33 protein-coding genes and 1 pseudogene are annotated in these 43,861 nt (G+C 41.6%); 16 read left to right on the top strand and 18 right to left on the bottom strand.

Annotated elements, in window-relative coordinates; translation table 11 throughout:
* The first annotated feature begins 936 nt into the window (after positions 1 to 936).
* The 3 genes from RMY32_RS30075 to RMY32_RS30065 all read left to right on the top strand — a co-directional run bounded on the left by RMY32_RS30075 (position 937) and on the right by RMY32_RS30065 (position 4,550).
* Positions 937 to 2,124: a HetZ-related protein 2 gene (locus tag RMY32_RS30075; RefSeq protein WP_322712148.1), complete on the top strand. Its 1,188-nt coding sequence runs from the start codon at positions 937 to 939 to the stop codon at positions 2,122 to 2,124.
* A 284-nt stretch (positions 2,125 to 2,408) separates the two neighbouring features.
* Positions 2,409 to 3,677 (top strand): pilus assembly protein PilB, encoded by a 1,269-nt coding sequence (locus tag RMY32_RS30070; RefSeq protein WP_322712147.1) that lies wholly within the window; start codon positions 2,409 to 2,411, stop codon positions 3,675 to 3,677.
* 189 nt (positions 3,678 to 3,866) lie between these two features.
* On the top strand, positions 3,867 to 4,550 hold the full coding sequence (locus RMY32_RS30065) for a Crp/Fnr family transcriptional regulator (protein ID WP_322712146.1): 684 nt from the start codon (positions 3,867 to 3,869) through the stop codon (positions 4,548 to 4,550).
* 93 nt (positions 4,551 to 4,643) lie between these two features.
* Here the strand turns inward: RMY32_RS30065 and RMY32_RS30060 are convergent, their stop codons facing one another.
* Positions 4,644 to 4,787, bottom strand: a complete 144-nt coding sequence (locus tag RMY32_RS30060; RefSeq protein ID WP_322712145.1) for an AAA family ATPase — start codon at positions 4,785 to 4,787, stop codon at positions 4,644 to 4,646.
* 642 nt (positions 4,788 to 5,429) lie between these two features.
* Between RMY32_RS30060 and RMY32_RS30055 the strand changes: the two genes are divergently transcribed.
* Positions 5,430 to 7,211, top strand: a complete 1,782-nt coding sequence (locus RMY32_RS30055) for a M61 family metallopeptidase (protein ID WP_322712144.1) — start codon at positions 5,430 to 5,432, stop codon at positions 7,209 to 7,211.
* A gap of 139 nt (positions 7,212 to 7,350) precedes the next feature.
* Here the strand turns inward: RMY32_RS30055 and pyk are convergent, their stop codons facing one another.
* Positions 7,351 to 9,120 (bottom strand): pyruvate kinase, encoded by a 1,770-nt coding sequence (gene pyk, locus RMY32_RS30050; RefSeq protein ID WP_322712143.1) that lies wholly within the window; start codon positions 9,118 to 9,120, stop codon positions 7,351 to 7,353.
* Positions 9,121 to 9,501: 381 nt separating this feature from the next.
* On the opposite strand from pyk, the gene crtR reads away from it, so the two are divergent.
* On the top strand, positions 9,502 to 10,392 hold the full coding sequence (gene crtR, locus RMY32_RS30045; protein ID WP_322712150.1) for a beta-carotene hydroxylase: 891 nt from the start codon (positions 9,502 to 9,504) through the stop codon (positions 10,390 to 10,392).
* Here the strand turns inward: crtR and RMY32_RS30040 are convergent.
* The 8 genes and pseudogenes from RMY32_RS30040 to RMY32_RS30005 form a co-directional block, all read right to left on the bottom strand.
* Complete coding sequence (locus RMY32_RS30040) at positions 10,367 to 10,579, bottom strand: DUF433 domain-containing protein (protein WP_322712142.1); 213 nt, start codon at positions 10,577 to 10,579, stop codon at positions 10,367 to 10,369. The genes crtR and RMY32_RS30040 overlap by 26 nt on opposite strands.
* A 197-nt stretch (positions 10,580 to 10,776) precedes the next feature.
* Entirely contained in the window at positions 10,777 to 11,202 is a 426-nt protein-coding gene (locus tag RMY32_RS30035; protein WP_322671532.1) for a hypothetical protein, read from the bottom strand.
* A gap of 340 nt (positions 11,203 to 11,542) precedes the next feature.
* Positions 11,543 to 11,932, bottom strand: a pseudogene (locus tag RMY32_RS30030) (catalase); the annotation flags it as partial.
* A 156-nt stretch (positions 11,933 to 12,088) separates the two neighbouring features.
* The gene (locus RMY32_RS30025) at positions 12,089 to 13,462 is read right to left on the bottom strand and encodes an alkaline phosphatase family protein (RefSeq protein ID WP_322712141.1); all 1,374 of its coding nucleotides are present in this window, start codon (positions 13,460 to 13,462) and stop codon (positions 12,089 to 12,091) included.
* A gap of 121 nt (positions 13,463 to 13,583) precedes the next feature.
* On the bottom strand, positions 13,584 to 14,810 hold the full coding sequence (eboE, locus tag RMY32_RS30020) for a metabolite traffic protein EboE (RefSeq protein ID WP_322712140.1): 1,227 nt from the start codon (positions 14,808 to 14,810) through the stop codon (positions 13,584 to 13,586).
* A gap of 146 nt (positions 14,811 to 14,956) precedes the next feature.
* Entirely contained in the window at positions 14,957 to 15,889 is a 933-nt protein-coding gene (eboC, locus tag RMY32_RS30015) for a UbiA-like protein EboC (RefSeq protein ID WP_322712139.1), read from the bottom strand.
* A 92-nt stretch (positions 15,890 to 15,981) separates the two neighbouring features.
* Entirely contained in the window at positions 15,982 to 16,890 is a 909-nt protein-coding gene (locus tag RMY32_RS30010) for a TatD family hydrolase (RefSeq protein WP_322712138.1), read from the bottom strand.
* 131 nt (positions 16,891 to 17,021) lie between these two features.
* Positions 17,022 to 17,903, bottom strand: coding sequence for an EboA family metabolite traffic protein (locus RMY32_RS30005; RefSeq protein ID WP_322712137.1), 882 nt, complete (start codon positions 17,901 to 17,903; stop codon positions 17,022 to 17,024).
* A 475-nt stretch (positions 17,904 to 18,378) separates the two neighbouring features.
* On the opposite strand from RMY32_RS30005, the gene RMY32_RS30000 reads away from it, so the two are divergent.
* Together RMY32_RS30000 and RMY32_RS29995 are read left to right on the top strand one after the other, a co-directional pair.
* The gene (locus tag RMY32_RS30000; protein ID WP_322712136.1) at positions 18,379 to 19,581 is read left to right on the top strand and encodes a 3-dehydroquinate synthase; all 1,203 of its coding nucleotides are present in this window, start codon (positions 18,379 to 18,381) and stop codon (positions 19,579 to 19,581) included.
* Between the two features lie 161 nt (positions 19,582 to 19,742).
* Positions 19,743 to 19,946 (top strand): Txe/YoeB family addiction module toxin, encoded by a 204-nt coding sequence (locus tag RMY32_RS29995; protein ID WP_409884330.1) that lies wholly within the window; start codon positions 19,743 to 19,745, stop codon positions 19,944 to 19,946.
* 1 nt (position 19,947) lies between these two features.
* On the opposite strand, the gene RMY32_RS29990 is transcribed toward RMY32_RS29995, so the two are convergent.
* A complete protein-coding gene (locus tag RMY32_RS29990; protein ID WP_322712134.1) occupies positions 19,948 to 20,646 on the bottom strand; it encodes a YdcF family protein in 699 nt (232 codons plus the stop codon).
* 312 nt (positions 20,647 to 20,958) lie between these two features.
* Between RMY32_RS29990 and ctpB the strand changes: the two genes are divergently transcribed.
* The 5 genes from ctpB to RMY32_RS29965 all read left to right on the top strand — a co-directional run bounded on the left by ctpB (position 20,959) and on the right by RMY32_RS29965 (position 27,051).
* Entirely contained in the window at positions 20,959 to 22,299 is a 1,341-nt protein-coding gene (ctpB, locus tag RMY32_RS29985; protein ID WP_322712133.1) for a carboxyl-terminal processing protease CtpB, read from the top strand.
* A 148-nt stretch (positions 22,300 to 22,447) separates the two neighbouring features.
* On the top strand, positions 22,448 to 23,437 hold the full coding sequence (locus tag RMY32_RS29980) for a glycosyltransferase (protein WP_322712132.1): 990 nt from the start codon (positions 22,448 to 22,450) through the stop codon (positions 23,435 to 23,437).
* 669 nt (positions 23,438 to 24,106) lie between these two features.
* Entirely contained in the window at positions 24,107 to 25,993 is a 1,887-nt protein-coding gene (locus RMY32_RS29975; protein ID WP_322712131.1) for an EAL domain-containing protein, read from the top strand.
* 102 nt (positions 25,994 to 26,095) lie between these two features.
* Positions 26,096 to 26,263 (top strand): hypothetical protein, encoded by a 168-nt coding sequence (locus tag RMY32_RS29970; protein ID WP_322712130.1) that lies wholly within the window; start codon positions 26,096 to 26,098, stop codon positions 26,261 to 26,263.
* Between the two features lie 92 nt (positions 26,264 to 26,355).
* Positions 26,356 to 27,051: a response regulator transcription factor gene (locus RMY32_RS29965; protein ID WP_322712129.1), complete on the top strand. Its 696-nt coding sequence runs from the start codon at positions 26,356 to 26,358 to the stop codon at positions 27,049 to 27,051.
* 931 nt (positions 27,052 to 27,982) lie between these two features.
* Here the strand turns inward: RMY32_RS29965 and RMY32_RS29960 are convergent.
* Positions 27,983 to 28,267, bottom strand: coding sequence for an Npun_R1517 family heterocyst differentiation transcriptional regulator (locus tag RMY32_RS29960; RefSeq protein ID WP_322712128.1), 285 nt, complete (start codon positions 28,265 to 28,267; stop codon positions 27,983 to 27,985).
* An 866-nt stretch (positions 28,268 to 29,133) separates the two neighbouring features.
* Between RMY32_RS29960 and RMY32_RS29955 the strand changes: the two genes are divergently transcribed.
* From RMY32_RS29955 to RMY32_RS29940, 4 genes are all read left to right on the top strand, one after another.
* On the top strand, positions 29,134 to 29,493 hold the full coding sequence (locus tag RMY32_RS29955; RefSeq protein WP_322671517.1) for an NAD(P)H-quinone oxidoreductase subunit M: 360 nt from the start codon (positions 29,134 to 29,136) through the stop codon (positions 29,491 to 29,493).
* A 551-nt stretch (positions 29,494 to 30,044) separates the two neighbouring features.
* Positions 30,045 to 32,306: a protein phosphatase 2C domain-containing protein gene (locus RMY32_RS29950; protein WP_322712127.1), complete on the top strand. Its 2,262-nt coding sequence runs from the start codon at positions 30,045 to 30,047 to the stop codon at positions 32,304 to 32,306.
* Between the two features lie 332 nt (positions 32,307 to 32,638).
* Entirely contained in the window at positions 32,639 to 34,213 is a 1,575-nt protein-coding gene (locus tag RMY32_RS29945) for a CHAT domain-containing protein (RefSeq protein ID WP_322712126.1), read from the top strand.
* A gap of 147 nt (positions 34,214 to 34,360) precedes the next feature.
* Positions 34,361 to 35,005 (top strand): hypothetical protein, encoded by a 645-nt coding sequence (locus RMY32_RS29940; protein WP_322712125.1) that lies wholly within the window; start codon positions 34,361 to 34,363, stop codon positions 35,003 to 35,005.
* A 317-nt stretch (positions 35,006 to 35,322) separates the two neighbouring features.
* Here RMY32_RS29940 and RMY32_RS29935 read toward each other — a convergent pair whose 3' ends face one another.
* The 6 genes from RMY32_RS29935 to RMY32_RS29910 all read right to left on the bottom strand — a co-directional run bounded on the left by RMY32_RS29935 (position 35,323) and on the right by RMY32_RS29910 (position 43,653).
* The gene (locus tag RMY32_RS29935) at positions 35,323 to 36,705 is read right to left on the bottom strand and encodes a PrsW family glutamic-type intramembrane protease (protein WP_322712124.1); all 1,383 of its coding nucleotides are present in this window, start codon (positions 36,703 to 36,705) and stop codon (positions 35,323 to 35,325) included.
* 436 nt (positions 36,706 to 37,141) lie between these two features.
* Entirely contained in the window at positions 37,142 to 37,744 is a 603-nt protein-coding gene (locus tag RMY32_RS29930) for a DJ-1/PfpI family protein (RefSeq protein ID WP_322712123.1), read from the bottom strand.
* 218 nt (positions 37,745 to 37,962) lie between these two features.
* Entirely contained in the window at positions 37,963 to 38,412 is a 450-nt protein-coding gene (locus RMY32_RS29925) for a nitrate reductase associated protein (RefSeq protein WP_322712122.1), read from the bottom strand.
* Positions 38,413 to 38,554: 142 nt separating this feature from the next.
* On the bottom strand, positions 38,555 to 39,013 hold the full coding sequence (locus RMY32_RS29920; RefSeq protein WP_322712121.1) for a phosphate-starvation-inducible PsiE family protein: 459 nt from the start codon (positions 39,011 to 39,013) through the stop codon (positions 38,555 to 38,557).
* Between the two features lie 401 nt (positions 39,014 to 39,414).
* Complete coding sequence (locus RMY32_RS29915) at positions 39,415 to 41,640, bottom strand: nitrate reductase (RefSeq protein ID WP_322712120.1); 2,226 nt, start codon at positions 41,638 to 41,640, stop codon at positions 39,415 to 39,417.
* A gap of 510 nt (positions 41,641 to 42,150) precedes the next feature.
* Positions 42,151 to 43,653, bottom strand: coding sequence for a NarK family nitrate/nitrite MFS transporter (locus RMY32_RS29910; RefSeq protein ID WP_322712119.1), 1,503 nt, complete (start codon positions 43,651 to 43,653; stop codon positions 42,151 to 42,153).
* Positions 43,654 to 43,861 lie beyond the last annotated feature (208 nt).

The raw sequence follows: 43,861 nt of genomic DNA, 5'->3' as shown, positions 1-43,861 counted from the left end.
TACCTTCTGCGGCATATTTAACAGCTTTTTCCAATTCTTCTCGGCTCTGTTTAATCTCAACTTGCAATTTGAGACCCATTACACTTTTACCAAATACACCCTTGTGAATAATTTAGCGCAGCTTCATACAGAAATGGTATTACCAATATGAAAGGTGTAGTTGTGACTGAAGCTAGTTTAAAAAAGATAAATTTGCCTATCAATCCTTAATATTATTTTATACAACGACTCACCAAACATATTTTAAAACAAAGATTACCGTATATACACTTAATTATATCAACAAATATCACAAAATATAACTTAATACAATTCAGTGAAAGCCCGATCCTCTTTCAAAAGCAGGGAATTTAGCCAATTTCTTCAGGAGAATTAGAGAATCTTCCAGGGCAAAATCTCATGAACACTAAGTATATTGAGATGAAACTAAATGTTATATAGGACTCATATTTGATTTCTGAAAAAACTCAGTACACCTTTATTCCTATCTTCCCAGTCCCCAGTCCCCGATCTTTACGAGTAATCAGGAATCAAATAGGATTGCTATACGACGCAAGGGTTTGTACAGAGTTGAAACTTATACTAGTGAAATAACGTCCAACTTTGAGTTAAATTAGATTCGTTCCTCGGATCTGTTACAAAATGTCAGATTTATCCGATCCATTTTGTGAAAGGTGTATCCTCCACACTTTAAGCAGATTTCTGTTCTCAACTAAAAAAACATAACTTTACAAAAAATTTATTAAATTGGCAGAATGCCCCAAATGCTTGATACATACTAGGTTTGGACTTTTTAAAGTAAAAGTAAAACATCAATGTAGAAATTTCTGCATAATTTTAGTGAATCCAGACGTAATAAAAGTAGAATCACTGAGCTATTTTCATGAAACTCATGAAATCTGGGGCAGCTGCCAGTTAAACAATTAGGTGGGACGAATGGGGGTTGTAATGCAAACTTCAAAATTGAGTTTCGAGGAATGCAATCTCATTATGACAATAGATGTGAAAAAACTGGCTCTAGATTGGCAAAAGCGCTTGGCTGTGGAATGTCCAAACCAAAATGAAGCCGCAAGGCATAGCATTATTCTCTGGCTGTTGGGATCTGACTCAAAACGGTTCGATCTGTATAATCCTAAAGAACTAGATATCGCCAAGCAAGCGATGGAATATCGCTGGAGGATTTTACGTCAACGCTACTTGGGGTTGGGACGAGAACGTGCTTATCGCAACTTGATAACCCGATTGGGGAGTTTAGTAACATTACGCAATAAAATTCAGACTTGGGTTTCCCTCAGCCGCGATCGCCAGCGTAGTGTAATGGATGTGTTACAAGAAGTACTCCAAGAGTTACTCCAAAACGACAGCCAGATGCAACAGCAAATGGCTGATATTGCCAAATATACAACCGATAGACGATTGGGAGATGCTCTGCTATTTGCCAGTTTAGAAGAATATTGTCTGCGACCGGTACGCAATCAACCCCTATTAGCTTATCGATTTGTGAATTATTTGCGTCGCACTCAGCGCGGTGGTTTAACCCAAGTGCCAGGACGTGATTTGGTTCGACTAGTCTCAGAAGAAGTTCTCACAGACGACAGTGACAATCGAGTTAACTTAGTCGATAGTCAGGCGATCGCAGAATATATTGAAGCACAACAACTAGAAGAACAACAAGGGCTGCGCCAGTCAGTACAAAAAGAATTTGAAAATTATTTACAAGAAAATCTTGGCAAAGAAGCAGTAGAATGGCTACGGCTGTATCTGCAAGGTAAGTCCCAGGAAGAGATTGCCAAAAAACTGAATAAGCCGACGAAAGAAGTCTACCGTCTGCGAGAAAAAATTAGTTACCATGCTGTACGTGTTTTTGCCCTCAAAGGCAATCCAGAACTCGTAGACAACTGGCTCTCAATTTCCTTGCAAGAACATAACTTGGGATTAACCCAAAACCAATGGCAGCAACTTGATGAAAAATTGACCCCTCTAGGGCGACAAATCTTAGATTTGCGCAGAGCAGGTAATTCAATAGAAGCCATAGCCGAACAGTTAAAACTCAAAACCCATCAAGTGCTGGGTGAATGGACGAAAGTCTATCTTGCAGCCCAAGCTTTAAGAACCCAAGAGTAGCCTGTAGTGGAAAATGGAGCATAGGGAAGTGGGGAGTGGGAAGCAGGGAAACAGGGGAGAAATCAATTCAAAATTCAAAATTCAAAATTCAAAATTGAAGATTCAATCCCCATACTCAATGCCCAATCTTCAGTATTATCACTAGTTCATAATCTAAAATTCATACTTTACTTACATTTACTTAAGTATATATAATTGGAATTTTAACAAGTTAACAAAGTATCTTTATTAACTACCTATTGAATTAGAGGCAAAATATAAGTAAACACCAACGAATCAAATCTATGTTGTCTTCAAAGGGCGAACTAAATGATAACGTAGCAAATGCACAGCAAATGCTAACTGCCGCTCAAACTAGGTGGGAGCAAGAAAGCGATCGCGAACAAATGTTCCACCTAATCGATCATCTTTTGTCCTTTGAAGCTTGCCTCTACCACCAGATTTTACCCTTGAGATTAGAAGACAAAAGCCTCTTGCTAGGTATGGTTTATCCAGAAGAGAGCGAAGCCCTAGATTACGTTGGTCGCATTTTGTCTTCTATCAATTGCACAATGGTGATTGAGGCGATCGCAGCCGATGCTCACCGCAGAATACTATCAGCCTACCTCAACCACAAGAATATATCCCAGCTAGATGCCCAACAACTGCATCAGCCAACAGTGGACTTTCCCCCAACAAATAGCCCAGCTACGATTACTGACATACCTAGTCCTTCCCTAGATGCCGACTCAGAATCAAATCAACAACCAGTATTGACGGTGTTTCAGACACAAAAGCATCAAAATTCTGGACAACGGGTAGACTTGCCTCCTATCCCAGAGGTAGACCAATCATCTCAAACTACGACATTCTTCACCCCTATTTCCAAAACTCAGTCGGGAGAGGATTCTGAACCCACATCATCAAACAATTTACCTATTTTTCCCACACAAGCTTCCGAACTACTGAATCCGATTGAGTTGCTAACAACACTGCCACCAAAAAAATTATTAGAAGAATTACTAGGGCGAATTTTTGCTGGGGGAATTGGTCGGCTGTACTTAGAAAGACAAGCTTACGAAGGCAGAATACTGTGGAGTGACAATGGAGTTTTACAGTCTGTATTAGACAAACTGCCACTCTCAGTTTTTCAAGGAGTATTGAATGAATTAAAGCGGTTTGCTTCCCTGCCTGTAACCACGCTTACAGAACCAAAACAGGTAGAAAAGGAATACGTATATCAAAAAAATCGCTTATTATTACGCTTGCGAGTCATGCCGGGAATCTACGGCGAAGAAGCAACACTCCAAGTATTGCGGGGAGCAGCATTAAAATTCTATCAACAACAACAATTGACGCGTATAGGCCGCGATGCTTTAGGAATTTCTCAGCAACTCAGCATTAAGTTACATGAACTACAAGAACAACTTTTACTGAATCCTAGCCTTGATTCTCAGCAATTAGAGGCTTTAGTTACCCTGAATCAATTAGTGAAAAATTTAGACCAACAGATCAAAATACTGGCACTAGATAGCAATCTACCAACAAAGAGTAAATCATCAATCAGTAGGTGAAAACGCTGATTTCGTTAGCATACATAATTGTTATGTTGTAATGGAATCTCAGACAGATAAAGCTTAGAGATTCATCTCTAAATAAATACAAATTTTGCGATCGTATTCTAAGTAAGATTACGGTTTAAACAAACTTAAATAGTAGCAAAGTTAGTTTCCCCTCTTAAATCCTATTGTTGCAAATATTTCATGCTAACTGAGGTTTTTAGTGAACTTTTTCCCTTAATGAGTACAGCCAATCCACAGACTTTGGAATGGCTACTCAACGTTGCAATTGAACATGAATATCCATCTGGGCGAGCCGTTGTGATGGAAGATGCCTGGGGTAACGCCGTTTACTTGGTGGTTTCTGGTTGGGTCAAAGTCCGGCGTACCGTCGGGGAAGATTCAGTAGCTTTGGCAATTTTTGGGCGTGGCGATTTTTTTGGAGAAATGGCAATTTTGGATGAATCTCCACGCTCAACTGATGTCATTGCCCTTTCACCCGTGAAATTGCTTAGTATCTCCAGAGAGCGGTTTATTCAAATATTGTTTAAAGACCCGCAGTTACATCACCGGATGTTGCAACTGATGGTGCGGCGATTGCGACAAATTAACCTACGTCTACAAATGCGGTCTTCACCACCAGCAGTTAAACTCGCCCATACTCTGGTGACTTTGGGTGAAAGCTATGGTCAGGAATCAGACTTAGGAAGAGAAATTTTTAACGTTCCCTTTAAAGATTTAGCAGAGGTGACAGAAATCGGCGTTGAAGAAACCACCAAAATCATGGAAAAACTGCATGAAAAAGGGTGGATAAAGATTGATAGCGCCAACAACATTACTTATCTTGTGAACTTCAAACAGTTGATGAACTTGGCTGGCAAGGTGTAATTGTTTTATTTATTCAACGATACAAATTTTGGTATTCAGTAAGTCAACCGAAGCATCTTGTCGGTTGACTTGCTTATTAGAGGTGTAAGTAGTTCACAAATTTAGACCAATCTCTTGAGCTATCTGTCCGACGATGCTGGATTTGCCAATGCCAGGAGGCCCCCAAATCATCGTACTAATTTGCAAGTTTTTACGGATAAGGTTGTCTAAATATGCTTTTAGATCGGAAGGTGTCACCTGCTTCGCTCCGAATTCAAAATTCAAAATTCAAAATTTAAAATTAATGATCCCCATAAATAAATTTAGTTGCTGTGTATCCTTTTCGTTTTCAGTCATGGATTTTAATTTTCGATAAATGTTGAATATATGGAACTTTGACTTCTGTTGAGAAGTCAAGGATACGGGTACTATATTTAAGCATCTACTCTACGGGTACTATATTTAAGCATCTACACTACAGATACTACGTTTAAGTATCTATATTACAGGTACTATATTTGAGCATCTACACTACGGGTATTATATTTGAGCATCTACACGTTGTACCTGAAAACTATATTTTCAAAATGGGTTTTCCAATCGGAGAATCTGCGCCATCCAGCTTACTTTTGACTTGGGCTTACTAGTCCTATTTTTTGGTGCGTTGGCGTAGCCCTTCGTAAACATCACAGCTACTAAACATCGCTGAAATACTCAAATACATGTAGTACTGTTGTACTATGACTTTGTTTATGGAAAATAAATAAAGTGTAATCTTTATTTGAGAGCAAGCGGATTTATCTGTAGGGTCTTAACTACGAATTACTGTCTTTTTTATAAGATGCTCCGCGATCGCAGTGGGGCGTAGCTTATTAACAATTACCTAGCAAATAAAATAAGATGACTGAAGCAATAGCAACTCGTCGCAATACCTACGTTGAGGAAACTGGGTCAACGATTCATTACCTGGTGACAATGTCCCAACCAGAAACCCATCTGTTTGAAGTGACTTTACGCCTTGTAAATTATTCCTCACCGATTCTTGATTTAAAACTGCCCGTTTGGACACCAGGTTCCTATCTAATCCGAGAATACGCCAAGAATTTACAGGATTTTCAGGCTTTTGCAGAGGGTAAGCCTTTACCTTGGCGGAAAATCGGTAAAAATCATTGGCAGATAGACAAAATAAATGTTTCAGAATTAACTGTACGTTACCGCATTTTTGCGAATGAGCTATCGGTACGAACCAATCACTTAGATAGCACCCACGGTTATTTTAACGGTGCGGCACTATTTTTTAGAATACCTGGCTGGGATAAGCAACCTATTCGTGTCACCATCGTACCACCACAGCCGGAATGGCAGGTAACTACTGCCTTACCACCCGTTGCTGAAGAAACGAATACTTTCTTAGCTGGCGATTTTGATACTCTGGTCGATACTCCCTTTGAGATTGGTAGCCACCAATTGTATAAATTTGAGGTATTAGGAAAACCTCATGAATTGGCAATCTGGGGACAGGGAAATTTCCAAGCCCAGCAGATGATTGCTGATATCCAAAAAATTATTCAGGTGGAAGCGCAGATGTTCGGCGGTTTGCCATATCAACGATATGTGTTTCTGCTACATTTATTTAGCCAAGCTTTTGGCGGTTTGGAGCATAAAGATTCTTGCTCCTTAATTTACCAGCGTTTTGGGTTTCGCGCTCAGGAAAAATACGATCGCTTTCTGCAATTAGTTGCACACGAATTTTTTCACTTGTGGAATGTCAAGCGAATTCGCCCAAAAGCATTAGAGGTTTTTGATTACGACCAAGAAAATTACACACCATCATTATGGTTTTGTGAGGGCACTACTAGTTACTATGACTTGTTAATTCCTTTGCGGGCGGGAATTTATGATGTTCAGTCGTATTTGAATAACTTGGGTAAGGAAATTACCAGATATGAAACTACACCGGGGCGGAAAGTACAACCCGTTTCTGAGTCGAGTTTTGATGCCTGGATAAAACTTTATCGCCCGGATGCCAATAGCGGTAATTCCCAAATTTCCTACTATTTAAAAGGAGAAATGGTATCGTTGTTGCTGGATTTGCTGATTCGCTCTACTCACAACAATCAGCGCTCCCTTGATGACGTGATGCTGAAAATGTGGCAGCAATTTGGGCAAGATGAAATCGGCTATACCCCAGAACAGTTGCAGGAAGTTATCGAATCTGTTGCTGGAATTGATTTGACTGATTTCTTTAAACGCTACATTGATAGTACTGATGATTTGCCTTTCAATCAGTATTTAGAACCCTTTGGCTTGCAGTTGGTAGCCGATCGGCAGGAAGAACCTTACTTGGGCGTGAGAATAAATACAGAGAATGGGCGGGAGATCGTTAAGTTTGTGGAGACTGGTTCACCTGCACAAGTAGGGGGAATCGATGCAGGTGATGAGTTGTTAGCAATTGATGGAATTAAGTTAACTGCGGGTGGCTTAAGCGATCGCCTTAAAGATTATCAACCAAACGATGAAATCGAAATGGCAGTTTTCCACCAAGACGAACTACGTACCTATTTCATCACCCTGGTGTCACCACATCCCACTCGATATCAGGTAAAACCTGTTGATCGTCCTAACTCCACCCAGCAACAAAACTTTGCTGGATGGCTTGGGACTGCGATCGCAACTGTTTAATTAAGGGGCATTAGGCATGGGGCATTGGGTATGGGGCATGGGGCATTGGTTATTAATTCTTCTCCCCTTGCCCCCCTGCTCCCCTGCTCCCTGCTCCCTGCTCCCTGCCCCCTGCTTTCCCTGCCCCCCTGCCCTACTCCTAAGCCGTTCTCACCGCCCCGGAGTAAATCAAACCCCGTTGCAGATCCAGCGTTATAATCGCTCCATCCCGAATCGCCTGCGTTGCCTGCTTCACACCAACAATGACTGGTACACCGAGACGCAAGCCAATTACTGCTGCGTGACTTGTGAGACTTTCATCTTCGGTAATAATTCCGGCAGCTTTCCGAATTGCCTCAACAAAATCGGCACTAGTGCGGGGTGCAACCAAAATATCTCCAGGATTAAAGTTACTCACATCCATGCCAGTACTTGCCACTCGTGCGCGACCACTTACTGAACCTTGTCCTAGTCCAATTCCGTGACCTAGTACTGCCGTAACCACCTCTACTTTAATCAAATCTGTAGAGCCAGAAATCCCCTGGAGTGTGCCAGCGGTCATCACTACTAAATCTCCTTGGGACAGTAACTGAAGTTCCTGAGCCACGTTAATCGCAGCCTGAAATGTCTGACCAGTGGAAGGTAATCCTAGCACCAACAACGGTTTGACTCCCCACACCATCTGTAGCTGCCGCGCCACATTTACATGGGGTGTCACTGCCAAAATCGGTGTTTGGGGACGGAACTTAGAGACATTGCGAGCTGTTGCCCCAGTTTGCGTTAGGGTCATGATTGCAGATGCGCCTAATTGTTCGGCAATTTGACCTACAGCTTGACTAATCGCATTGGGAATGGAGCGCCGGGAATCTTTTAAAGAACGTAAGTTTAAGTGCTGGGCTTGTTCTTGCTCCATCCGCTCGGCAATTCGTGCCATCGTCGCCACTGCTTCTACAGGGAAGCTACCCACGGCGGTTTCATTGGAGAGCATTACCGCGTCTGTGCCGTCTAAAATCGCGTTTGCCACATCCGAAACTTCAGCGCGAGTGGGACGGGGATTGCTCACCATGCTATCTAACATTTGAGTAGCGGTGATGATCGGAATCCCCAAGCGATTTGCTGTGGCAATTAGCCGTTTTTGCAGCACCGGAACATCTTCTGCTGGCAATTCCACCCCTAAGTCGCCTCTGGCAACCATCACGCCATCACACAAAGCCAGAACCGCTTCCATTTGTTCGATGGCTTCGTGCTTTTCAATTTTGGCAACCACTGGCACTAGCTTGCCTGTACTCGAAATTAGTTCTTTAATTTCGATCATGTCCTGGGGATTGCGGACAAAGGAAAGTGCCACCCAATCGACACCCTGATCTAGACCAAACATTAGATCCTCTCGATCTTTGTCGGTCATTGCCTTAATTGACAGGTAAACGCCGGGAAAGTTTACGCCTTTGTTGTTAGAAAGTTTACCAGGTACGGTGACGCGACAATGCAAATCACCTTTGTCCCGATTAATCTCCTCTACCAGCATTTCTACTCGTCCATCATCGAGGAGAATTTTTGCCCCAACTGGGACTTCTTCGGCTAAATAATCGTAAGTGACGCAACTAATTTCTTGCGTTCCTACAACTGGGCGATTTGTCAAGGTGAAGCGATCGCCTTTTGCTAAAACTATAGAGCCGTTATCAAACTTCCCCAAGCGAATTTTTGGGCCCTGCAAGTCTTGAAGAATAGCCACTGGCTGATTTAATTCAAAAGCGGTTTGCCGAATTAAGCGAATACTACGCTGATGGTCGGCATGAGTTCCGTGAGAGAAGTTTAGCCGTAGCGTCGTGGCTCCCGCTTCAATAATCGCCTTGAGCATTTCAGGACTGCTAGTAGCGGGGCCAATAGTAGCGACAATTTTTGTCCGGCGCAGAGAATCTCGTAATTGCATAAGGGCTGAAGTTAGGGAGCTATCTGGGAAGTCATCGTAACTTAAGTGGCATCTCCTTTTCAGTCACTGCTATATCAATCAGATATAAGCAGTTAGATGAGGGTTTATGGGAGAGTGGAGGCTGTGGGATAGAGTAGATATAGTACATCAATCTTGTATCCATCCTCCCAACGAAGGAGTTTATTCCATCAACTTCTTGCCGATTGTCATACCCCACTTATCAGTAAAGACTAGGCTTCGTTTGGAATCATAGCGTTATTCATCTGCTGATATGCAAAGCTGTGGATAAATCTTGCTATACAAAAATTTGCAAAACTTTATCATTCAATAATATTTATCGTATATTCGTAATGTCTGCTCAAGAAGGAGTCAATGTTAGAGATGATCGCATCGGAGGCACAAAAGCCACTGACAATCCCACCCAAGGAATTTTTAACGCCTCCTGGTGATTTCAATCCGACGCTGCTGCTGTTTTGTGTTGCTGTATCCATGCTGGTGTTATCCAACTTTGGTTACTGGCTCTGGGAATGGCCGCACTGGCTATGCTTTTGCGTTAATACGATCGCATTACATTGTGCTGGAACCGTAATTCATGACGCTTGTCATCAATCTGCCCATCGCAACCGGGTGATAAATGCGATGTTAGGACATTGCAGTGCGTTGATGCTAGCTTTTGCTTTTCCTGTATTTACGCGGGTACATTTACAGCATCATGGTCATGTCAATCATCCCAAAGACGACCCAGATCATTATGTTTCTACGGGTGGGCCGCTGTGGCTGATTGCAGTGCGCTTTTTGTACCACGAGGTGTTTTTCTTTCAACGGCGATTGTGGCGTAAATATGAACTATTAGAATGGTTCATTAGCCGCTTAATTATTGCTGTAATTGTTTATATCTCAGTGCAGTACCACTTTTTGGGTTACATTCTGAATTTTTGGTTTATACCGGCTTTTGTGGTCGGCATAGCACTAGGATTATTTTTTGACTATTTGCCCCATCGTCCTTTTGCGGAGCGCGATCGCTGGAAAAATGCTCGCGTCTATCCTAACCCGATTCTCAATATCTTGATTATGGGACAGAATTACCACTTAATTCATCATTTGTGGCCTTCTATTCCTTGGTATAATTATCAACCTGCATACTATGTAATGAAGCCACTTTTAGATGAAAAAGGATGTTATCAAACTTCAGGATTGTTGCAGAAAAAGGACTTTTTTGAGTTTGTTTACGATATCTTTTTAGGAATTAGATTTCATCATCAAAAAGAATAGAGTTGTTGCATAAAGCGATCGCTTGCTCACGGCTGACACTGGGAAAGCGATCTAAAAACTCATCCAGTGAGTCACCCGCTTCTAGGTAATCGAGCAAGGTTTTTATCGGCACACGAGTATTAACAAAAACAGGGGTTCCCCCCAATATATCAGGGTCGCTATGAACAACACGCGATGTGGATGTCATATAGTTAGTATACGTGCGACAAATTACCTTCCGATCCTAGCTCTGATTCTCTCGTAAATCTCAGCATATATTCCATATTCTTGAAGCCTTATTCAGCGCAGCTTCATAAAGAATTAGTATTACAATTAAACATAGAGTATGACAATGTATTATCAAATAAATATGCCATCGAATCTGCTCACGCTTGTCAAGATTTTCTAGTACTTCCTAGTATTATTTATTTTTGTCCCAAGAATTGATTGCTCTTTATCTTTTATGAGAAATTTAGAGCTATTAATTCTAATAACCTCATACATTTCTGCCACAAACACTGAACCTAAAGTAGCTACCATATCTGCAATAGAAATCTTAAAGACTAATGGAACCTTAAAATTAAAAAATGATTTTGGCATAGTTTTAACATTTAAATACAACTTTTTTTGACTAACGTACCATACTCCAGTAAATTTATTACCTGTTAGAAGTTCTTTAGGTTTAGATAAAAGTAATGTTTGAATCCTGGTTTGTTCATAAGTCATATCATCTTTAAATTCAATAGTTATTTTTTCCGAACCAGTATTAAAACGCCATTTACCCAAAAGTAAAATTTCTATTTCTAAATCGGAATGCTTACTAGTATTCATATCTTACCTATCCACAGAATAATTATTTAATTTTTCTCTCAACTTAGGTGAATAGTTGCGTGTATCAAAAATGCTTTAATTTCCTACTATCCATATCTTTGGATGATTTTGTCTAAAAAATTTTTGAATATCATGAATGCAAACTCCTACATTATTAAGATACTCTCACTTGGCAAAGTGCATATGCATAAACTTTCGTAACGAGCGTCTGTTCATCCTCACGCCACAACTGAACTTCTGCATCCGGGTAGGTGACTTGGAGTGCTTCTACTTGTAAGCATCGCCTAATCCTTCCACGCCTGATTCGTTATTAATGCTTATATCGATGTTCTGCTGTAGTGGGATAGTCACCTTGAGCGATCGCTTCAAACAAATCGTGAGTCGCATGATCTGGATCTTCGCCCTTAATCTTAGCCGATTCTTCCTCCGTCAAGGTTTGATGCCCTTGCAGAGTCTTAAAGTGAAATTTACACCAGACGCGATTGCCATCAGCATTAATTAAACTAAAGGTGTGGCTACCAAAGCCGTCCATGTGGCGATAGGTTTTGGGAATTCCCCGATCTGAAAAGAGGATTGTCACCTGGTGAAGCGATTCTGGACTGAGTGACCAAAAATCCCATCTTGCATTATGGTCTTTGCAATTGGTTTGGGGATTGCGCTTTTGGGTATGGATAAAATCAGGAAACTTCAGGGGGTCACGGATGAAGAAAATCGGGGTATTGTTACCTGATTTTAGTCAGTAGATAGATACCTACTGATAGAACAATCTAATTCATAGTCATAACGAATTTGTATTTAAAACATACTCGATATGATTATGAATTACAATAAATCTTTTTGTATTTTGGTAAGATGTAGAGACGATATATCGCCTCTATACTGCCTTTCAGGTATTTAAATGTTTGAGAATCAACGAGCAAACATCCGTCGCCTCAATTTGATGTTCATTAACTAGGTGAGTTTGATGGGTGATAAATAGAGGCCCTTCAGCAATAGAAGTGGTGATATTACCGTGAGAACCACGCACCAGGGAAGCATCCAGAGGGATCACATCCATTAAATAGCGAAAACCCAGTTGTTTCTTAAGTAACTTGAGAGCAATTTTTCCTTGAGGAAATTTAATCTGCGGATCGAGGAAAAGTTCTACAGGATCGTAACCAGGTTTGCGGTGGATATCTACAGTTCTAGCAAAATCAGGGGCTTTGGCATCATCGAGCCAATAATAATAGGTAAACCAAGCGTCAGACCCAGCGATCGCCACCAACTCTCCCGATCTAGGATGATTGAGATGGTAGGCTTGTTTTCCCTCTTCATCCAATACCTGCGCTACGCCTTCAGTCGTTTCTAAAAGCGATCGCACTTTCGGGATATACGCCGGATCGTTCACATATACATGAGCAATTTGATGATCGGCAACAGCAAAGGCAATGCTAGCACCAAAATCGAGCAGTTCTCGCCCTAATTCTTCCCGCACAGCAATTAAACCGTTGTCCCGTAGTACACGGTTGATATCCACAGCTTTAGAGACTGGAGTAATGCCATACTCAGAAAGAATAATTACCTGAGTATTACGTGCTTGAAAATATTCAATTAAATTGCCACAAACAGCATCAATTTCTCGCAAATCAGCTTGAATCTGAGTTTGATTGTTACCAAACTTTTGCAGACAGTAATCTAAATGTGGTAGATAAACTAGTGATAATGTCGGGCTGTAGCGTTCCTCAATCCATTTTGCCGAATTGGCAATCCACTGACTAGAACTAATAGAAGTTTTTGGCCCCCAGAAATCGAATAGAGGGAAATTTCCTAAATAAGATTGAATTTGCGATCGCACATCACTAGGATGGGTATAAATATCAGGTAATTTTCTCCCATCTGCGGGATACATCGGGCGCGGCGTAATCGCATAATCTACTGAAGAATACATATTGTACCACCAAAAAAGGTTGGCACAAGTGAAAGTTGGATCGATTGATTTAGCTATTTCCCAAACTTTGGGAGCTTGCACTAGTTTATTAGACTGCCGCCAAAACTTTACTTCACATTCATCGCGAAAATACCAACCATTAGCAACAATTCCATGTTCATCAGGCAATTTTCCTGTTAAATAAGTAGCCTGAACCGAACAAGTCACAGCAGGTAGCACTTTTCCGATAGACACTACCTGCCCCTTAGCAGCCCAAGAAGATAAAAACGGCGTATTTTCTCCTAGTAAGCTAGGCGTTAATCCCACTACATTTAGAACAACCGTTTTTTGCATAAACTTAATCCTCTCTTATACAAATTTGAAAAAATAACTAGAGATGCGCTATACTGCATCTCTATAGATTTCAACCAGAAAACCCAGTTAAAATCTTAATTTAGTAATTACGAATTACGAATTACAAATTACGAATTAATTTTAATACCCACTCATACTCACGTTGAATAGAAGTCAGCAAATCTATCTTCATTTCTGACGGCAATACATCCCAAGTGTAAGTCTCAATTTCTAAATGCGAGCAAGCATTGTTTACCTGAAGTAAATGCAAAACAGTAGCAATGTCATCTTGGGTAGATTGCAAAATTTGATAATCATGAATAAAAATAGGTACATGGAAGTGAGTACGCCATTCTTCAGCTAGAGATTGCTCTAAATGTGGTAATGCAGTTATTAAATCAGGATAGTGGTGGAGTGTACCATCGCTACGACGTTCTATTACCTGATGAAGATAAGTAGATTCTGCAAAAGGACGTAAACGCTCAACTATTAAACTACGCTTCTCAACCTCAGCAGGGATTTTTACTTTAATTGCAGCGCTGATTTGAATTTTCCCAATTTTAATTCCTGCCGATTGCAAACGCGTAAATACAGAGTTTGGCTGTTCATATTCAACTGAAAAATGGCAGGTGTCATAACAAATGCGAACGTGTTTTAGCAATTTAGTTTCTGCTAAATCCTGCTCAATATTTAACTTGTCTGATAAATAACTACCACCTATTGGCAATAACCAATTTTGATAGAAATCAATTACTTCTGAAGTATTTTCAATTAAACCATCAGGCTCAGGTTCTAAATCAATATGAAGGATCTTGCCTGTTTCTTCATGGATGCGAATCATTTCTACAACAACTGATGCTATATTCAAACAACTCTTTTTTAGAACTGTCTCAAAAGTTGCTTGGTCTTTTATCCACCAAGGTTTATAGGATAATGGTAGTGTAGAAATTCCGCCATCAAGTCCTTGGGGTAATAGACTAGCTAAAATATGTGCCAAGTTTAATGTATAATTAACCCGTTCTTGTGTAGACCAATCTGGTGCATAAACTTGGTCTTTTACTACTTGTCGATGAAATCCGCCATAAGGAAATCCGTTTAAGGTGAAAATATATAAATCTTGTTGAGTTAGCCAAGCTTGAAATTGAGCTAAGTTATTACTTTCTAAAAGTTCTTTTGCAGCAACATCTGCTAACCTCAAGCCAATCCCAAAGGGTTCGGTAGGCGATAAACGTGATTTGATCTCGGGAATATACTTCTTTAAATTTGCGAAAACCTCTAGCCAATTTTCACCAGGATGAATATTACTGCAATAAGTTAAGTGTAAATTATTGTTGTTTGTAATTTTCATTTTTTACCTCTATTCCTTGTATGTGTAATCTGTTTTCTTTGACTTAAACTATTTTACAAAATACTTGTTAGATATTCATAATTAGGGGCGCATAGATGTGCGCCCCTATAGCCAATTAATGGTAATACTGGGTGTAGACATTCAAGTTAAGTAACAGCAAATACTTTTGCTAACTTCATCGAAAATGGTAGCAAGATTAGAACGAATAAACCGTAATACAAACCAGCAAAACCAGATGCAACTGTTGCATCTAAGACTATTAGAGATAAAACACCTATTTTTACAGCATTTCTGATATTTTCAGCTATCGGTTCGCGCGCTGCTTTGATAAAGTTAGGCAAGATTCTGATAGCTAAGAAAATAGCGAATGGTAGGGCTGCGATCGCTCTATACTCTTCTAATAATCCTAAAGCTAAAACTGCCGTCAAAACTATTGCAATTAGAAGTAGCGCCAGTACTCCCGTAATCTTCTTACCTCCGTGAACTTCACCCTGACTAATTGCGGTGATAGCAGCAATATAAAGAACAGGAATCAGCGCTAAATACCAACGTTCTCCGATGATTTCGGGTACAGCACTTACACCTAATAATAAGTTACTGCCACGACACAAACCCATATTTAAAGGGCCGAAAAAAGGATTATGTTTGGCGAATGAGTTATAGAGGAGGCATGAAAGAGTAATAAATGTTGCGATCGCAGCACTCAACAACGATACTTGAAAAGCAGCTATAATCCCGATTACAAACAGTATACTCCCCAATAAAGTAGCATTTTGACGAGATACCCGACCACTGGGAATTGCTCTATTTGGGCGCTCTTTTGCATCTAATTCTGCATCAAAAACATCGTTAAAAACTATACCGCCACCGTATAAACCAGTTGTAGCTAATAACAACCAAGTTAATGGAATTAAGATGGCAAAACTTGCTTCGTCATTAATTAATTTGGTAAAAATAATTCCAGAACCGGAAGCAGCAAAACCTAGAAGAATATCCGCCCAAGCAGTAACAATATTAGCAGGACGCATTAATTCCAGATAACCCCGCCAGCTTTGAAAATTTAAGCTTGCAACATTCACTTATCTGCCTCCGTGCCTAGTAATTTTTCAAAATAAACTGCATATTAAGATGAAAATATCTCTTGCAATGCCCAATCCCCCCTGACAATTTTCTATTCAATCAACACAAAATCTGAAACTGATTTGATTCCTGGTTCTTGTCCGCGTAACACAGAATTACCACTGAACATTTGACGTTGATCGATAGATTGAGGATTGAGCCAGTCTGATGCTTTCATCTGCCCAGTTTGACTGTAAGCAGCTAGGGCATTTTCATAACAAACTGCTCGCACATGTTCTTCAGGAATACCCCTATCTAACATCAACTGAGCCGTTTTTGGCACTGCCAAAGGATCGCTAATACCCCAATCAGCGCTACTATCTACAATAATGCGATCGCATCCATACTTACGGACAACTTCTACCATCCGGGCATTACCCATCTTCGTCTGTGGGTAAATCGTGAAAGCCGCCCAAAAGCCCCGTCCTAATACTTCTTCAACGGTTTCTTCGTTGTTGTGATCGATAACTACTTGTGAAGGATCTAAGCCATATTCAATACAGCGATCCATACTCCGACTAGCACCCGCCTTTTTATTACGGTGAGGAGTATGAATTAGTACCAACGTATCGAGTTCTTTGGCTAATTCTAACTGTTGACAAAAGTACTTATCCTCTGCTTCTGTCATATCGTCATAGCCAATTTCACCAATAGCAACAACTCCTTCTTTACAGGCATAAAGTGGTAGCAGTTCCATAACTTCAGCTGCTAGCGCTTCATTGTTAGCTTCTTTCGGATTTAGGCCGATTGTGCAGTAGTGTTGGATGCCAAACTGACTAGCACGAAACCGTTCCCAGCCCACAAGACTACTGAAATAGTCTTTAAATGAGCCAGCGTTAGTTCGGGGTTGTCCTAACCAAAAGGCTGGTTCAATAACGGCGACAATTCCATATTCCCGCATTACTAAGTAATCGTAAGTAGTACGGGAACACATGTGAATGTGAGGATCGATAAACATCATGGTTTTAGTAATTGGGCATTGGGAAAGAGGAGGCAGAAGGCAGGAGGCAGGAGGCAGAAGTACTTTAATTTTGAATTGATTTCTCCCTCATCCCCACTCCCTACTCCCTTTTATTTGTAAACAAAGAGGCGTTAGCGCAGCTTGCCGCAGGCATCGCGGCTAAAACTGCTCCAAGTCAGATTACCTTGTTGAATGGATGACTGTAAATCTGGGTAATGAGAAAGTAATGCTTGCGCTTGAGGTAAAGGAGACTCAGCACAAGCTAACGCTGCTGCTTCTTGCTCGCGTATATCCCCATTAGCTAGTACTTTTTCCAAATCTGTAATAATGGCGCTATCAGCAAACCGCCCTACAGGTCGCCAAAGTTCTGGCGTAACTGAGCGTTTAGCTGCCCACCGTTCATGGGCATAATCTGCCAACATCCTCGCCAATTCTGGGTTAGCACGCCGATCTAAACCCCAAATTAGATGCAACGGACTGCCAACGAACACAGCCTTTAGCACCATCTGATTCCAGGCAGCATTATCTAAGTAATTTGCTGGATAAGGGTTACGTAGTGCTATAGCTTGGAATACATTACTCATATTGCTGCGAATTCCCTCAGCAGTACGATGGCGATGTAGCTCTGGGTGTGGTAATAGCGGCAAACTTTGATAAAGGGCAACTAACTCCCCCATATCGGCAGTGGAGAAGACTCGATCGAGCGATCGCACATAGACCTCAGCATCATCGTGGGGCAAAGCTAAAAGCAAAAGTGTGCGACCCGCTTGATCTACACTCCAATTACCAGGATACCAGCCGGGAATCAGATCCTCTGCTGCTTCCAAGTCCTGGAATGTTAGCTGCAAATCCTGTTTACCTAGATAACGCGGCACAGCACTAAAAGCCGTAAAAAACGCTCTCTCAGCAGTGCCGCTAGCAATCTGTGCTTGTTTCTGTTCCAACCAAGTAAAAGCTTTCTCTGAAACAGACTTTAACAGCCAGTGATGCAGTAATTTGTTTACTTTACTCATGATAAATTCAGGATAAGTTGTCCAACTTATTTGTGACAACCAAGTATAAAATATAGCACTAAAATTGATTTTTTGGGTTTGAAGCAGTTAGATAATATACTACTAGGATTATAACTTCACTGAATCTATAAAAATATCCTGACTTTAAAGAAGATACTGTAAAGATACCATTTTGATTAGATAAATCATAAAATTATCTTACGGAAAAAAATTAGAATTTTATGTAATAATGATCTCGATTACTAACTTCAGATATCAAGCATAAGCATTAATATAAATTGTAAATTCATGTTAATTTAAACTTTATCTGTTAGGTAAAGACACTTCAAAAGTATGATTAGTTTATTAAATAGATTTACCTAGTAATTCATTTCAAAATTGAATTAGATAATGGGTTTTCTTTGTCTATATTGCTGTTAATTTTAATTGCAATAGTGTATATATTGACAGGTACTTAGAAAGTAATAATATTCAAATGGCTATTCAACAAAAAAGCGCTCTTAATTTACAACCAATTAACCAATGTGTCCGTGTTACCTTCAATTATGATGTTCACTTCACTAGAGGTCTGTTTCAGTTAGATAATCCTTTACTTGCACAAGCGATCGCCGCAGATGGGGAGACAACCCCAAAACAAGTGCTAGCTGTGGTAGATGGAGGATTTTTACAATATCAAGATGGGCTATTAAAAAAATTATCAGCCTATGCCCAATGTTATGAAGATATATTAACACTGAGTGGTGAACCGATAGTAGTTCCCGGTGGAGAAGCAGTCAAGAACGATTCTAGGTTTATAGAACAAATTCATCAGCGGATCAATGCAGCTGGATTGTGCCGTCACTCCTACGTTTTAGCAATTGGAGGTGGAGCTGTCCTAGACATGGCAGGATACGCAGCAACAACAGCTCACCGAGGAATTCGGCTACTACGAGTACCGACAACAGTATTAGGGCAAAATGATTCGGGTGTAGGAGTAAAGAACGGAATCAACGCTTTCGGTAAGAAAAACTTTTTGGGTACATTCATGCCACCTTATGCTGTCTTGAATGACTTTGATTTTCTTACTAGCCTCGACGATCGAGATTGGCGATCGGGTATTGCAGAAGCGGTAAAAGTAGCGCTGATTAAAGATGCAGATTTCTTTGATTTCATTATGACTAATGCCGATAAATTGGCTAATCGAGACATGGACATAATGGAAAGACTGATCTATCGTTGTTCTCAGTTGCACTTAGAGCATATTGCAGGTAGTGGCGATCCCTTTGAAATGGGTTCATCGCGTCCATTAGACTTTGGACACTGGGCTGCTCATAAACTAGAGCATTTAACTAATTACAGCTTACGTCATGGTGAAGCTGTAGCGATCGGCATCGCTTTAGATACAACCTATTCATATTTAACAGGGCAACTTTTGCAATCAGAGTGGCAAAGGGTTTTAACTACACTCAAAAAATTAGGCTTTACTTTGTACATATCAGCGCTGACAGAACAATTAGATCAGCTAGACCATCCGCATTGTTTGTTTAGGGGGCTTACCGAGTTCCGCGAACATTTGGGAGGAAAATTGACAATTACCCTTCTCCAAGGAATCGGAGAGGGAATAGAAGTTAACCAGGCGGATTTGTCTTTGTATAGAGATGCTATTTTGATGCTGCAAGATTGGGAACTTTTGCATTGATTTATCCCTTGGATGTAATTAGCAGAAGCGATGTTGAACAACAATCCCGGAGGTGGAGAGTAAGTTTTCTTCACTTTTGCCCAATTGGGATTATTTTATGCAAATATACCGCTTAATTTTTAAAGCGATCGCTACTTCTGTCCATATAAAGCAAATTCGATATTGGTCATTTATCCGAATACTATGCTGACCTTTACGAGCGCCTTTTAGTACTTCTTCAAAATCCTCCACCTTATGAAAAGCTGGTTGGTGACTTATCAAGTGCTTATTCTCGGAGGATAAATATACAGCATCGGTTGGTATATGAGATCATCGAATCCGAGCAAGTAGTCAAGATAATTCGTATGTGGACACATTACGAGTAAGTTATCTCTTCAACCCTCCTTGGTGTTCGCAATGAAAACCTCGATGCTCCCAAGCTTGCATATCTACATCAGTAAGTTTTGTGACATTTGAGCATTGCGGTTGAATAATTTGACTTAAAATCGCCCACAACAAGCTGCGTGTTATATCTAATCCAGTTTTAGTCCAAGATTCCCGATTACCAGGAATACCCAACTCCTGAACAATTTCTGGCTCTACCCAAATACCATGAGCGCCAAAAAGAACCTGTGCCATCCATTTAGCTCTGGGTAAATGACTTGGCGAGGTAATCAACATGACTTTATGCACTCCCCAACGGCGCAAAATTGGAATACCATAATAAAAATTTTCAAAGGTAGAATTCGCGCAGTTTTCTAACCAAACGTTTTGTAACTTTGCTAATTCCGCCTCAAAAATTAACCTTATACAGGGATCTGGGGAACCATGAGAAATTAAAATTGGGGTTTGTGGGTATTGTTTTGCTAGTTGAGCAACATAAGTTTCTCGACGAATACTGCCACCTAGCACAAAGAAGGCATCTATCGGCTGCGAAGAAGCAAAAACTAAGGTTATAGTAGTAAAAATCAGCCAAACACCCAGGACAACATACAATCCACCACTGAGTTTTTGTAACAATTGCCACAGATTAGTAGATTTTTTGTTAATAGAAATTAATGATTTGTTGGTAAATTTGCGTTTCATGACTTAAGTAAGAAAAACTGCTTTTATTGCTGTATAACAGTACTGCAATTCAGTGAGCAAAGTGCTATCTTATAAAAGTATTCTAGAATGCAAAAATGACGCTAATTAAAGTGTCACACGCTCAGTATAGCCTTCCGGAGTAGACTAACAAACTGAGAAATGATTGTTAATAACTAATGTGGCATTTTGGGCATCATTTAAGGATAAAAATGATGAAGGAGCATAGTTGATTCTGGGGTATAAAAACTTAAAAATTTCTGGAAAGCCTGATTGCTAAACTGTCAACAACACAATTATTCCAGCTAAGTATACATGAACCAATCTGCGAAAAGTTACTCACCGCTCCAAGTAGCCTTGATTGGTGGAGCGATCGCCACAACTGCTACCATATCCGTGTTCGGTCCCGCTTGGACTCGTGGTGTCCGTGCTGCTCTAGCCCTACAAGACAGCCCAAAAGTGATAGTTGACCAAGTTTGGCAACTGGTAAATCATGAATATGTTGATGGCAAATTTAATCAACAAGATTGGCAAGCAACCAGGCAAAGCTTGTTGAGCAAAGACTACTCTTCTAAGGAAGAAGCATACACTGCCATCCGCGAAGCTTTACAAAAATTGGGAGATCCTTACACTCGGTTCATGGACCCCCAACAATTTGAAGCTCTAACTAGCCAAACATCTGGGGAAGTCTCTGGTATCGGCATTCGGATGGAAGTGAACGAAAAAACTCAGCAGCTCACCGTTGTCGAAGCCATAGAAAATTCTCCGGCGCTGAAAGCTGGAATTAAAGCAGGCGATCAAATTTTGGCAATTGACGGCAAATCCACTCTCAAAATGAAAGTGGATGATGCTTCTAAGCTCATCCGTGGCAAAGCGGGTACTCCCATTAAGCTACGATTGGGACGCGCAGGCCAAAATGCCTTTGATTTGAAGCTGACAAGGGCAAGTATTGAAGTCCCAACGGTACGCTATACCCTCAAGCAAGAAGGGAATCGCCGTGTTGGTTATATCCGCTTGCGGGAATTTAGCGCCCACGCCGCAGACCAAATGCAACGAGCCATCCGCGATTTGAACACTAAGAAAGTTGATTCTTATGTCTTGGATTTGCGGGGAAATCCTGGCGGTTTGTTGCAGGCAAGCATTGAAATTGCTCGGATGTGGTATGACAACGGCGGAATTGTCAAGACAATAGACCGTGTAGGCAGCAGCGAAGAAACTAAAGCCAATCGCACTGCTCTAACAAATCGTCCTTTGGCAGTTTTAGTGGATGGCAATTCAGCTAGTGCTAGTGAAATCCTTACAGGGGCACTCAAGGATAATAAACGGGCGGTAGTCGTGGGGGGTCAAACCTTTGGCAAAGCCTTAGTCCAGTCAGTTCATGAACTCGCAGATGGTTCCGGCTTGGCTGTCACCATTGCTCATTACTACACCCCAGCGGGAACGGATATTAACCATAAAGGAATTACACCTGATATCAAGCTAGACTTGACAGAGGCACAAGAGCGTCAATTGGCTTCTAATCCCAATTTAATTGGAACTAAGAGCGATCCCCAATATGCTCGAGCGATCGCAATTTTATCAAATAACAACTTTGCCCAACCACCAGCAAATCAACCGACTCGACCCATGAGCCGCGCCGATAACCTGAAATTTTAAATTGATGCGAATGATTTGTTACTAGGTGTTTATATAGTAGTATTCCCAAATCCAAATTTTTGGAGTTATGAAAACTGCTTGATATGCCGTTCCAGGATTTTGGTTTGGGAATACTAGCTGTTAATCCCATCTCCAAAATCTCAGATTTATGAATCATCAGCCAGTTGATGCAACCACCGCCACCAGCATTTTACCAATGGTGTCGGTGGTTGTTCCTATTTATAACGGTGAGGCAGATTTACCAGAGTTAATCAATTGTCTGTTGTCTCAAACTTACCCAAAAGACCGGGTAGAATACTTGTTGGTGGACAACAACAGTAGCGATCGCACTCTTAGCATCCTAAAAATATCTGCCGAAAATTGCCCAATTACAATTCGCCCTTTGAGTGAGAACCAAATTCAAAGCTCCTACGCTGCTCGTAATACCGGCATTCGCGCCGCTACGGGTGAAATTATGGTTTTTACCGATGCAGATTGTCGCCCACAACCGCAATGGTTAGACACACTAATTCAGCCTTTTGTCAACGCAGAAGTAGTAATTGTTGCTGGTGAAATTTTGGCACTACCAGGCACAACTTTGCTAGAACAACACGCAGACCGTCAAGAAACTTTATCGCAAAAGCATACCCTCAACCATTCCTTTCGTCCCTATGGTCAAACAGCTAATTTGGCGATTCGACGCATTGCCTTTGAAAAAGTGGGTTTATTTCGTCCCTATCTAACTACTGGTGGTGATGCTGATATTTGTTGGCGGATTTTGGGGGAAAACATCGGGCGTTTGGAATTTGTCCCAAATGCGATCGTCCAGCACCGCCACCGCGCTACACTTCAAGAACTGCAAAGTCAATGGCGGCGTTATGGACGTTCAAATCGCTATCTGCACGAACTGTACGGTGTAGATTTAATGCGAGAGATGACACCCAGAGAATACGGCTATCGCTTGGCACGTTGGTTATTGAAGGAAGTACCAAGAGATATTAAAAAAGCTTTAGCGAAGCCCGCCCCAGGCATCGCTAGTCAAGCGACTCTTGTAGATTTATTAAATACCCCCATTGGTTTATTCACAGCGAGGGCGCGTACTGCTGGACAAAGAGACGCCAAGCTACCAGAGGATGCCAAAATAATTGCTCGACTGTAACTAAGAAAAAGGGCGTTGCTGATTTAGATGTGTAAATCTTGGTATAGAGACGTTGCAATTGCTAGTCTCTACAAAGGTTTTGAAATTATGCAAAATCATTTTCATACCTAAATTCAGTAACACCTGAGCAAAAACGTTCTTGTCAGTCTAGAAGCATTGACTGAGAACTTTATGCTTTCCTTAGCTCACAAAAGCGAATGTATCTTAAGAAGTATTTTCAAAAGCAGGTAAAGCAAATATGCTGTTATTAATCTTTTAACTTTAGTAACTTATATTTAATAAAATAAAAATTACAGTAGGTAGGGCTTGTTACCACTCAGCACTTTGGTTGGCACTAAATAGGACTAAAATTTGATTGAAGCTACACAAATTTGATTGCTTCGTAATTAGTGAAATATAAATTAGTAAATCAAAAAACCAGCTTCTTTAATATTTATAGAGTGTCCGCTCTTTCAAGTAACCTTCTCTCCTTGCCTGCTCAATAGCGTCTGAAGTCTTGAAGAAAGCATGAGGTTTGCTTCCACTGCTTTCATTCACACTTACGCTTTATAGTTTTGTGAGTTGAGCAACATGAAAGTGGATGGATTTGATCGACAGATAGATAAATTGTGCTCACAGATACAGGGACTATTAAAATACTATGGTAGTAAGCTGAACTCACAACAGGAGATGATAACAGAGGCTTTCGAGGAACTTAACACCGCAATGGAAGAACTATTGACAGCTTCCGAGGAGTTAAAGGTAACACGAGCGGCAGTAGAGAAAGAGCGTCAGCGTTACCAAGACTTGTTCGAGTTTGCTCCAGATGGTTACTTGGTAACTGATACCAACGGGATAATTCTAGAGGCTAACCATGTAGCAGCAACTTTGCTCGGCGTACAACAAAAATATTTAGTAGGTAAACCATTAATTCTTTTTATTGCTCAACAAGACCGCCAGTCCTTTAACTCTCAAATAAACAATTTGCAAGAGATACTGAACTGGGAAATTCACCTAGAGCCACGGAAAGGAAAGCCTTTCCCTGCTAATGTGAGAGCGTCTGTAGTATACGATTTTGAAGAGAAGCACCTTGGCTGGCGTTGGCTGTTGTGCAACATCAGCCAACGCAAACAAACTGAAGAAATGTTGTACCAAGCTTACAGCGAGTTAGAAATACGGGTGGCGGAACGGACAGCGGAACTGGTAAAAGCAAATCAGAAATTGCTAAATGAAATTACAGAACGTAAAAGAGTCGAGTCACAACTACTGCACCTTGCTTTTCACGACACACTGACCGGTCTGGCAAACCGCGTTGCATTTATGAACCGCCTAAAACATGCGATAAATTATTCAAAACGGCATTCAGATTATCTATATGCTGTGCTATTTATCGACCTAGATCGGTTTAAGGTGATCAATGACAGCCTTGGACACCTAAATGGAGACCAATTGCTACTTGCTATTGCAAGTAGACTACAAACATGTATACGCTCCATAGATACAGCAGCACGGCTTGGGGGAGACGAATTTACAATCCTGCTTGAGGGAATCCAGGATGTGTCAGACGCCATCAAAGTCGCTGAACGGATTCAGAAGGAACTGGCATTACCCTTTAAACTTGACGGACAAGAAGTCTTCATCACGGCAAGTATTGGCATCGCGTTGAGTTCGACAGTAGACTATCAACACCCAGAAGAACTGTTAAGGGATGCAGATACAGCAATGTATCGAGCCAAGATGATAGGCAGAGCGCGTTATGAGCTATTCAACTCAGATATGTATGCTGATGCTCTAGCGAGATTGCAGTTAGAGACTGATTTGCGCCGAGCAATTGAACGCGAAGAATTTCGGGTTTATTATCAACCGATTGTTTCGCTTGTTAGTGGCTCTATTTTAGGTTTTGAGGCTCTATTGCGCTGGCAGCACCCAGAGCGTGGTCTACTTAATCCAGCAGATTTTATTTCCCTAGCAGAGGAAACTGGACTAATTTTCTCCATTGGCAAATGGGCTTTGCATGAAGCCTGCCGCCAGATGCAAGTTTGGCGGGTATGTTATCGTTCTAAATTACTAGAGAAAATTAGTGTTAATCTCTCCGTCAAGCAATTTTCTCAGCCGGACTTGATAGAGCAGATTGGGCAAATTTTGCATTCAACTGGCCTGGATGCTGGTACTCTAATCCTAGAGATTACTGAAAAGGCAATTGTGGAAAATGGCGATAAGGTAACTGCCGCAATTTTACAACTTCGAGAGATGGGTATTGAGTTATCAATTGATGACTTTGGTACAGGCTACTCTTCATTAGGTGGTCTTTATAACTTTCCGATTAGTGTGTTGAAAATTGACCGTTCTTTCATCAGCTTGATGGGCACTAATAGTAAGAATTTAGAAATTATTGAGATAATTGTCACTTTAGCGCACAAGCTAGGTGTGGATGTGCTTGCCGAAGGGGTAGAGACAAAAGAGCAACTATTAGTTCTAAGAAAGTTAAACTGTCAATATGTCCAAGGACATTTTTTCTCAGTTCCGTTAAATAGCTCGGCAGCAGAAGCATTAATCATGGAAAATCCTCAATGGTAAGGGTTATTAAAAAATTCGTAATTGATAAGAACGCTTTTTTTATTCTCATAGCAATCATGAATCATAGGTACTAGAGACTGCCTTACTATATGGTGGCTTAGTTTGATTCAAGACGAGCCAACTTTCCTTAGCGGTAGCCAACATGAAACCATCAACTGTTGGGATCTTGCTACAGGGAAATGTTGGACAACTTTGCGGCCACCCTGTCCTTATGAAGGCACAATCGTTAATGCAGCAACAGAGTTGATGGAGGCACAGATGTCAACTTGAAAAGCTTTTGAGGCGGTAGAGGTGAATTCAAGTTGCTCAATGCCTACCAACTTTCGCTAAATTGGAAAAAGGAAAACTCAAGGGAATTTTAAATGTCAGCACAATTGTTACTGGTGGATGATGAACCAGGGATACGGGAAGCCGTGAAAGACTATTTGCAAGAGAGCGGTTTCAGCGTTCAAGTCGCCAGTAACGCCCTTGAAGGTTGGGAATGGATGCAGCTGAATACACCTGATTTAGTGATTTCTGATGTGATGATGCCTCAAGTGGATGGCTATCAATTCCTAAAGCAACTACGAGAAGACCCCCGTTTCCAAGCACTCCCAGTAGTATTTTTAACTGCTAAAGGTATGACAGGCGATCGCATTCAAGGGTATCACGCTGGTGTTGATGCCTATCTACCTAAACCCTTCGATCCAGACGAGTTAGTGGCTATAGTCGAAAATTTGCTAGCCCGTCGCGCCGCTAAGGCTGCGAGTTCGGGAGATGACACTGAAACCCCCGATCTTGCTGAACTAGCCAATCAGATTTCCCAAATTAAAACATTGTTAACTCAAAGAAATGCTATTTCCCAATCGCCAGCCCCTTTTAAAATTGATTTGACTCCCAGAGAACAAAGTGTTTTAAATTTGGTCGCAGAAGGGTTAATGAACAAAGAAATCGCCCGTCGCTTAGAAACCAGCGTCCGCAATGTAGAAAAATACGTCAGCCGTTTATTTAGTAAAACCGGTACCAATAGCCGTACAGAGTTAGTTCGTTTTGCTCTAGAACACGGTCTTGCTAAATAGGCATTGGGATATTTTTACTTGTACTGAGCGTTCGCGTTGTAGCGTCTCTTAGAGAAGCCGTTGACGCAGCCTCTGGTAGGGAAGTATTGAGTCTGGAGAAGATGACAAGGTAGACAAGAGACCTCTTGCATAAGTCGGAAAAAGGGGAAAGGGGAAGGGGAAAAAGTTCTGTATCGTCCTCTTCCCCTTTAACCTTTACCCTTTTCCCTCTCTTGCAAAAAGCACTTTTGCAAGAGGTCTAAGGTAGACAAGGTGGACAAGGAAGAAGGGAGAGACTTGTCCCCTTGTCTCTCTCATCTGTCCTGCCTCTGACTTTTCACGTTATGTGGAAAAGCCAACGATTGACCTAACCCCCCAACCCCCAACCGTGGCGGGAAGGGGGAGAATTCAAAGTCTCTCTCCTTTTAGAAGAGAGAAATAGAACAGAGGTTTTCCAGATACCGTGAAAAGTCAGGTTCTGTCTCTGGGTAATTGATAATAGCTAACTAGCTGCTAAACCGTGACCTATTACCAGTAATAGATAAAACATAAGTCTTTCAGCAAATCAGGCACTTAGCTTCAGCAAAAAGCCAAAAGGAAGGTTATTTATTTTTACTTTGCTCTTTTAGATTTTCATTTGATTTGCGTCTGTTGTCCAATTCCCCATCTGTAAAGACACAGGGTTTTATTATTCTGCAATGTTTTGATAAAAACTCGGTAAAATGCACCCGGCTGAATTTGCTTTCAGATTCTACCAGTATTCTTTGCTACAAAGTTTTTAATAGCGGAAACTGTTCCTGGGACTTTCTGTTGCTAAATAAGACTTTCACAAGGTAGAAATCAATATATTTTATGAAATCTACTGACTGCTTAGTTTTTATGGCAACGGGGGTATGGGATCAACATTTGATTTGATGCCCAATTCACGTTTTTCACTACTTAAATTACACCTTTAGGTTGAAGAGTTTTCCGCGACATTACGCAAGCGCATTAGCTGACGCCGCATTTGAGGTGAGGCTTTAAACTCAGATACTTCTTGGGCTTTAACGGACGCTTGGAGCGTTTCTAGAAAGTCATCAGATCCTTCGGTTAAAGCATCAAGTAGCACCTGTAAGAGTTGCTCGCGATCGCTCAATAGACTCTTTTCCTCAATCAACCGGAATTTGAGATGTATTTCACACTCATAAACACCTACTTCGAGATTATTTATCTGGCATGGTAATGCTTTGGAGTTCATAACTATTGAGATTCCTTTACTTGGTTGTCATGAGGGTAAGGAGATAGATGTCCAGCAAAATTCTTTATATCTCTTTTGAATCCAAAGTGCTTGAATTAAGAATTTTTCTTCATCAATCACCTTTGTATTCCATTTCACTCTCCAGTGGTGTATTTTCAAGCTAGATTTTCAGTGTCTAGATTTTAAGGTTTCTGTGCCAGATGTAGCTTATGGTAAGCCATAACTATTATTCAGTTTTTAAGATTCTACACAATAAAGTTTCTGTAAGAAGTTGTTCAACCTTTTTAAAGGTTTTTACATCAACTTTATGTGAACGTCAATAACAGTTTGACTTGTTACTCAAATTTTAGTGTTTATACGTAAGTAAAACCGCTGATATTTTGGGAGTTTACTACAGCCAGCGGTCGATGTAGCGCTATTGCGTGAAATTACTTGATGTACGTTTTTTGCAATAGAAAATTCCGGAGAAATTGCTCGGCATAATTATTAATGTCAAAACTTTTGTTCTCCATAAAAAAAGTACACAGATCGAATTATTCCTGCTGAGTACCTTGTTTTACTGCCATTTGGGATTGTTTGAGTCTAAAAATCTTAGCAGTAAGTCAGATTTAGAGACTAAATGAAAATATTCTACCAATTAATTTTTACAGAAAAATAATTCAACTACTGTCAGTACTAGCAGTTAAATATATCTTCAACTCATAACAGTAGTAGCAAACTCATCAGGAAAGATGATATTTTTACTTATGACCATTCAATCTACCCTTTGAAAACAGCATTCAAAGCTTTTAAATTGAGAGCATTCAAGGTCGGATATAACGTCTACAATAATTTCAGTGTAATTCACGCAAATCTTACACCTTTTTATGGATAACCCGATGCTGCTCAAGTCCACAACCCGGCATATCCGCATTTTTGCAGGTGAAATTGACCGGGATGGCGATCTAGTTCCTAGTCAACAAGTCTTAACCTTAGATGTTGACCCAGATAACGAATTTAATTGGAATGAAGATGCACTGCAAAAAATTTATCGAAAATTTGATGAACTAGTAGAAGCATCTAGTGGCGCAGACCTCACAGACTATAACTTGCGCCGTGTAGGGTCAGATTTAGAGCATTATCTGCGATCGCTTCTGCAACTCGGCGAAGTCAGCTACAATCTTTCTGCCCGTGTTACTAATTACAGCATGGGAATTCCTCAAGTTGCCATTGACGACAAGCAATAAGCCAATGAGTTGGTAGCGGGCTGCCTAAACCTTTCTGTACAAAGAGTGCTGAGTTCCAAGTTTTGAGTGCTGAGTGGGGCAGAGGGGAGAATAACTCTTAACTCAGCACTCAGCACTCAGCACTATTGAATGCATTGATCGGGTACTTTTGCCAAAATTAATATTTGCTATTCTTAATTCTTAAATTAAAGTTAATTCTTGCTATCCTACTTATAAACTAAATAAATACCAACATTATCTGCCTGTTGATGATGGGGTAATTTACCAAAAGCAAATCGTGCAGTTATGCTTGGGTTATGCTGTGGTGACAGGGTTGGAGTTAGTTGCTTTGGCGATGGAGAGTCACAGGGCAACAGAAGCTATGATTAGGCTGTAGGGTTGAGTTAGGAGCGTATTTTTTGGATAAGTTTTGTATTAGCACCTGCTGATATCCGCCAGCTAAAATCATCATCTAAAGTCTGGGTATGTCAAGTTTAAGAAAGATGAGCGGTCTAGATTGTCCCTACTAATGCTATTAAAGAAATTGCCAATCGCTGATCGGTGCGAAAACTATGGAAAATGACGCGGCAACGCTCTACTGTCCAAACGAAAATTGTCAGGCTGCCAACCCCCTGACTCACAAGTTTTGCCAGCGATGTTCTACGCCCCTACCTAAAAATTATCTCTGGGCTGTGGTAGATAGCCCAAGCGTGGGTAGCCCTGGAGAAATATTAGCCGATCGCTATTTAATCCTTGATAAATTTGTTCTTTTAGATACGAAGCCTGGTTTATTAGCGTTAACGCCTGAGTTAGATAATTTGCAGCCTCTAAAAGCTTACCTGAGACTGATTCCCTACCGTTTGCACGTACCGCAGGTATATGGAGTGCTTTTTGTTGCTGACGGGTCTTCCCACCGAGAAATATTACTCTTAGAAAAACCGCCACTATTAGTAGATGACACTATCCAACAAGTTCATCTGGGCAGCGAGTTAACCACCGCTTGGCGTGATGCAACATCAATGCGCCAACTGAATTGGTTGTGGCAAATAGCTCATCTGTGGCAACCTCTAGTAAGTGAAGGTGTCGCTTCTAGCTTACTTGACTCTTATGTATTACGGGTAGAAGGATCGTTAGTCCGGTTGTTGGAATTGCGTTTTGACAGCGCTACATCACCAGAATTGCCGCAATTAGGTGAATTTTGGCAGCAGTTGGTTAGCACAGCCAAACCAGTGATCGCGGAATTTGTCGATCGCGTTAGTCTGGCCTTAATTCAGGGAGAGATTAATTCCACCGATCAATTAATCGGAGTTTTAGATCGGGGACTGGCTGGGTTAGGGCGATCGCAAACACCCACGATCCAAATTATCACCAAAACCGACACCGGGCCCAGTCGTCAACGTAACGAAGATGCCTGTAGCCCTCCCAGTGGAACTCTAGTGAGCAAACCACCCCAGCCAACAGCCTTAGCAATTGTCTGTGATGGCATCGGCGGACACGAAGGCGGCAATGTCGCCTCAAATTTAGCCATTGAAACCATCCAGCAGCAGGTACAGCAACTAACAAAGGTTCCCTACGACCACATAGACCCTTCAATGTTGCTGAATGACCTAGATAAGGCAGTGGCAATGGCCAATGACAAAATCAGTCAGCGCAATGACGGTGAAAATCGCCAAGGGCGTCAACGTATGGGCACAACTTTAGTCATGGCATTGCCTGTTGCTCATGAAATGTATATTACCCACGTCGGCGATAGTCGTGCTTACTGGATTACACGCCACGGCTGTTATCAAGTTACCCTTGATGATGATGTCGCCTCCCGTGAAGTGCGACTAGGTTATGCCATTTACCGCGAGGCAGTACAACAGAGTGCCGCTGGATCTCTGGTTCAAGCTTTGGGGATGGGTTCTAGCACTTCATTGCATCCCACATCGGGACGGTTTATGCTCGATGAAGATGCCGTTTTTTTGCTCACATCCGATGGTTTGAGTGACTTCGATCGGGTAGAGGAGTACTGGGAAACAGAAATTTTGCCGATTTTAGCTGGGGAAGCAAATATAGCAACTGTTGCCGATAGATTAGTCGAAATTGCTAACACGAAAAATGGACACGATAATGTCACCGTCGCTTTAGTTCACTATCAAGTCCAATATTGGGAACCAGAAATCACCATCCAAGCAGTGATTCCCCAGAGCTATTCTGCCAAAACTGTTGATTTAGCATCCAAGGCGACAGATGCAACAGTTTTAGGCAGCCCAAACCACAAAACTCAGGTGATTCCAGACACTGAACAGGCTAAAACTCGTCAATTCCCCCTACAGTGGATAGTTCCATTAATATTTGTGGTCGCAGCAGGTTTTTTAGGATTGTTCGTCAAGCAACTGCGAGGAACCTCTCCAATTTTTTCCAATCCCTTACAAACTCAAAACCCTGGCATTGAAACGACACCCCCACCGCCGCGATCGCTAGCTAATCTTTCTTCTGGTTGGATAATTAAAACCAATAATGACATATCCTTGGGAAACAACCAATCACTCCCCCGTGGGACTTTTTTAGAAGTTATTGAGAAAAAATCAAATCCAAATCCTGCTTCTGGCAGTTTTTTGGTGTCTATGCGAGTCTGTGCCAATAAAAGTACCCAAACTCCAGCTAATCCTAATAACCCAGCTGTAACTACCTCAGTTCCCCCAAATTCAAAACCTTTGCCAGCAACAGTATTGCTAAACTCCTCCCAAGTCAACCGTTTTGGCGTTGTTTTACAATCAGACGCACCAAATCCATGTAAAACTGTGACGCAACCGCCAGTTACCGAACCATCTAACACCAGTCCAACTTAATCAAATACTCGATAAACTGGTAAAAACCTGGAATAATAACAGGTAACAATCAGAGTAAAAAACTTACAAGGTCAAAAAAATAGAAAATTTTCACCTTTGAGAATTGTTATCAAAACAGAATTCAGGAGTCAGGAGTCAAAATTCAGAATGAATTATGTACTACTGATAGATGAATAACCGAGTTCAAAACCCCTACCATCTCTCTAATTTGGTGCAACACAATTAATGTCGGGTTTAAATCCCCTACTCATTTATTCTGAATCTGGATTCTGGCGTATCTGTTTTCTTCTTCTCTTGAAATTATTTGTTTTAGCTTTTAGTTTAATGAATCCATGCCATCCCTGAATTTGGCGATCGCCCGTCTCGTAAATACTGGCACTGACAACTTCGCCATTTGGGTGGTCAAGGCTCCCTATCCCAGTGGCTACGTTTTACGTGACTGTGTATGGCCTGTTGAACTTACCCAAGTCTGGCAAGAATGGCAGCAGATGTTTGCTGGTCATGGTCGCCTAGATATTTCCCCTAACTCAACATCTCAAAAGTCCAACCCATTTCCCATAGATTGGATTTCACCTCCTTCAGGTCAACCTACTGGCCCTTACAGCAGTCGTCTGATGCAATACTTGGGAATGAATTTATGGCGCTGGGTATTCGACGGGCAAATTCTTGGTAGTCTAGAACGCAGTCGCGGTATTGCTATGGGTCAGCATACACGTTTGCGCTTTCGACTAGAAATTCGCGACCCGGATCTGATCGCTTTCCCTTGGGAAATTATGCAGCGTGAGCCTGGTCAATCGGCGATGTCTCTCTCCCAAGATTTGCTATTTAGTCGCACCAGCACAGAAGTTGACGCTTTGCCGTATTTGCGAACTGACCAAGCTTTAAGTATTCTGCTGGTTTTAGGCCATGATGACAAGCTGCAACTAGAACAAGAAGCCGCTATCTTACAACAAGCTCTTGCAGATACGCCTGCTAACTCCCAAAGATATGCACCTTGTGTAGTGAATCAACTCATTCAACCAACTCCACAACAGTTGATTGATGAATTAGAAACCAATGAATACAATGTTTTCTTTTACGCTGGACATGGTTTGCCAGACCCAGATGGAGGGTTACTGTTTTTGCGACCAGATATGCCCCTCAATGGCATAGAATTGGCGCAAGTATTGACCCGTACAGGTGTGAAACTAGCGGTTTTTAACGCCTGTTGGGGCGCACAACCAGCTGCGATCGATCGTCAAGCTATCCCTGCCAGCAGTTTAGCAGAAGTATTGATTCGTCACGGTGTGCCTGCGGTTTTGGGGATGCGCGATGAAATCGCTGACCATGAAAGCCACAGTTTTATTCAAGCCTTTACCGAAGCTTTGCGATCGCACAAGCCAATTGATGAAGCCGTAGCACAGGCTAGGCAAGAGTTGTTAACACTGTATAAATTTAATCAACCTGCTTGGACTTTGCCTGTTCTCTACCTGCATCCAGATTTTAATGGCGAACTTATTAAGAATCTGGATGAAGGTATCACGGAACTACCAGATACAGCCATTCCTGATGTCGGTTCCTCGCTTCCGATTGCAAGTTTACGATCGCTTACTCCAAAAGGTAAAACTTGGTTACTGCGTTATGGAGTTACCCGCATCGGCCGCACGAAAGATAATGATATTGTCATCCCCGAACCATCTGTATCCAAACGCCACGCCGAAATCTTCTGCCGCAACACTCTTACAGATGCTACACTAATGCGAACTTATTACTTGCAAGATTTTTCCACCTATGGGACAACCTGGTTTTTAGGCCCTAATGGCTGGCAACAAATCCTCCGAGAGGAAGTCCCTTTGAAATCGGGGATGCAGTTAAAGTTTGGAAGTGCTAGAGGTGAAACCTGGGAGTTTGTGATTGAAGACTCCTAGCAGAGCTATTGCATAAATGAATTTGAGCCTTTAGGATTAACTTTTAAAATCTGTTTTTTTTGGAGAAAAAATCAACAGTTTTTGCGGAAATCTCCTCTTAGAACTTGTAGCTGTCAATACCACCAAATAATCATGAGGGAAGAAAATATGGCTCACAAAATTAACGGCTCAGACACTTTCTCATCTTTGCCATCTCAAGTAGATTTAGAGTTATTGGAAGCGTTACTAGAACCAGAGGATGCTAACTATCCCTGGAATCCAAGTGATGAGGAATCAGAAGCTTATTTTCAAGAACTAGAACAACAGTTCGGAATGGAAGATTTGCAGGGTGTTGAACTAATGAGGCGATCGCAAGATTTTTACGGACATCTAGATACACTTTGGTCTAGTATTACTCCTACACCCGGACACAATAACCTACAACAGGCAGTAGTGCTTAACCTTCAAGAAACATTACGTACAAATTTTTCTGCCTGTGTCCCCCAAATATTGCTCAACACCATCGCCACCAAAGCTGCTGAGATATTTGCTGCTCGCCAATTAATCAGCGAACAACTGGTTGAGTGCGTTCAGACAGTACTACCAGCTTGGGGAACAGAGGATCTGATCGTTTTGGCTCGTCCTTTTGCTTACGCTATGCGAAGTAGCGAATCGCAAAATGTAACATCCGCACTCAGTAATCTTCACAACAGCGAATGGACAGCTTTATCAGAAGTAGATAAAGCAAAAGTTAGTTTAGCGATCGCTTCTTATGCTTTTACTGAACTTAACAAATCTCAGCCGGAACTATGAATGAAGAAGAGGGAATGGGGAGTAGGGGATAGGAAAAGCTTTCATTATGCAATTGTGTTCGTGTAACCCGCTCTTTGCTGTTTACTCTATTTTGAAGTGTCTTTTGCAAAGATGTTGGTTGGCGTTATGCAAAGGAAGAGTTGAAAATCAAGACTTTTTGCAATAAGTTTTATGATTTTTTATTTTTGTTAAGTATATTTACTCCACGATAAGTTAACAGTACGCTAATTTTCAAATTAGGACATCTATCCCAAGAGGTAAATACTCAAGCATTGCTTTTTCTCCCCTGCTCCCTGCTCCCTGCTCCCCTGCTTCTTCTATTTTGGGCCAAGAAATCGGGTAGCAAAATTTTGCGATCGCGTTGGTGACAGCGCCCGTGCCTTGAGAATTGCTGCCATCAAAAAGGCGTAAGATAACACTCCAACAACTACCAACAGCAAGGCATTGATTGACCCTGTAGCATTCCAGAGAGCGTGGAGTGCAGAAGCACTCAAATAACCAATAGACAGAATTTGCCAACTTCTACTAGGTTTGAGGACAGCCAACCCGATAAAATAACCCAAGTAGCCACTATAAGCCATGTGTCCAGCTACAGAGCCTAAAATTCGCGGAATTAGCAGTTGTAAACCTGCAAGTTGACCAGCAGCCCCTATACCCACCTGTTGCGTGACATTTTGAGTGATATCCGGCACATACTGACCGAGAGTTTCCAAGAGAGTGAAGCCTACAGCAGAAGCCGTACCCAGGAGGATACCATCTAGAGGTTCCCAGATGCCGATGCGTTCTCGCCAAGGTGAAGACAACATTCTGCCGATGGCAAAAGCCCCTAGTACAGGTAATGCCTTGAGTAATTCCTCCATCAATCCAGCGCCAAAAAACATCCGCACCAGTAACTCTGTGAAGGTGATAGATTCTTGGGGTGTGGGCAAGCTTCCAGGCAGAATGCCGCGAAATACGAAAATAAATAGATCCAACAGGGGACTGAGCAAAATCAGGATTGTACCCAATGACGTAGCCATTAGCACCCACCAGGGCTTCTGTTTTCCGCAAAGTTGGTAAACAAAATAGTAGGCAGCGAAGGCGATGTAACTTGCGACGATCACTTGATTAGCTTGGGGGCGACCGACTGTAGCGAACATCAGCACCACAAAAATTACGGTCAGTATTCCCGGTACGAGGTAAGCTTTACTAGTTAAATCTTTACCAGTGGAAATAATTGGAAAAAGCTGGGTGAAGCTAACAGAATCTGGCTGCTTTAATTGCGTGTGGTTGTGGTAGTCCGTCGCTGAAGGCAGTGGTGTAACTTGGTTCACCGTCGTTGCCAGAGTCAGTGAGGTATACTCGTATTCAAAAATGTATTGCGGCCCATCAGTACCTAGAGAAATGCGATCGCCTGGGTGCAATTCCTGACATTCATATAAGCGTTGTCCATTCAAATAAGTGCCATTAGCACTATTCAAGTCACAAAGCACCCAGCTAAATTTGCTATCTGGGGATAGAGACAGGGGACGAACCACTGCATGACGACGAGATACCATTCGGTACATCATGGCATCCAAGACAACTTGGCAGCTGGGGTCGCGTCCAATTACCATCTCTTTACTGGGGGGCAGCGAGTAGCGAGATTCTGCTCCCAAAGCTGCCCCATTACCAGACACTAGCCGCAGAAATGCATTATGTCTTGCGTTTTTGCCTGTCATCGATAAGAAGTGGGTTTCTAAACTAATTCTTCACATAATTTGGCAGCAGGACTAACCTTAGCCACATTAGCAGCAGCATTGCTAAATCCACTATAGCTTCACTTACTGCTAAGAAATTTAAAATTATTGGTGCAAAATTTCAAATTGTTTCATCTCATGTAAAGAAGTATTCCATCTGCTGAGAGTTTGCCCTAAAACTGGCTTGTTCGGCAGCTCAATCAGATTGTCTCGATGCTGTACTTTTGACATCGTAGCGGCAAATTAAACCCACTGCAATTTATTAAAAAATAGTATTTTTTACTGCATTTAGTTCCATTTCAAAAATATATAATTTTTAGTCGTCTGTTGTCAGTTGTTTTTGCCAAAGCTCTTTTGGAGTAAGGAGTAGGGGAAGAAACTGTTATGAAGTGAACCAAAAGATTTCTAGTATCTTGTCTCAAACAACTGTAGTCAATTCTGGGTGTTCAATCTTAGTTCCCAGTACTGTGAGGAATTCTGCTAGCCAATGTGGGTGAGCAGGCCAAGCCGGTGCTGTCACTAAGTTACCATCAACTATTGCCCGATCGACAGGGATATCAACATAGATTCCTCCAGCACTCTTGATATCTGGGCTACAAGCAGGGTAGCCAGTACATCTCTTGCCTTGCAATACATCAGCAGCTGCTAATAACTGCAAGCCGTGGCAAATGGCAGCAATTGGTTTATTGGCTTGGGCAAAGTGACGGGTGATTTCTAGCACCTGCTGATTGAGGCGGAGATATTCTGGTGCCCTTCCTCCAGGAATGACTAAGGCATCGTAGGTTGTGGCTTCTACTTCTGCAAACGTTGCATTTAAAGTAAAATTGTGTCCGGGTTTTTCGCTGTAAGTCTGGTCTCCTTCAAAGTCATGAACTGCTGTCCGCACCCGATCGCCAGCTTTTTTGTCGGGGCAAACTGCATGGACAGTGTGTCCCACTACTTGCAAGGTCTGGAAAGGAACCATCACTTCATAGTCTTCTACATAGTCGCCAACAAGCATCAAAAGTTTCTTTGCAGCCATATATTTGTTACCCTCACCTAATTAGTCATCAATAGTTTTTTATAAAGTAAATATTAATTTAGAGTCAACTTTTTTCGGCGTTAGTTTATGTACAAGTTTTTGATCCATAACATCAATCACTGTGCTGTCATGTATCATTTCAGAGTGATTATTTAACAAAAATTAATACATCTTCTAGGAACACAACGATAATTCAACGATCGCGATCGAATGGTAAATTAAAGCAGATTAAATTCTGCGATCGCTCTCGGAAAATTTTTGTTTTCATGTCCTGGATGGCTGAGTTTAATCAAAGCAAAACGCTGTAAGGGTGTTAAAGCTGCCCAATTTTGCGGTGTCAGGGTTACACCTATTTCTTGAGCTTTTTCCTGAAGGCTAGCTGGTACAGTGGCATCTAGCCATGCAGGGTGAGGCTCAATGGGCAATTTTTTAGCTGGTACACCTGTACGTTGTATGATTAATTGCTCGATATACTCGCGGTAAGACTGAATTTCTGTTTCTGTAGTGCAAGGTAATTCCACTAAAGCTTGACGCTCATCTGTCGTCATTTGATTCCAATCAGGCAATTTTAGCTTGATGCCACAAGTATCTAATTTACAACGCACCTGCATGGGGATGCAACGCAGAGAATCAACAAAGTCTGCTTCAAATTGAAAGAAATCTGTCACGTCGCTTCGCTCCGAATCAAAATTCACGCATTCAAAATTAATAATTTATATTGTTGCTTAACAAACCCAAAATTGCTGTACCTTTAAAAGTGGTCTGTATTCCATGCAATTGAGAACTGCTATAGTTTATTAGGCATTTTATTTAGCTTGCATCTTTAGAATTACTAAGACGAATTATTAAATAACTAATTGATAAAGCAAGAATAGCTATACCTAAGCCAATTATATCAATTCCTGGAACTTTTTCTAAGTCAAGAATAATAATTTTTCTGGCAACAGCTATTAAAGAAGTGACAATAACTAATTCAACCTGAAAAACATGTCGTCGGAGATAGGCAGTAATATTTTCTAAGATTTCTAAAGCAATTAAAATATTTAAAAATAAACCGAAAATTTTATACAAGGTTGAGTTAAATTTACCATAAGGAACTGTAAATAACTCTTTAAAAATAAAAATTCCTAAATCTCCGATAGTTACCAAAATTACGATCACCATAAAAATAGATAGAACTTTAGAAACTAGCACTTCTATGTTTTCAATGACGTGCATAAAGTTCCGATCGCTGGTAGCTCCTAGCATTCGTTTCATTAGCTTTTTCATCTGCTGCACCCAATTCTCAAATAAAAGAAAATCCCATAGATAAATCTAAAGGATTGGAAATAATTGACAATTTTTTGTAAATATCTCTGCTTTTTTATTCTTTATCCATAGCGAAAATAAACTTTAGTAAAATCCCTTGTTACTAAAAATTTATCTCTTTAAATATAGTAATTGGTAACAGTCAAAATTAGAGAGTTAGAAAAAATGATAATAACTATTGACTATTGATTATTGACGAAATTACCTGTTGCTGGTTATAAATTACCACTTCCGGGCTACACTTTGCAGCTGACTATAGGACTCATATTTTGCGTGAAAAAAACTCAGTACACCTTTATTCCTTCTTCCCAGTCCCCAGTCCCTAGTCCCTAGTCCCCGGCCTTTACGAGTAATTCTGCGAATCAAATCGGATTGCTATATTGTGAGGACTGGAGTTGATAATCTTTGATGGGAACTTCCAGCGAAATTGGTATCAGCTGCACAGCACAGGCTTTTAATTCTGGTTGCAGCGAATCGGGGCAAGATTCTGGATGGGTGAGGGCGTTGGCTTCGGCATTATCTGCCCACAGCGAACCCCAGTGCATAGGGACAAAAACTGTACCAGGTGCGATCGCTTTTGTGACTTTAGCAGGAAACTTCGCTTTACCACGACGCGATCGCACTTCTATATACATACTATCGGCAATACCTAACTGAGCAGCATCACGGGGATGAATTTCGATAAACGGTTCGGGATGCATTTTGCAAATTTTTTCAATTCGACCGGTGCGTGTCTGCGTATGCCAATGTCCGTAAAGTCGTCCATTCGTTAGCACAAACGGATAATTTGGGTCTGGCGGTTCTGCCAATCCCTTGGAGTAATATGCCCCAAATCGAGCGCGTCCATCAGGGGTGTGGAAGCGCAAGTTAGTGTATAAACGCTTTTGACGGGTTTCTCCCCCTGCTTCCCCTGCTCCTCTGCTTCCCCTGCTCTCTTCAGAGTAAGGCCATTGCGTCGGGCCTTCTACTTGTAATTGCGCGTGACTGATACCCGTCATATCGCAGGGGCGATTTTTAGTTAGTTTGACAAACTCAGCGTAAACTTCCGCAGAGTTAGCAAAGGCAAACTCTTTCTCAAAACCTAATCTACGTCCAACTTCGGCAAAAATTTCCCAATCGGCTTTCGCTTCTCTTGGTGGTTGGCGAAATGCTTGACATAAAGTTACCATCCGTTCGGAGTTTGTCATCACGCCAGTTTTTTCACCCCACTGGGCTGCTGGTAGTAGAACGTGAGCGTAGGCAGAAGTTTCTGTGGGATAATATGCGTCTTGGTAAATAGTGAAAGGCGATCGCAACAATGCCTTTTTAGTCCGCTCTAAATCTGGCATACTCACAGCCGGATTAGTAGCTGCAATCCACAGTAACCCTACAGCATCATTTTCTAACCCAGTAATCATGTCCCAAGCAGTCAAACCGGGATTGGGCGAAATTTGTCCTGGCTTGAGTCCCCAAAACTCCTCAACTTCTGCGCGGTGCTGGGGATTTTTCACCGCCCGATAACCCGGTAATAAATGCGCCAAACCTCCGGCTTCCCGTCCTCCCATCGCGTTCGGTTGACCTGTGAGGGAAAAAGGGCCAGCCCCAGGTTTGCCAATCTGTCCAGTCATCAGGTGCAGGTTAATAATCGTTCTAACCTTAGCTGTCCCTTCTGAAGATTGATTTACACCCATTGACCACAAAGACAGTACTCGCTCAGATTTACCCCAGTAACGTGCTGCTGTTTCTAAATCTTCAATACTGATTCCACATTGGCGAGCTACCACTTCTGGCGGATAGTGGCGAATAACCTCAGCATAAGCGGGAAAGTTGCTGGTGCAGTCCTCCATGAACATCGTATCAATGTAGTTCCAGCGCATCAACAAATGGGCGATGCCGTTCAACAAGTCGATATCTGTACCGGGACGAATGGCTAAATGCAAATCAGCGGCTTCTGCGGTTGGTGTGCGACGGGGATCGACCACAATCATTTTGACTTTGCGGTTCTTTTTGTGATACTTTTCCAGTCGATTGAAAACGATGGGGTGACATTCGGCTGTATTAGTACCAATTAGAAATGCACAGTCGGTTAACTCCAAGTCATCGTAACAGCAGGGCGGGCCATCTGCGCCAAAGCTTTGAATGTACCCAGCCACAGCACTAGACATACATAAACGAGAGTTGGCATCAAAATTATTAGTACCCAGACAGCCTTTCATAAGTTTCTGGGCTATGTAATAATCCTCAGTTTGAAACTGACCGGAACCATACATACATAAGGCTTCTGGCCCTTGGGTGAAACGCACGGTTTGAATGCGTTTGGCGATCAGATCGAAAGCTTCATCCCAACTAACGCGGCGAAACTCTCGATCTAAGGAGTCTCGCACCATTGGGTAATGTAATCTATTTTTATCTAAAGATTCTGCGATCGTTGCACCTTTGACACAAACCATTCCTTGACTAGATGGATGGGCCTTGTTACCCCGCACTCGCCAAGTCGGATTTCCTTGACTATCTCGATTAGTTGCTTTGCCAAGTTGAGCTGGGGGTGAAACTTCTAAACCGCAGCCAACGCCACAGTAGGGACAGAGAGTTTTGGTAAATTCACTCATGGCTGTTGTACCATTTTATTATTTTGATTGTGCAACCTCAGATGTAGCGCCAGGTTGAGAATGCAAGAGAGTTTGTAGTAAGCACTTTAGTGCTTAAGACTTTTTGGCATTGTGGGGATAAGGGGTGGGATGAAGAAGAGGGGGAAGGGGTAAAGAAATGGAATTTTTCCTTTCATCTTGTTCTCAGCCTAGAGGCTGGGAATATATCTAAAGTGGGCTTCTGCCTCTTATCAAGCTACTGGAGGCGGAGCCTCCCAGAATGGGTTCCCAGCCTAGAGGCTGGGAACCAGTTATGTATCTTTTCTTAGTGCCATTCGACTAAAGTCTTTAGTACGAACTATGAGAATTTATTTGCTTGATTGCCTACTTTCTATTTTCAAGACAGGTCTATTTTCAATACTTGTCAGGTTTTGGGGAAAGGGGAAAGAAAAAACCTTTAACCTTTACCCTTTAACCTTTTCCCCAAACCCAATGCCAAGTTAAAAATGCACAAAGCGAGCAGTATTGGGTCTATTCTTCAGTTAATAAAATAGGGTTTTTCGTTGCGGTTTCTGGTAATTCACCTTCAAATGCAGCGGCAAAGGAACCTTTTGGTTCTTTGAGGAAGAAGGCACACATAAAAGCACAGACTAGTGCAGCTAAACCCATTGTCGAAAATAGTGTGGGAGCGTCGGTTAAGCTGAAAATTGTCAGGTAAACTACGCCGCCAAAATTACCGTAAGCTCCCACATTACCGGCAATTTGTCCAGTGGCTTCTTTTTTAATTAGGGGAACGATGCTGTAGGTTGCACCGCAACCAGCTTGGGCAAAGTAAGCGGCAATCATTGTCACTGCGATCGCTAGCGGAATTGGCCAGCTACTATTAATAAAATGTGCCATCAAATAACTAACACCAATGCCAGCGCTGATAATTGTCATTGTCCACTTACGGGAGCTAAATTTATCAGAAATTAAGCCACCACTAGGACGAGAAAACAAATTTAAGAATGGATAGGTAGCGGCAATCATCCCAGCGACAACATGTTCTAAAGCAAAGGTTTTTTCAAAGAATGCTGGGAGCATAGAAACAACTGCCAGTTCGCTACCAAAGTTAGTTACATAAGTGAATTCGAGTAAGGCTACTTGACCAAATTGAAAGCGTTCGGATGGAGCGTAAGTTTTCTTGCCAATTAAAAGTTCTCGGTTTACTTGCCAAGCTTTGTAACTTTGGTAAGCAAATAATCCTGCTAATAGTAACCAAACCAAATACATTTGGCTTAAAGTTAGGAAGTGAATGTTCTTTTGTTCCAAACGCCAAGCCAATAAACCCAAGGCGAAAATTAAACCAAAATTCGAGACAATCATCGCCCAAAAGCTTTTAACACTGGTTACTTCTAGAGAACCATTTTTCTTAGGTTTTTTGTAGACTTTACCTGGGGGCGTATCTTGGACGCTGTTGTAATAAATTACGCCGTAGATAGCTGCAATAATCCCTGTAAATGCGATCGCAAATCGCCAGTTAGAAGCACCACCAGCGAAAAAGCTCGTGGAAACTGCAAGTATCGGTAAGGCAAACTCTGCACCAAAAGCCCCAAAGTTACCCCAACCGCCATAAATACCTTGAGCAATTCCCATCTCCTTCGGCTGGAACCATTCGGACACCATACGGATACCCACAACGAATCCAGATCCGACAATTCCCATCAGCAAACGGCTGATGACTAGTTGATTAAAGTCTTGCGCTAGCGCCGTCGCTAAACAAGGAACAACCGCAAACATTAGCAGCATTGAGTAGGTGATTCTGGGGCCAAAACGATCCAGAAGCATCCCAATAATTAGTCGTGCGGGAATTGTGAGGGCAAGGTTACAAATGCCTAAAGTTTTGATTTGTTCTGGTGCTAAATGTAGTTCTCTGCCAATGGTTGTAGCGAAGGGGGCAAAGTTAAACCAACAAACAAAGGTGAGGAAGAAAGCAAACCAAGTCTGATGTAAGATGCGGTAGCGATCGCTAAATGAAAATAAGTTTTTAAGCATTCCAATCTTTCTAATTGAATAAAATACGGTGAAGAGGTAGCCGAAGTTGAGCCTTTAATACCAATTTAATGTGAAGTTGCACATATCTTGATCCCCCTAAATCCCCCTTGAAAAGGGGGACTTTGATAGATGTTTTTCCGGTTCCCCCCTTTTTAAGGGGGGTTAGGGGGGATCGAATTCTATGCAGCTTTATAAAAAATTGGTATAA

This window comes from Nostoc sp. ChiSLP03a, assembly GCF_034531215.2.
Lineage (GTDB): Bacteria > Cyanobacteriota > Cyanobacteriia > Cyanobacteriales > Nostocaceae > Nostoc.
This window is presented reverse-complemented; position numbering and strand designations above follow the sequence as displayed.

What these genes read in the sequence shown, in the direction of transcription:
- RMY32_RS30075 (WP_322712148.1), top strand. Translation starts at nt 937, where the DNA reads ATGGGGGTTGTAATGCAAACTTCAAAATTGAGTTTCGAGGAATGCAAT.
- RMY32_RS30070 (WP_322712147.1), top strand. Translation starts at nt 2,409, where the DNA reads ATGTTGTCTTCAAAGGGCGAACTAAATGATAACGTAGCAAATGCACAG.
- RMY32_RS30065 (WP_322712146.1), top strand. Translation starts at nt 3,867, where the DNA reads ATGCTAACTGAGGTTTTTAGTGAACTTTTTCCCTTAATGAGTACAGCC.
- RMY32_RS30055 (WP_322712144.1), top strand. Translation starts at nt 5,430, where the DNA reads ATGACTGAAGCAATAGCAACTCGTCGCAATACCTACGTTGAGGAAACT.
- pyk (WP_322712143.1), bottom strand. Translation starts at nt 9,120, where the DNA reads ATGCAATTACGAGATTCTCTGCGCCGGACAAAAATTGTCGCTACTATT.
- crtR (WP_322712150.1), top strand. Translation starts at nt 9,502, where the DNA reads ATGATCGCATCGGAGGCACAAAAGCCACTGACAATCCCACCCAAGGAA.
- RMY32_RS30040 (WP_322712142.1), bottom strand. Translation starts at nt 10,579, where the DNA reads ATGACATCCACATCGCGTGTTGTTCATAGCGACCCTGATATATTGGGG.
- RMY32_RS30035 (WP_322671532.1), bottom strand. Translation starts at nt 11,202, where the DNA reads ATGAATACTAGTAAGCATTCCGATTTAGAAATAGAAATTTTACTTTTG.
- RMY32_RS30025 (WP_322712141.1), bottom strand. Translation starts at nt 13,462, where the DNA reads ATGCAAAAAACGGTTGTTCTAAATGTAGTGGGATTAACGCCTAGCTTA.
- eboE (WP_322712140.1), bottom strand. Translation starts at nt 14,810, where the DNA reads ATGAAAATTACAAACAACAATAATTTACACTTAACTTATTGCAGTAAT.
- RMY32_RS30010 (WP_322712138.1), bottom strand. Translation starts at nt 16,890, where the DNA reads ATGATGTTTATCGATCCTCACATTCACATGTGTTCCCGTACTACTTAC.
- RMY32_RS30005 (WP_322712137.1), bottom strand. Translation starts at nt 17,903, where the DNA reads ATGAGTAAAGTAAACAAATTACTGCATCACTGGCTGTTAAAGTCTGTT.
- RMY32_RS30000 (WP_322712136.1), top strand. Translation starts at nt 18,379, where the DNA reads ATGGCTATTCAACAAAAAAGCGCTCTTAATTTACAACCAATTAACCAA.
- RMY32_RS29990 (WP_322712134.1), bottom strand. Translation starts at nt 20,646, where the DNA reads ATGAAACGCAAATTTACCAACAAATCATTAATTTCTATTAACAAAAAA.
- ctpB (WP_322712133.1), top strand. Translation starts at nt 20,959, where the DNA reads ATGAACCAATCTGCGAAAAGTTACTCACCGCTCCAAGTAGCCTTGATT.
- RMY32_RS29980 (WP_322712132.1), top strand. Translation starts at nt 22,448, where the DNA reads ATGAATCATCAGCCAGTTGATGCAACCACCGCCACCAGCATTTTACCA.
- RMY32_RS29975 (WP_322712131.1), top strand. Translation starts at nt 24,107, where the DNA reads ATGATAACAGAGGCTTTCGAGGAACTTAACACCGCAATGGAAGAACTA.
- RMY32_RS29965 (WP_322712129.1), top strand. Translation starts at nt 26,356, where the DNA reads ATGTCAGCACAATTGTTACTGGTGGATGATGAACCAGGGATACGGGAA.
- RMY32_RS29960 (WP_322712128.1), bottom strand. Translation starts at nt 28,267, where the DNA reads ATGAACTCCAAAGCATTACCATGCCAGATAAATAATCTCGAAGTAGGT.
- RMY32_RS29955 (WP_322671517.1), top strand. Translation starts at nt 29,134, where the DNA reads ATGGATAACCCGATGCTGCTCAAGTCCACAACCCGGCATATCCGCATT.
- RMY32_RS29950 (WP_322712127.1), top strand. Translation starts at nt 30,045, where the DNA reads ATGGAAAATGACGCGGCAACGCTCTACTGTCCAAACGAAAATTGTCAG.
- RMY32_RS29945 (WP_322712126.1), top strand. Translation starts at nt 32,639, where the DNA reads ATGCCATCCCTGAATTTGGCGATCGCCCGTCTCGTAAATACTGGCACT.
- RMY32_RS29940 (WP_322712125.1), top strand. Translation starts at nt 34,361, where the DNA reads ATGGCTCACAAAATTAACGGCTCAGACACTTTCTCATCTTTGCCATCT.
- RMY32_RS29935 (WP_322712124.1), bottom strand. Translation starts at nt 36,705, where the DNA reads ATGACAGGCAAAAACGCAAGACATAATGCATTTCTGCGGCTAGTGTCT.
- RMY32_RS29930 (WP_322712123.1), bottom strand. Translation starts at nt 37,744, where the DNA reads ATGGCTGCAAAGAAACTTTTGATGCTTGTTGGCGACTATGTAGAAGAC.
- RMY32_RS29920 (WP_322712121.1), bottom strand. Translation starts at nt 39,013, where the DNA reads ATGAAAAAGCTAATGAAACGAATGCTAGGAGCTACCAGCGATCGGAAC.
- RMY32_RS29915 (WP_322712120.1), bottom strand. Translation starts at nt 41,640, where the DNA reads ATGAGTGAATTTACCAAAACTCTCTGTCCCTACTGTGGCGTTGGCTGC.
- RMY32_RS29910 (WP_322712119.1), bottom strand. Translation starts at nt 43,653, where the DNA reads ATGCTTAAAAACTTATTTTCATTTAGCGATCGCTACCGCATCTTACAT.